This window comes from uncultured Parolsenella sp. (assembly GCF_958346945.1).
Lineage (GTDB): Bacteria > Actinomycetota > Coriobacteriia > Coriobacteriales > Atopobiaceae > Parolsenella.
This window is the reverse complement of the sequence record NZ_CATVTL010000008.1, coordinates 1-57,671: the sequence shown is the minus strand read 5'-3', so window position 1 is coordinate 57,671 and position 57,671 is coordinate 1. Positions and strand designations below refer to the sequence as shown.

At 67.0% G+C, this 57,671-nt stretch carries 51 protein-coding genes and 2 tRNA genes (1 of these 53 running past the window's edge); 40 read left to right on the top strand and 13 right to left on the bottom strand.

Annotated elements, in window-relative coordinates; translation table 11 throughout:
• From Q3866_RS05900 to Q3866_RS05860, 9 genes are all read left to right on the top strand, one after another.
• Positions 1-387 carry the 3' portion of an NYN domain-containing protein gene (locus tag Q3866_RS05900; RefSeq protein WP_293674130.1) on the top strand. The gene continues 432 nt to the left of window position 1, outside the view, so the window shows 387 of its 819 coding nt (coding positions 433-819); its start codon lies off the left edge, out of view; it ends in the stop codon at positions 385-387.
• 12 nt (positions 388-399) lie between these two features.
• Complete coding sequence (locus Q3866_RS05895; RefSeq protein ID WP_293824684.1) at positions 400-1,026, top strand: HEAT repeat domain-containing protein; 627 nt, start codon at positions 400-402, stop codon at positions 1,024-1,026.
• A gap of 105 nt (positions 1,027-1,131) precedes the next feature.
• On the top strand, positions 1,132-2,226 hold the full coding sequence (locus tag Q3866_RS05890) for an isocitrate/isopropylmalate dehydrogenase family protein (protein ID WP_301830342.1): 1,095 nt from the start codon (positions 1,132-1,134) through the stop codon (positions 2,224-2,226).
• 87 nt (positions 2,227-2,313) lie between these two features.
• Positions 2,314-3,198 carry a hypothetical protein gene (locus Q3866_RS05885; protein WP_301830340.1) on the top strand — a complete coding sequence of 295 codons (885 nt, stop codon included), beginning with the start codon at positions 2,314-2,316 and terminating at the stop codon, positions 3,196-3,198.
• Between the two features lie 2 nt (positions 3,199-3,200).
• Complete coding sequence (locus Q3866_RS05880) at positions 3,201-4,409, top strand: 2-thiouracil desulfurase family protein (RefSeq protein ID WP_301830338.1); 1,209 nt, start codon at positions 3,201-3,203, stop codon at positions 4,407-4,409.
• Between the two features lie 277 nt (positions 4,410-4,686).
• The gene (locus Q3866_RS05875; RefSeq protein ID WP_293674108.1) at positions 4,687-4,932 is read left to right on the top strand and encodes a FeoA family protein; all 246 of its coding nucleotides are present in this window, start codon (positions 4,687-4,689) and stop codon (positions 4,930-4,932) included.
• Positions 4,933-5,068: 136 nt separating this feature from the next.
• Positions 5,069-5,296 (top strand): ferrous iron transport protein A, encoded by a 228-nt coding sequence (locus tag Q3866_RS05870; RefSeq protein WP_293674109.1) that lies wholly within the window; start codon positions 5,069-5,071, stop codon positions 5,294-5,296.
• 149 nt (positions 5,297-5,445) lie between these two features.
• On the top strand, positions 5,446-8,046 hold the full coding sequence (locus Q3866_RS05865; protein WP_301830335.1) for a ferrous iron transporter B: 2,601 nt from the start codon (positions 5,446-5,448) through the stop codon (positions 8,044-8,046).
• A gap of 387 nt (positions 8,047-8,433) precedes the next feature.
• A complete protein-coding gene (locus tag Q3866_RS05860) occupies positions 8,434-9,138 on the top strand; it encodes a 5'-methylthioadenosine/adenosylhomocysteine nucleosidase (protein WP_301830333.1) in 705 nt (234 codons plus the stop codon).
• A gap of 64 nt (positions 9,139-9,202) precedes the next feature.
• On the opposite strand, the gene Q3866_RS05855 is transcribed toward Q3866_RS05860, so the two are convergent.
• Positions 9,203-9,994 (bottom strand): hypothetical protein, encoded by a 792-nt coding sequence (locus Q3866_RS05855; RefSeq protein ID WP_301830331.1) that lies wholly within the window; start codon positions 9,992-9,994, stop codon positions 9,203-9,205.
• A 201-nt stretch (positions 9,995-10,195) separates the two neighbouring features.
• Between Q3866_RS05855 and Q3866_RS05850 the strand changes: the two genes are divergently transcribed.
• Positions 10,196-11,323 (top strand): C40 family peptidase, encoded by a 1,128-nt coding sequence (locus tag Q3866_RS05850; protein ID WP_301830329.1) that lies wholly within the window; start codon positions 10,196-10,198, stop codon positions 11,321-11,323.
• A gap of 392 nt (positions 11,324-11,715) precedes the next feature.
• Here the strand turns inward: Q3866_RS05850 and Q3866_RS05845 are convergent, their stop codons facing one another.
• The 6 genes from Q3866_RS05845 to sufC are packed head-to-tail and all read right to left on the bottom strand — an operon-like array spanning position 11,716 to position 17,314.
• Positions 11,716-12,204 (bottom strand): Rrf2 family transcriptional regulator, encoded by a 489-nt coding sequence (locus Q3866_RS05845; RefSeq protein WP_293824703.1) that lies wholly within the window; start codon positions 12,202-12,204, stop codon positions 11,716-11,718.
• Positions 12,205-12,207: 3 nt separating this feature from the next.
• The gene (sufU, locus tag Q3866_RS05840; RefSeq protein WP_301830326.1) at positions 12,208-12,711 is read right to left on the bottom strand and encodes a Fe-S cluster assembly sulfur transfer protein SufU; all 504 of its coding nucleotides are present in this window, start codon (positions 12,709-12,711) and stop codon (positions 12,208-12,210) included.
• Positions 12,704-13,930, bottom strand: a complete 1,227-nt coding sequence (locus tag Q3866_RS05835; RefSeq protein ID WP_301830324.1) for an aminotransferase class V-fold PLP-dependent enzyme — start codon at positions 13,928-13,930, stop codon at positions 12,704-12,706. Before Q3866_RS05835 ends, sufU begins: the two co-directional genes overlap by 8 nt.
• Positions 13,931-13,942: 12 nt before the next feature.
• Positions 13,943-15,112: a SufD family Fe-S cluster assembly protein gene (locus Q3866_RS05830; RefSeq protein WP_301830323.1), complete on the bottom strand. Its 1,170-nt coding sequence runs from the start codon at positions 15,110-15,112 to the stop codon at positions 13,943-13,945.
• A complete protein-coding gene (gene sufB / locus Q3866_RS05825) occupies positions 15,113-16,552 on the bottom strand; it encodes a Fe-S cluster assembly protein SufB (protein ID WP_293673774.1) in 1,440 nt (479 codons plus the stop codon).
• Between the two features lie 3 nt (positions 16,553-16,555).
• Complete coding sequence (sufC, locus tag Q3866_RS05820) at positions 16,556-17,314, bottom strand: Fe-S cluster assembly ATPase SufC (RefSeq protein ID WP_293673773.1); 759 nt, start codon at positions 17,312-17,314, stop codon at positions 16,556-16,558.
• Positions 17,315-17,398: 84 nt separating this feature from the next.
• Here sufC and Q3866_RS05815 point away from each other — a divergent pair, with 84 nt between their 5' ends.
• From Q3866_RS05815 to queA, 14 genes are all read left to right on the top strand, one after another.
• Positions 17,399-18,346, top strand: a complete 948-nt coding sequence (locus tag Q3866_RS05815; RefSeq protein ID WP_301830321.1) for a bile acid:sodium symporter family protein — start codon at positions 17,399-17,401, stop codon at positions 18,344-18,346.
• Positions 18,347-18,746: 400 nt separating this feature from the next.
• The gene (locus tag Q3866_RS05810; protein WP_293673771.1) at positions 18,747-19,496 is read left to right on the top strand and encodes an SDR family NAD(P)-dependent oxidoreductase; all 750 of its coding nucleotides are present in this window, start codon (positions 18,747-18,749) and stop codon (positions 19,494-19,496) included.
• Positions 19,497-19,588: 92 nt separating this feature from the next.
• A complete protein-coding gene (locus Q3866_RS05805; RefSeq protein ID WP_293673770.1) occupies positions 19,589-20,581 on the top strand; it encodes a 2-keto-3-deoxygluconate permease in 993 nt (330 codons plus the stop codon).
• Positions 20,582-20,966: 385 nt separating this feature from the next.
• Positions 20,967-24,767, top strand: a complete 3,801-nt coding sequence (dnaE, locus tag Q3866_RS05800) for a DNA polymerase III subunit alpha (protein WP_293673769.1) — start codon at positions 20,967-20,969, stop codon at positions 24,765-24,767.
• A 198-nt stretch (positions 24,768-24,965) separates the two neighbouring features.
• Complete coding sequence (locus Q3866_RS05795) at positions 24,966-25,358, top strand: desulfoferrodoxin family protein (protein ID WP_301830316.1); 393 nt, start codon at positions 24,966-24,968, stop codon at positions 25,356-25,358.
• A gap of 764 nt (positions 25,359-26,122) precedes the next feature.
• On the top strand, positions 26,123-27,082 hold the full coding sequence (locus tag Q3866_RS05790; protein WP_301830315.1) for a tRNA-dihydrouridine synthase: 960 nt from the start codon (positions 26,123-26,125) through the stop codon (positions 27,080-27,082).
• A 66-nt stretch (positions 27,083-27,148) separates the two neighbouring features.
• On the top strand, positions 27,149-27,301 hold the full coding sequence (locus Q3866_RS05785) for a hypothetical protein (RefSeq protein WP_301830314.1): 153 nt from the start codon (positions 27,149-27,151) through the stop codon (positions 27,299-27,301).
• A 51-nt stretch (positions 27,302-27,352) separates the two neighbouring features.
• Complete coding sequence (locus Q3866_RS05780) at positions 27,353-27,613, top strand: hypothetical protein (protein ID WP_301830313.1); 261 nt, start codon at positions 27,353-27,355, stop codon at positions 27,611-27,613.
• 63 nt (positions 27,614-27,676) lie between these two features.
• Positions 27,677-28,036, top strand: coding sequence for a MerR family transcriptional regulator (locus tag Q3866_RS05775; RefSeq protein ID WP_301830312.1), 360 nt, complete (start codon positions 27,677-27,679; stop codon positions 28,034-28,036).
• Between the two features lie 284 nt (positions 28,037-28,320).
• Complete coding sequence (locus tag Q3866_RS05770) at positions 28,321-29,070, top strand: nitroreductase family protein (RefSeq protein ID WP_301830311.1); 750 nt, start codon at positions 28,321-28,323, stop codon at positions 29,068-29,070.
• Positions 29,071-29,143: 73 nt separating this feature from the next.
• Positions 29,144-30,055: an SPFH domain-containing protein gene (locus Q3866_RS05765; protein WP_301830310.1), complete on the top strand. Its 912-nt coding sequence runs from the start codon at positions 29,144-29,146 to the stop codon at positions 30,053-30,055.
• A complete protein-coding gene (locus Q3866_RS05760) occupies positions 30,052-30,690 on the top strand; it encodes an epoxyqueuosine reductase QueH (RefSeq protein WP_301830309.1) in 639 nt (212 codons plus the stop codon). Before Q3866_RS05765 ends, Q3866_RS05760 begins: the two co-directional genes overlap by 4 nt.
• Before the next feature lie 245 nt (positions 30,691-30,935).
• Positions 30,936-31,736 (top strand): SDR family NAD(P)-dependent oxidoreductase, encoded by an 801-nt coding sequence (locus tag Q3866_RS05755; protein ID WP_367881374.1) that lies wholly within the window; start codon positions 30,936-30,938, stop codon positions 31,734-31,736.
• 460 nt (positions 31,737-32,196) lie between these two features.
• A complete protein-coding gene (queA, locus tag Q3866_RS05750; RefSeq protein WP_301830307.1) occupies positions 32,197-33,423 on the top strand; it encodes a tRNA preQ1(34) S-adenosylmethionine ribosyltransferase-isomerase QueA in 1,227 nt (408 codons plus the stop codon).
• Between the two features lie 121 nt (positions 33,424-33,544).
• On the opposite strand, the gene Q3866_RS05745 is transcribed toward queA, so the two are convergent.
• Complete coding sequence (locus Q3866_RS05745) at positions 33,545-35,065, bottom strand: hypothetical protein (RefSeq protein WP_301830306.1); 1,521 nt, start codon at positions 35,063-35,065, stop codon at positions 33,545-33,547.
• Positions 35,066-35,263: 198 nt separating this feature from the next.
• Here Q3866_RS05745 and tgt point away from each other — a divergent pair, with 198 nt between their 5' ends.
• The 5 genes from tgt (at position 35,264) to Q3866_RS05720 (ending at position 44,575) form a co-directional block, all read left to right on the top strand.
• The gene (gene tgt / locus Q3866_RS05740; protein ID WP_301830305.1) at positions 35,264-36,454 is read left to right on the top strand and encodes a tRNA guanosine(34) transglycosylase Tgt; all 1,191 of its coding nucleotides are present in this window, start codon (positions 35,264-35,266) and stop codon (positions 36,452-36,454) included.
• A gap of 266 nt (positions 36,455-36,720) precedes the next feature.
• Positions 36,721-38,190: a hypothetical protein gene (locus Q3866_RS05735; RefSeq protein ID WP_301830303.1), complete on the top strand. Its 1,470-nt coding sequence runs from the start codon at positions 36,721-36,723 to the stop codon at positions 38,188-38,190.
• A gap of 4 nt (positions 38,191-38,194) precedes the next feature.
• Complete coding sequence (recJ, locus tag Q3866_RS05730; RefSeq protein ID WP_301830302.1) at positions 38,195-41,539, top strand: single-stranded-DNA-specific exonuclease RecJ; 3,345 nt, start codon at positions 38,195-38,197, stop codon at positions 41,537-41,539.
• Positions 41,532-43,886 carry a bifunctional (p)ppGpp synthetase/guanosine-3',5'-bis(diphosphate) 3'-pyrophosphohydrolase gene (locus tag Q3866_RS05725; RefSeq protein ID WP_301830301.1) on the top strand — a complete coding sequence of 785 codons (2,355 nt, stop codon included), beginning with the start codon at positions 41,532-41,534 and terminating at the stop codon, positions 43,884-43,886. The genes recJ and Q3866_RS05725 overlap by 8 nt, the downstream gene beginning before the upstream one ends.
• Positions 43,887-43,888: 2 nt before the next feature.
• Positions 43,889-44,575, top strand: a complete 687-nt coding sequence (locus Q3866_RS05720) for an MBL fold metallo-hydrolase (protein ID WP_301830300.1) — start codon at positions 43,889-43,891, stop codon at positions 44,573-44,575.
• Between the two features lie 252 nt (positions 44,576-44,827).
• Here the strand turns inward: Q3866_RS05720 and Q3866_RS05715 are convergent.
• Positions 44,828-44,911, bottom strand: a tRNA-Leu gene (locus Q3866_RS05715).
• Between the two features lie 210 nt (positions 44,912-45,121).
• Between Q3866_RS05715 and Q3866_RS05710 the strand changes: the two genes are divergently transcribed.
• On the top strand, positions 45,122-45,622 hold the full coding sequence (locus tag Q3866_RS05710) for a CarD family transcriptional regulator (protein WP_301830299.1): 501 nt from the start codon (positions 45,122-45,124) through the stop codon (positions 45,620-45,622).
• Between the two features lie 74 nt (positions 45,623-45,696).
• Here Q3866_RS05710 and Q3866_RS07815 read toward each other — a convergent pair whose 3' ends face one another.
• The 3 genes from Q3866_RS07815 to Q3866_RS05695 form a co-directional block, all read right to left on the bottom strand.
• Positions 45,697-45,981 (bottom strand): type IIL restriction-modification enzyme MmeI, encoded by a 285-nt coding sequence (locus Q3866_RS07815; RefSeq protein ID WP_367881373.1) that lies wholly within the window; start codon positions 45,979-45,981, stop codon positions 45,697-45,699.
• Positions 45,896-46,330, bottom strand: a complete 435-nt coding sequence (locus tag Q3866_RS05700; protein ID WP_301830298.1) for a type IIL restriction-modification enzyme MmeI — start codon at positions 46,328-46,330, stop codon at positions 45,896-45,898. Before Q3866_RS05700 ends, Q3866_RS07815 begins: the two co-directional genes overlap by 86 nt.
• Before the next feature lie 86 nt (positions 46,331-46,416).
• Positions 46,417-47,460, bottom strand: coding sequence for an RsmB/NOP family class I SAM-dependent RNA methyltransferase (locus tag Q3866_RS05695; RefSeq protein ID WP_301830297.1), 1,044 nt, complete (start codon positions 47,458-47,460; stop codon positions 46,417-46,419).
• A 320-nt stretch (positions 47,461-47,780) separates the two neighbouring features.
• Between Q3866_RS05695 and infC the strand changes: the two genes are divergently transcribed.
• From infC to rplT, 3 genes are read left to right on the top strand one after another with little or no spacing between them, the layout of a single operon-like run.
• Positions 47,781-48,350 carry a translation initiation factor IF-3 gene (gene infC / locus Q3866_RS05690; RefSeq protein WP_365903640.1) on the top strand — a complete coding sequence of 190 codons (570 nt, stop codon included), beginning with the start codon at positions 47,781-47,783 and terminating at the stop codon, positions 48,348-48,350.
• Position 48,351: 1 nt separating this feature from the next.
• Positions 48,352-48,546 (top strand): 50S ribosomal protein L35, encoded by a 195-nt coding sequence (rpmI, locus tag Q3866_RS05685; RefSeq protein ID WP_293673937.1) that lies wholly within the window; start codon positions 48,352-48,354, stop codon positions 48,544-48,546.
• 45 nt (positions 48,547-48,591) lie between these two features.
• Positions 48,592-48,957, top strand: a complete 366-nt coding sequence (gene rplT / locus Q3866_RS05680; protein ID WP_073293985.1) for a 50S ribosomal protein L20 — start codon at positions 48,592-48,594, stop codon at positions 48,955-48,957.
• A 365-nt stretch (positions 48,958-49,322) separates the two neighbouring features.
• Here the strand turns inward: rplT and Q3866_RS05675 are convergent, their stop codons facing one another.
• A complete protein-coding gene (locus Q3866_RS05675) occupies positions 49,323-50,549 on the bottom strand; it encodes a glycosyltransferase family 4 protein (RefSeq protein ID WP_301830356.1) in 1,227 nt (408 codons plus the stop codon).
• Positions 50,550-51,291: 742 nt separating this feature from the next.
• Here Q3866_RS05675 and Q3866_RS05670 point away from each other — a divergent pair.
• The 7 genes from Q3866_RS05670 to Q3866_RS05640 all read left to right on the top strand — a co-directional run.
• Positions 51,292-51,367: transfer RNA gene (locus Q3866_RS05670), tRNA-Ala, on the top strand.
• Between the two features lie 103 nt (positions 51,368-51,470).
• On the top strand, positions 51,471-52,511 hold the full coding sequence (locus Q3866_RS05665; RefSeq protein ID WP_301830294.1) for a radical SAM protein: 1,041 nt from the start codon (positions 51,471-51,473) through the stop codon (positions 52,509-52,511).
• 71 nt (positions 52,512-52,582) lie between these two features.
• Positions 52,583-52,891, top strand: coding sequence for a hypothetical protein (locus Q3866_RS05660; protein ID WP_301830292.1), 309 nt, complete (start codon positions 52,583-52,585; stop codon positions 52,889-52,891).
• 44 nt (positions 52,892-52,935) lie between these two features.
• Positions 52,936-54,411: a nicotinate phosphoribosyltransferase gene (locus Q3866_RS05655; protein WP_293824752.1), complete on the top strand. Its 1,476-nt coding sequence runs from the start codon at positions 52,936-52,938 to the stop codon at positions 54,409-54,411.
• Positions 54,412-54,552: 141 nt separating this feature from the next.
• Positions 54,553-56,394, top strand: a complete 1,842-nt coding sequence (gene argS / locus Q3866_RS05650; RefSeq protein WP_301830355.1) for an arginine--tRNA ligase — start codon at positions 54,553-54,555, stop codon at positions 56,392-56,394.
• A gap of 117 nt (positions 56,395-56,511) precedes the next feature.
• A complete protein-coding gene (locus Q3866_RS05645; protein WP_301830289.1) occupies positions 56,512-57,246 on the top strand; it encodes a MarR family transcriptional regulator in 735 nt (244 codons plus the stop codon).
• 218 nt (positions 57,247-57,464) lie between these two features.
• Positions 57,465-57,671, top strand: a 207-nt coding sequence (locus tag Q3866_RS05640; protein ID WP_301830288.1) for a hypothetical protein, incomplete at its 3' end; no start/stop codon positions are given.

The window sequence follows — 57,671 nt, the reverse complement described above, 5'->3', positions numbered from 1 at the left end:
GAGAGCACGAGCAACCTGCTCGTGGACGTGTGTGACGAGTTCATGTTCTACGAGGACATCGTGCGGCCCGTCGAGGAGGCCGAGGGCAAGGACGGCGCCGACGGCCAGCCCGGGGCGCTCCCGGCCTACCGCAAGGTGGTGCCCAAGGGCAAGCAGGGCTGCTACAAGCTGCTCCTGGGAACCGTCGACTCGATGCAGCGCGATCAGGACGGCCCCATCCAGGCCTCGGCCCTCAAGCAGGCGATGGTGCGCAAGCAGCCGCAGTTCTCGGAGAGCACCTACGGCTACAGCCGCTTCTCGAAGCTGCTCGAGGAAGCCTCGAGCCTCAAGCTCATCAAGATCAACAAGACCAAGGGCGGCTACAACGTCCTTGGGTTCAACGAATAAGGGAGTAGTTGCATGGCAGAAGAGAACCAGCCCACGCGCCGCAAGCTCGGCGAGGGTCTCATCAGCGAGACCGACCGCCTCATCGACGAGCTGAGCGGACCGGTGCGCCGCATGCGCCAGGAGGCCGCCTCGACGCTGGCGACCATGGCCTACGAGCAGCCCGAGAAGATCGAGGCCGACGTCGACAACATCGTCGACGCCCTCATCGACGCGCTGTTCCGCCCCGAGGCGCAGACCCGCTGGGAGGCCCTGGGCGCCCTCTGCAAGCTCGCCGAGACCCACCCCGACCTCGTCGAGAAGGCCTACGAGGGCGCGGAGACGTCGCTGTTCGACGAGAACTCGAGCCGCGTGCGCATCGAGGCCTTCCGTATGCTCGCGAGCCTGGGCGCCACCTCGCCCGAGAAGTCCGACAAGGTCTGGCCGCTGCTCGACGAGGCCATCCAGTGCTTCCATGGCGACCCGGGCTACCGTGCCATGCTCGACTCGCTCGTCGACTTTGCCGCCGGTGCCGCCAGCGACGAGGTCAAGGAGGCGCTCGTCTCGCGCCTGACCTTCGATGCCGAGAACGGCCGCGGCTACATCAAGACCTGTTCGCAGTCCGTCATCGCCGCCGCCAAGGGCGAGACGGCCGACAAGTAGGCTAGCTGCACGTTTCGAACGTGTCACGGCGCCCGACCCGAGTTGTGCGGTCGGGCGCCGTATGCGTACAATCGCCTCACCACATCGAGCACAGGAGGTAGCACTATGGCCCACCAGGTAACGCTCATCCCGGGGGACGGCATTGGCCCCGAGATCTCGGATGCCATGCGCGAGGTCGTCGCCGCGACGGGCGTGCGCATAGACTGGCACGTCCAGACGGCCGGTGCCGCGGTGATGGAGCGGGAGGGCACGCCCCTTCCCGAACGCGTCCTCGACTCTGTGCGCGAGACGGGCACCGCCATCAAGGGCCCCGTCACCACGCCGGTGGGCTCGGGCTTCCGCAGCGTCAACGTGGCCCTGCGCCGCGCCTTCGACCTCTACGCCTGCGTGCGCCCCTGCCTCTCGATGCCCGGCGACGGCAGCCGCTACGACGACGTCGACCTCGTGATCGTGCGCGAGAACACCGAGGACCTCTACGCCGGCATCGAGTTCGACGAGGGCACGGATGGCGCCCGCCAGATCATGGCGACGGTCGAGGCGGCGGGCGCGGGCACCATCAAGCCCGACTCCGCCATCTCGCTCAAGCCCATCAGCGTGAGCGGGTCGGAGCGCATCGTGCGCTACGCCTTCGACTACGCGCGCGCCAACGGCCGCCACAAGGTCACCGCGGTGCACAAGGCCAACATCATGAAGTGCACCGACGGCCTGTTCCTGCACACCGCCGAGCGCGTCGCCGCCGACTACCCCGAGATTGAGTTCGACGCAAGAATCGTCGACGCCACGTGCATGGGCCTCGTGCAGCACCCCGAGGACTTCGACGTGCTCGTGCTGCCCAACCTCTACGGTGACATCGTGAGCGACCTGTGCGCGGGCCTGGTGGGCGGCCTGGGCCTGGCGCCCGGCTCCAACATCGGCGCCAACCAGGCGATCTTCGAGGCCACCCATGGCAGCGCCCCCGACATCGCGGGCAAGGACATCGCCAACCCCACGGCCATGATCCTGTCGGCCGCGATGATGCTCGACCACCTGGGCGAGGGCGCGGCCGCCGCCAACATTCGCATCGCCGTGCGCGAGGTGCTCGCGGCGGGCAAGCAGGTCACGGCGGACATCCGCCGCTCGCTCACCGGCTCGTTCGACGGCGCCGTGGGCACGCGTGCCTATGGAGCTGCCGTTGCCGAGGCGGTCGCGCGTCTCTCGTAGGTGGCGGCGGGGTAGACTGGAACCATATAAGGGAACGTGAGGCCGGACGCGCGAGCGCCCGGCCGCTTGATGAGGTGGGAGCTTCACATGGCAGCAAAGCACGGTGCCAACGCAGAGTCGAGCAAGGCGGCGGGTGCGCCCAAGGCGCTCGGGATGCCGGTCGTGGCGGTGGTCGTTGTCATCGCCCTGGTGGTGGGCGTCCTGCTCGGCCACTTCGTCCTGGGCGGCTCGGGCCTGTCTGCGGCCTTCGCGGGCAAGACGAGCGTTGCCGAGGGCGACCTCGACCAGGTGATCGCCACCTACACCTACAAGGGCAAGACCGAGAGCGTCACCGTGCGCGACGCCATCGAGTCGCAGACCTCGCTCGACGCGGTGAAGGACGACGACGGCAACTACACGCTGCCCAACGCCGACTCCGCGCTCGCCGTGGCCCGCAACAAGATTCTCGAGCAGGTGGCTGCTGACGAGGGCATCACGGTCTCCGACGACGAGCTGTCGAGCTACGCCGAGCAGATCCTGGGCGTCTCCGACATCTCGCAGATCGCCTCGCAGTACGGCCTGTCCGAGGACCAGGCCAAGGAGGTCATCCGTCAGAGCGCGATGATGTACAAGCTCAAGGACAAGGTCTGCAGCTCCGACACGCCCACCGCCCCCACCGCGCCCGACGCACCGGCCGACAATGACCAGGACAGCGCCAACGCCACCTATGGCGCCTACATCGTGGGCCTGCTCGGTGACGAGTGGGACAGCGCCAACAACACCTGGGCGCGCACCGACGGCGAGTACTACAATGCCCTCAAGGACGAGTCCTGGACGCCCGACGCCGCCACCTACGCGCAGGCGCAGATGGCCTACTCGGTGGCCTACCAGAAGTACGCCCAGGCCTCCCAGACTGCGAGCAGCGAATGGACCAACTACGTGAACGGCATCCTGACCGGCGCGTCGATCCAAATCGCCACGCTTGGCGCCTAGCCGTGGACCTCATCGTCAGCAGATGCCTGTTGGGCGAGCACTGCCGCTATGACGGCGGCGCTCGCCCTTCTTTGTGCGTGGCCGCCCTCGCCGCCGGCGTGCGCGCGGGCGGCGGGCGCGTGGTGGGCATCTGCCCCGAGATGGACGGTGGCCTCCCGTGCCCGCGTCCGCCCGCGGAGATCGTGGGCGGGCGGGTGGTGAGCCGCGAGGGCGCGGATGCCACGGCCGCCTATGAGCGCGGCGCCGCGGCCGCGTGTGCGCGGGCCGCCGAATTGCGGGCACCGCTTGCCGTCCTGAAGGCGAAGAGCCCCGCCTGCGGCCATGGACTCGTCTACGATGGGAGCTTCACAGGAAGACTCGTGAGGGGCTCCGGGCTTGCCGCCCGGGCCCTCGAGAGGGAGGGGATCGTTGTGGTAGATGAGAGCGTCGTCGAGGGGTGCCGCGCAAGCGTCGAGCATCCGGTTGCCATCGTCCTGGGCAGCGGCCTGGGGGCGTTGGCCGGCCTCGTGAAGCCGGTCCGTCGCATTCCGTACGAGGACATCGAGGGCTTCCCCGCGCACGCCAGGCCCATTCCCGGCCACAGCTTTGAGGCCACCGTGGGCACGATCGACGGCGTGCCCGTCGTGGTCTATCCGGGTCGCGTGCACCTCTACCAGGGCTACAGCTCCGCCGAGGTGGCGTCGCTCGTGCGCCACGCCCACAAGCTCGGCTGCCGTGACATCATCTTCGCCTGCTCCACGGGTGCCATTGCCGGCCGCGGCCGCGTGGGCCTGGGACTCATCACCGACCACCTCAACCTTACGGGCACGAATCCCCTCATCGAGGACGAGGACCTGGCCTGCGTCGACTCGCCGTTCGTGGGCATGACCGACACCTACACGCCCTACCTGCGCGGCCTTGCCGCGGGCGTCGCCGCCGACGAGGGCATCGAGCTGCAGCAGGGTGTCTACGCAGGGCTTCTCGGCCCGAGCTTCGAAACGGCCGCCGAGGTCGCTGCGCTGGGGTGCCTCGGGGTCTCGTTTGCCGGCATGTCGCTCGTGTGCGAGGCCATCATGGCCCATGCGCTGGGCATGAACGTCCTGGGCCTCACGCTTGCCGCCAATATGGCGGGCGAGGCGGGCGTCACGCACGAGAGCGTGCTCTCGGTGGCGTCCGACTACGAGGCAGACTTCGAGCGCCTCGTGCGTGGTGTGCTCGCGCGCCTCAAGTAGGGCTCTTCTCGCATAGTGCTTCGCGCGGCGGGGCGCCTGGCCATGTGGCTGGGTGCCCCGCCTTTTGTGTTGCGACGGCGTCCGTTATTTCAAAAGTTAACAACGCCTAACGGTTCGCCAAGGTTGACTCCGCCAAAAGTTAGTCACATACTACTTGCGAGATAGAGGCAGACAACTTCTCCCGCCGCGCGGACGCGCACGGGCGACATGGGGCGGATGGCCACATTGTGGCCGTCCGCGTAGCTGTGTCAGGCGGGGGAGAACGAAGGAGGAGCACATGGCAGTTGCAGTGTCCAGGGGCGCACAGCTCCCGCTCGCCATGGCCCACGAGGGCGAGGCCGTCCATGTGGTGAGGGTCAGCGGCAACACCGAGATGCGCCGTCACCTCGAGAACCTTGGGTTCGTCGACGGCGCCGAGGTCAACGTCGTGAGCCAGAGCGGCTCGTCGGGCACCATCGTCAAGGTCAAGGGCGCCCAGCTGGGCGTCGACCACGCCACGTGCATGCACGTCTTCGTTTGCTAGCACGGCTTGCGCACTCGCGCCCCTTACGGGCGCTGCGGCGTCGGGACGTCCCGATGCAGCCCGGACACGTCCGGTCGATAAGGTCGTACCAGGCTGGCGCGCGAGCGTCGGCAAGAGAGAGGAAGAGAGGGTAACGGTGACAACGCTCAGGGACATCCCGGTTGGGTCCTCCTGCACGGTGAAGGCACTCACCGGCACGGGCGCCATCAAGCGCCGCATCATGGACATGGGCATCACGAAGGGCGCCAAGATCACGGTGGTCAAGGTGGCCCCGCTCGGCGACCCGCTGGAGCTCAACGTTCGCGGCTACGAGCTGTCGATCCGCAAGGACGAGGCCGAGAAGGTCGAGGTCGAGCCCGCGTAGGCTCGCCGTCTGGCCGCTGCGGCGGCACCACGCCTCGGCATGTCCGAGGGGCGCGGTCTCATGGGGACCTCCGCGCCAAACTGAAAAGGTCCGGCACAAGGGACCAGGGGGCCGACCCCGCCCCCAGCAACAACCCAAGAAAGGGAGTCATGGAAGACCGCATGTACATCGCGCTCGCAGGTAACCCTAACTGCGGCAAGACCACGCTGTTCAACGCCCTCACCGGCTCTAACGGCTACGTCGGCAACTGGCCTGGCGTCACGGTCGAGAAGAAGGAGGCCGTCTGGAGGCGCGACAAGTCCGTCACCTTCACCGACCTTCCCGGCATCTACTCGCTGTCGCCGTACTCGCCCGAGGAGATCGTCTCGCGCGACTACCTCATCCAGAACCGCCCGTCGGCCGTCATCGACCTCGTCGACTCGACTAACCTCGAGCGCAACCTCTACCTCACGACCCAGCTGCTCGAGTGTGGCCTGCCGGTTGTCCTGGGCCTCAACATGCTCGACCTGCTCGAGAAGAGCGGCGACAAGATTGACGTCGACGCGCTCTCCCGCGAGCTGGGCTGCAAGGTCATCCAGGTCTCGGCTCTGCGCGAGAAGAACACCGATGACCTCGTGAAGCTTGCCGTCGAGGCCGGCAAGGCCGGCAAGGCCCCCGCTCCCGCCCACGTCTTCACCGACGAGGTCGAGGCCGCTATCGCCAAGATCGAGGTCGGCCTTGCCGGCAAGTGCGACGCCACCCTCTCGCGCTGGTACGCGATCAAGGTCTTCGAGCGCGACGCCGCCGCCATCGAGCCGCTCGGCCTCTCCAACGCCGAGCTCGAGGCCTTCGAGGTCGACATCAAGGCCGTCGAGGCCGCCCGTGACGACGACGCCGAGTCGATCATCACATCGGACCGCTACGAGTGGATTGCCCGCGTCATGGACGCCTGCGTCGTGAAGGCCCCCAAGAAGCTCTCGACCTCCGAGAAGATCGACAAGATCGTCACGAACCGCATCCTGGGCCTGCCCATCTTCGTCGTCGTGATGTTCCTCGTCTACTACATCGCCATCTCCACGGTGGGCACCGCCGGCACCGACTGGGTGAACGAAAACCTGTTCTCCGACGGCTTCTTCGTGAACGGCGCCTCGGCCGAGCAGTACGACGCCGACACCGAGGCCTGGTCCGACAACCACTACGGCGACCAGATCGACGGCTTCATCGCCGCCGCCACCGACGAGGGCGTCGTCACCGACGATGAGGCCACCGAGGTCGCCGATGCCGTGTCCGCCTACCAGGAGGACACCGAGGACGCCGACGCCCAGGCCACCATCTCGGCCTTCGAGGCCAAGGCCTCCGGCGTGACCGCCTCCGACGTCGTGATCACCGACGAGGATGGCAACGACACCGACGAGGTCATCGACTCCGTCACCGCCGCCGACTTTGCGGCCGCCGTCGAGGGCTCCACCGAGGAGCCCGACCCGGCCGACTACGACGGCTTCGTGCCCTCCATCCCCGACGCCGCGACCGACGCGCTCACCAACGCCGGCGCCTCCGACATGGTCATCTCGCTCATCGTTGACGGCGTCATCGGCGGCGTGGGTGCCGTGCTCGGCTTCATCCCGCAGATGTTCGTCCTGTTCGTCCTGCTGTGCTTCCTCGAGGACTGCGGCTACATGAGCCGCGTGGCCTTCGTCATGGACCGCGTGTTCCGTCGCTTTGGCCTCTCCGGCAAGTCCTTTATCCCGATGCTCATCTCCTCGGGTTGCGGCGTGCCGGGCGTCCTTGCCACCAAGACCATCGAGAACGAGAAGGACCGTCGCATGACGGCCATGCTCACCACGATGATTCCGTGCGGCGCCAAGCAGCCCATCATCGCCCTCGTCATGGGCGTGCTCATTGGCGGCTCCGACGCCTGGTGGGTTGCCCCGATGTTCTACTTCCTCGGCATTGCCGCGATCATCATCTCGGGCATCATGCTCAAGAAGACCAAGATGTTCGCCGGCGAGCCCACCCCGTTCGTCATGGAGCTGCCCGACTACCACTTCCCGTCCATCAAGTCCTGGTGGCTGCACGTGTGGGAGCGTGTGAGCTCCTACATCAAGAAGGCCGCGACGATCATCTTCGCCGCCACCGTCCTCGTGTGGTTCCTCTCCAACTTCGGCTTCTATGACGGTGCCTTCCAGTACCTCGCCAACGTCGAGGAGCTCGGCGACGCCTACATGGACTACTCGCTGCTCGCCGCCGTCGGCGGTGCCCTCGGCGTGATCTTCGCCCCGCTTGGTGCTGACACCTGGCAGGCCACCGCGGCCTCCATCTCGGCCCTCATCGCCAAGGAGAACCTCGTCTCCACGTTTGGCACCCTGTTCGGCCTGGGCGACGCCACCGAGAACTCCCTCACCATGTGGAGCGGCTTCGCCGGCATGTTCACCGACGCTTCCGGCGTGCTGCACGCCGGTGCCATGTGCGCCTTCGTGGCCTTCAACATGCTGGACGCGCCGTGCTTCGCCGCCATTGGCACCATCCGTCGCCAGATGGACGACGCCAAGTGGTTCTGGTTCGCCATTGGCTATCAGTGCGTGTTTGGCTGGGTCGTGGGCATGATGATCAACCAGTTCTGGGAGCTCATCGTCCTTGGCAACTTTGGCTTCTGGACCGTCGTTGCCTTTGCCGCGCTTGCCGGCATCCTGTTCATGCTCTTCCGTCCGGCGCCCAAGTTCGAGGGCAAGGACGAGCACATCCTCGACTCGCTTGCCGAGGCCGAGAAGTAACGGATTCGCTGCGGATCTGCTTGCTTGGGAGGGGTCGCCACCTGGCGGCCCCTCCTTTTTTGTGTGCGGGGACGGCTCGCGTGCGTGGCGGGCGCGTGAGGTGGGCGTGAGGCGAACGTCTCCGTCATGTCGCCACCGGTTCGGCACGTCTCCGTCATATCGCCATCGGTATTGCACGTCTCTACCGTCCTGGACGTGTAAAACCGATGGCTTGGCGGAGGAGGGGGCACATCGCCATCGGTTATGCACGTCTCTAGAGCTTTAGGCATGCATAACCGATGGTTCGATTGAGGAGGCCGTGTAACGTGCAATAGCGATGGGCGTATGGAGCGGCTCGCGGGCGTGGCGGGGTATAGTTGCTGCGTACACGAGCGAGAGAGGTGCTTCATGAGTCAGGTCAAGGTTGGCATCATCGGCGCGATGGATTCCGAGGTGGCGCTGCTCAAGGCCAAGATGGAGGGCGCCCGCGTGCGCAGCGTCGCGGGCATGGAGCTTTGCGAGGGCATGCTTGCGGGCGTGCCCGCCGTGGTCGTGAAGTGCGGCGTGGGCAAGGTCAACGCCGCCGTCTGCGCACAGACGCTCACCTGCATCGAAGGCTGTACCCACGTGATCAACACGGGCGTGGCGGGCTCGCTCGACATGCGCATCGAGATCGGCGACATCGTAGTCTCCACCGAGGCCGTCGAGCATGACATGGACGTGACGCCCCTGGGCTATGCGCCGGGCGAGCACCCCGACGAGCACATCGTGGCCTTCGAGGCGGACCCCGCGCTGCGCCGCGCGGCGGTGGCGGCGGCCCGTGAGGTGGGCGGCGTGCAGGTCTTCGAGGGACGCGTCTGCTCGGGCGACCAGTTCATTGGCTCGGCCGCGGCCAAGCAGCGCATCATCGACACGTTTGGCGGCCTGTGCTGCGAGATGGAGGGTGCCGCAATCGCGCACGTGTGCCACCTCGCGGACGTGCCGTTCGTGGTGGTGCGCGCCATCTCCGACAAGGCCGACGATTCGGGCGACGTCTCCTACGCCGAGTTCGAGAAGGCCGCGGCGGCGCGCTGCGCGAGCATCGTGCTCGCGGCGCTGCCTGCGATCGCGTAGCTGTTTGAGCGGATCGTAGCGGCTCTCGCCTTGCATGTTGGGCAATGCGTGCTGCCCGCTTGCTCTATTGGTTGGCGGCCGTGCCGTCTTGCGTGCCGGATGCGTCCTGCGATGGCGTGTCCGGCACGTTTTCGTTTGCGCCGCTCGTAGTGGGAGAGGTGGCGTCTGGCGTCGTGGCCTCCTGCTCGCCGCCCTTGCTGGCGACGTCGCCGGCCGCGGGGCTCGCTGCGGTGGCGGCATGCTCGGCTGTGGTGGGAGACTGGGCCGTCTCGTGCGTCTTGGCCGCATGGGTGGCGGCCTCGGTGGTGGCAGCGGGCTGCTCGACGGCGCCGATGCGCTGGCCCAGGCCCTCGCCGTGCGTTGCCGCCATGATGACGAGGGCGGTCGCCGCCACGGCCACGAGCGATGAGACGACGGCGGCGACCATGACGCGGCGGTGGACCGCCTGCTGGTGGCGCAGGTGCGCGGCCTCGCGAATCGACGCGGGCGCCACACGGGGCGCGGGCGCGTCCTGGCCGCTTGCGCCATAGGTGGGGGAGAGGGGCTCGTCCTCGCTGGCCCTGCGGTCGAGCCCGTAGGGGTTGCCCTGATCGGCGGCCTCGTCGGTCGAGGCGAGCTCGCGCAACTTGTCGCTGCCGCGACGCAGCATGCCGCGGTAGAGCTGCGAGGCCACCGTCGAGACGACCGAGGCCACGGCCACGCCAATGAGCGAGCCCGCGATGCCGATCTTGCTCGAGAGGGCCACGCTCGTCACCGCGGCCAGGGCGCCGGCAACCACCTGCGAGAGCGACAGCTCGTCCAGAAGACCCTTGCGCGGGCCCCTCTCGTCCCGCGCGTTTCCCTGCTGCTGTGCCATGCTTGCGCTCCTACCGTTGTGGATGTGCACCACATTGTAGGGTGGCCGCCAGGAAGCGGCCGAAATACGCCCGCGCGCCACCTGCCAGATTCACCGCTCGTCCACATCGGCTTGGTTGGTTTGGGCGGGCGCGGTATCATACAAGGACAGCTCAAGGCGGTCTTCCGCCCATATCTGTACCCAAAACGAAGGGACAGCCCCTTGACCATTCGCACCCATCTCGTCCGTGCCGCCGCCGCCATCACCCTTGGCGCCACGGTTCTCACGGGCCTTCCCACGCTTGCCGTGGCCGATACGTCCGAGCAGCTCCAGGCCAAACTCGACGAGGCCAACGCACACCTGAGTGACCTCTACTCCCAGGCCGAGCAGGTCAGCGAGCAGGTCAACAACACGCAGGTTGACCTCGACAACACCAACGCCGAGATTGACCAGAAGAAGAGCGAGCTCGCCGAGGCCCAGGACGTACTCGCCAGCCGCGTGTCGTCCAACTACAAGACCGGCGGCGTCTCGCTTGTCTCGATTCTGTTTGACTCCACGAGTTTCGAGGACCTCGTTAACCGCGTCACGTACGCCTCCAAGGTGAGCGACTCCGACGCCCAGGTCATCCAGAACGTCAAGGACATCCAGGCCGAGCTCGACCAGAAGCAGACCGAGCAGCAGCAGCTCCTGAGCGACCAACAGGCCCAGCAGGCCGAGCTCAACGACAAGGTCAACGAGGCTCAGAGCTACGTGAGCTCCCTTGACCAGCAGGTTCAGGACGCCCTGGCCGCCGAGCAGGCCGCCCGCGAGGCCGAGCAAGAGGCCGCTCGCAAGGCAGCTGAGGAGAAGGCCGCCCAGGACAACTACGTGCCCGAGGGCAACGCCAACGCCGGCACCAACAACAGCGCGAACTCGAACAGCAACTCGAATTCGAACAACAACGGTAGCAACAACAACTCGGGTAACAGCGGCAGCTCGTCCAACGGTGGATCCACCTCGGGCGGCAGCTCCATCGGCTCGGGTGCCCGCAACGCCATCATCAGCCGTGCCTACAGCCTCGTTGGCTGCGGCTATGTCTATGGCGCCTCCGGCCCCGACAACTACGACTGCTCTGGCCTTGTCCAGGCCTGCTACGCCGCTGCCGGCATCTACGTGCCGCACAGCTCCGCGCAGCTCGCTGGCTACTGTAACAAGCCGGCCTCCCAGGCCGAGCCGGGCGACATCGTGTGGAGGCCGGGCCACGTGGGCATCTACATCGGCGGTGGCACCACGATTGAGGCCTTCAGTCCGTCCCAGGGCTGCGGTTATGGCTCACTCTCGAGCTTCTCGCGCGCCGGCTCTGCCGTCTAGCGCCTGCCACATAGAGAGTTGCGGCTGCGGCCGCCTTGCATCAGCGGGGCGGCCGCTTTTTGTGTTGGTACGGCGCTACGTGTTCGAGGCGCTGCGTGCAGTCGCCGCCTACAGATTCCTAGGAAAATGCCGTTATACATATCCTTTCAATACGCCTAACGACATTTTCCTAGGAATCTGCGGGAGGCTAGGAATGCATGGAGGGACGACTCATATGGATCCGATGCCAGCATCGCCATAGTGCCCCGTCGATGCCGAGCTCCGTTGGCGTCGGCCTAACAAAACGCCCCAGAAGGCGCTGAGACGTCTTCTGGGGCGCATACGTTGCTTGTCGCTGGCGGGGCCGCTCCCTAGCTAGGCAAGCAGGCCTTGTGGGTGCTTTTCGCGCGTCGTTACTTGCACAGGCCCTCGCCAAGGCTCTCGAGCCCCTTGAGGGCCTTCTCGCCATCCTCGGGGCCATGCATGTTGCTCACGATGTCCGAAAGGTGCTTGCTGTCGAGGTAGCCGCTGATGAGCGCGCCCAGCTCCTGCCAGACGGGCAGCGTGGGGCACACCTTGGTGCGGGGGCACAGCGTGCCGCTCGAGCAGTCGAGGCACGACACAGGGGCCAGTGAGCTGCCCTCCGCGGCGCGGATGATCTCGCCCAGGGTGTACTCGGACGGCTCGCGGCGCAGCCGGTAGCCGCCGCCCTTGCCGCGCTGGCTCACGACGAAACGCGCCTTGTGCAGCGACGCCATGACCTGCTCGAGGTACTTGCGCGAGATGCCCTGTCGTTTGGAGATGTCGCCAAGCGACACCCAGGCGTCCTCTCCCTGGCTCATGGCGAGGTCGGCCATGACGCGCAGGGCGTAGCGACCCTTTGTCGAGATGCCGGAGGCCATCGTCTACTCCTCGCCCTTGGTGGGCACTGGGTTGCCGTTCTCGTCGGTGCCGTCCTCGGTGGTCGTGGCCTCGCGCGACTCGTCGGGGTGAGCGAGCATCTCGTCGAGCGTGCGCCAGGCGAGCTCGGCGCACTTCACGCGGGCGGGCATGTGCGAGATGCTCTGCAGGTCAGCGGCCTCGTCGAGCTCCTCGAGCACGTCGGTGTCCTTCTGCTCGCCGCGGATCATCTGGCCAAAGAGGTGACAGAGCTTGCGGGCGTTCTCGGGGGTCTCGCCCACCATGAGGTCGCTCATCATGTCGGCCGAGCCCTGCGATACGGCGCAGCCGTGGCCGGTCCAGGAGACCTCGGCGATGGTGCCGTCGTCTCCCAGGCGTACGTCGAGCACGAGGTCGTCGCCGCAGCTGGGGTTGATGCCCTCGTGCGAGAGCGTGGGCTCGCTCATCTTGTACTTGTAGTCAGGGCTGCTCACGTGGTCCATGAGCGCGCGGCTGTAGACGTTAGCCATGGAAGACCTCCCAGACGAACTTGAGGCCAGCGACGAGCTGGTCAATGTCGCCCTTGTCGTTGTAGAATGCCACGCTCGCACGGCAGCAGCTCTCGATGCCCATCCAGGTAAGAAGCGGCTGCGCGCAGTGGTGGCCGGCGCGGATGGCGACGTCCTTGGTGTCGAGCAGGCTCGAGACGTCGTGCGGGTGGATGCCCTCGACGTTGAACGAGACGGCACCCACGTGGGCGTGCGGGTCGGCCGGGCCCACGATCTGGATGAAGGGGAGGGTCTGGAGCTGCTCGCATAGGTAGGCTGCCAGCTTGCGCTCGCGCTCCTCGAGGGCGTTGCGGTCGTGCGCCTCGAGGTAGTCGAGGGCCGCGCCCGTGGCGTAGATGCCCGCGGCGTCCTGCGTGCCCGCCTCGAACTTCTCGGGGATGGGCGCCCAGACGGCGTCGGTCTCGCTCACTGAGTCGATCATCTCGCCGCCGGTGAGGAAGGGCGGTAGGGCCTCAAGCAGGCTGCGCTTGCCCCACAGCCCGCCAATTCCCATGGGACCGCCCAGCTTGTGGGCCGAGAAGGCCAGGGCGTCGACACCAAGCTCGGTGACGTTGACGCGGACGTGCGGCAGCGACTGCGCGGCGTCGGCGATGACGGTGGCGCCGTGGGCATGCGCTGCGTCGGCGATGGCGCGCACGGGGTTCTCGACGCCCAGCACGTTGGAGACGTGCGTCACCGAGACGATGCGGGTGCGCTCGCCGATCTTTGCGGCGATCTCCTCGGGCGTGATGACGCCCTGATCGTTGGGGCGCAGGTAGACGAGCCTGGCCCCGGCCGCGCGGCAGACCTGCTGCCAGGGGATGAGGTTGGAGTGGTGCTCCATGATCGAGATGCACACCTCGTCGCCCTCGTGCAGGACGCTCGGCCCCAGGGTCTTGGCGATGAGGTTCAGCGACTCGCTCGCGTTGCGCGTGAAGATGACCTCGTCGGGGTCGGTGGCGCCAATGTAGCGGGCAACCTTGGCGCGCGCGTCGGCGATGGCCTGCGTGGCGTCGACCGAGAGCTGGTAGAGGCCGCGCAGGGGGTTTGCGTTCATCGTCTCGTAGAACGAGCGCTGGGCGTCGAGCACCGCGGCGGGTCTCTGCGCGGTGGCCGCGCTGTCGAGGAACGCGAGCTCGGGATGGCTCGCGAGCAGCGGGAAGTCTGCCTTGTAGGGGTTGGTGGCGATGTCTTGGGACATGGGTGTCCTCCTTTACTGCTCGAGCGCGCGGGCGCCGTCCGCGACGGAGGCCTCGATCTCTGCGGCGGCATCATTGCCCAGGGTCTCGCGGGCCCAGGCTACGACGGCCGAGGGCGCGGCGCCGGGAAGCGTCGCGGCGGCGTCCTCCACGATGGCGCGGCGGAACAGCCCCTCGACCTCATCCTCGGTGAGGCCACGGTCTGCGAGGTAGGCGAGCTGGTCGGGCGAGATGGAGCCGATGGCGGCGCCGTGGTTGCCCTCGACGTCGTCCTCGTCGCACAGGATCGTGGGCAGCGTCTTGTTCATGACGTCGTCGCCGCAGACGAGCACGGTCTCCTGCTCGGTGCCCTTGGCACCCTTGCAGCCGTGGACGAGGTCGATCGTGGCGCGCAGGGCCTTGTGGGCGTCGTCTGACAGCACGCCCGTCATGGCGAGGTTGGCACGCGCGTGGCGGCCGCGCACGGGGACCTCGTAGCCAAGGTCGAGCTTCTCGCCCTTGCCCGCGAGATAGCGAAGCGACAGGTCGAGGCGGCTGCGGTCTCCGGTGAGGTCGACGTTGGTGCCCAAGGCCGTGGTGGCGGCGCCGATGACGTACTGGCGCACCTCGACCTCGGCGCGGTCGTCGGCGACGATGCCCATGCTGTCGAGGTACTGTTCGCCCGCTGTGGCGGCGACGAGCAGCGTCACGGTCACGTGGCTGCCCGCCTCGGCGTGGATGCGCAGGGCGTGCCCGGCCGTGACGGGGGCGTCGTCGGCCTCGCGCGGCTGGTCGGCCTCGCGTGCCTGCGCCTCGTTGGCGGCGGCGCCCTCGCGTGCGTCGCTCTCGACGGGGTCGGCCGCAAGGCCGTCTGCCACGACGACATTCACGCGGGCCGAGGCGCCCGGGCGCACGAAGACGCTCGTCTGGGCAACGTGGCCCGCGGCGGCGTCGATCTTGACCTCGACGAGCTTGTAGCTGGCATCGGCGGGGACCACGACGACGCGGCGCTGCGTGGCGGCCGCGTCGAGCCACTGGGTGGCCTCGACGCCCGCTCCGCAGGCGATGCGGCGCGCGGCGGCCGGGACCTCGGCGGCGGGATCTGCCGCGGGCGGGGTGGGGACGAGAAGCGTCGTGTCGTTGGTCCTGAGCCAGTTCCAGGTCTGGGCGGACCCGCGGCCGACGCCGGTAAGCGTGAGTGACATCTAGCCGATCGCCCCTTCCATCTCGAGCTTGATGAGGTTGTTCATCTCGACGGCGTACTCAAGCGGCAGCTCCTTGGACACCGGGTCGGCAAATCCGTTGACGACCATGGTGCGGGCCTCCTGCTCGGAGCAGCCGCGGCTCATGAGGTACATGATCGTGTCGTCGGAGATGCGGCCGATCGTGGCCTCGTGGCCCACGCTCGCGGTGGCGTTGCGCACGTCCATCGCGGGGATGGTGTCGGAGCGGCTGATGTCGTCGAGCATGAGGGAGCTGCAGCTCACGCTGGCGCGGGCGCGGTCGGCCTTCTTGGTGACGACCACCGAGCTACGGAACGTCGAGATGCCGCCGCCCTTGGAGAGCGACTTGGTGTCGACGCTGGCGCGCGTGTCGGGGGCGGCGAGGGTCACCTTGCAGCCCGTGTCGAGGTTCTGTGTGGCACCGGCGAAGGTGATGCCGGTGAACTCGCAGCTGGCGCGCGGCCCCACGAGCAGGCTCGAGGGGTAGAGGTAGGAGACGTGGGAGCCAAACGAGCCGGAGACCCACTCGACCTTGCCGTCCTCCTCGACGCGTACGCGCTTGGTGTTGAGGTTGTACATGTTCTTCGACCAGTTCTCGATGGTCGAGTAGCGAAGCCTCGCGCCCTTGCCCACGAACAGCTCGACGGCGCCGGCGTGGAGGTTGGCCACGTTGTACTTGGGTGCCGAGCAGCCCTCGATGAAGTGCAGGTCGGCGCCCGGCTCCACGATGATGAGCGTGTGCTCGAACTGGCCCGCGCCCGCGGCGTTGAGGCGGAAGTAGCTCTGCAGTGGGAAGTCGAGCTTGACGCCGGCGGGCACGTAGACGAACGAGCCGCCGCTCCACACCGCGTAGTGCAGCGCGGCGAACTTGTGGTCGGTCATGGGGATGAGCGTGCCAAAGTGCTCGCGGATCATGTCCTCATAGCCGCTCTTCATGGCGTCCTCGACGGTCGTGTACACGACACCCGACTTCGCGACCTCGTCCTTCATGTTGTGGTAGACGATCTCGGAGTCGTACTGGGCGCCCACGCCGGCCAGGCTCGTGCGCTCGGCCTCGGGGATGCCGAGGCGCTCGAAGGTGTCCTTGATGTCGTCGGGGACCTCGTCCCAGCTCTCGGCCTGCTTCGAGCCGCTCGCCACGTAGGTCGAGATGGTGCTCATGTCGAGGCCGCCGATGGCCGGGCCCCAGTTCTTGGGCATCTCCATGCGTTCGTAGGTCTCCAGGGCCTTGAGGCGCATCTGGAGCATCCAGTCGGGCTCGTCCTTCTTGCGGCTGATCTGCTCGACGATGTCGCCGGACAGGCCGTCGGCGAAGCGCTCGTAGCCCTTCTCGGGCTTCACGAAGTCATACATGCTGCGGTCGACGTCGGCGACCTCGGAGCGGGGTCGCTGCTCGTCGGCGGCGTTGGTGTTTGCTGCCATGGCTTACGCCTCCGCCTGCTCGGCGCGCTCGTAGCGCTCGAAGCCGTTGGCGTCGATTTGGTCGATGAGCTCGGGGCCGCCCTCGGCCACGAGGTGGCCCTTCACCATGACGTGGGTGTGGTCGACCTCGACGCGCTCGAGGATGCGCGTGTTATGCGTGATGATGAGCAGCGCCCCGTTGCACTGCTCGCGGTAGGCGGTGATGCCGCGCGAGACGACGGAGAGGGCGTCGACGTCGAGGCCCGAGTCGGTCTCGTCGAGGATGGCGAGCTTGGGCTGCAGGAGCAGCAGCTGGAGCATCTCGACCTTCTTCTTCTCGCCGCCCGAGAATCCCACGTTGAGCTCGCGGGTGAGATAGGAGGAGTCCATGTCGAGCTGCTCGCACAGCTCGCCCACGCGGCGGCGGAACTGCTTGGCCGTCATCTTGAGCTCGGGGCGCTTCTGGCAGATGGTGCGCAGGAAGCTGTAGAGCGGCACGCCTGGGATCTCGACCGGGGCCTGGTACGACAGGAAGATGCCCGCGAGCGAGCGCTTGTCGGCGCTGGCGTGGGTGAGGTCGGCGCCGTCGAACTCGATGGTGCCGGCGGTGGTGTGGTAGACCGGGTCGCCCATGATGACGTGGCCCAGCGTCGACTTGCCGGCGCCGTTGGGGCCCATGAGCACGTGGCACTCGCCGCCGTCGAGCGACAGGTCGATGCCATGCAGGATGGGCTTCTCGTCGGCGCTCGCGCTCACGCCGTGAATGTTAAGGAGGTGTTCCATTTCTTGTCCTTACCTTGCCTGAGGTAATAGCCTTGTCGATAATACCCCACCGACAGTGGGATTTTCACGAGGAAGGCGAGTGGCGTGGACAGGTGGACGAGGTTTGGCAAGGCGATCGGCTCCCACATGCCCATCATCGCCCCGATTTGCGTGGCTGCGGGCGTTATGTTCCCGCAGGTGTTTGGGGTTACCGAGCACATCGTGCCCGTGCTGTTCGTGATCATGACGTTCCAGGGCTCGCTCAACAACACGTTCGCCTCGGTGCTCGAGCAGTTCCGCCACCCCAAGAACATGCTGTGCATCCTGGGCTTCTCCATCGTCGTGATGCCGGTGTGCGCCTGGGCGCTGTCGAGCCTTCTGTTTGGCGGCAACGCCAACCTCGTGACGGGCGCCACGCTCGAGTACTGCGTGCCGGTGGCTGTGGTGAGCTTCATGTGGTGCGGCATGTACGAGGGCGACCTGTCGCTCGCGCTTGCCTGCATCCTCGTGTCGACCGTGGCGAGCCCGGTGACGATCCCGCTCACGCTCAAGGTCCTGCTGGGCGCCACCGTGCAGGTCGACGTCCTGGGCATGATGTCGAACATGGTGTTCATGATTGCCCTGCCGGCCGTGGCGGGCATGCTTGTGAACGACGCGACCCACGGGTGGGGCCACGAGAAGCTCTCGCCCGCGATTTCGCCGGCAGTAAAGGTGCTGCTCATGCTCATCATCGCGTCGAACTCCTCGCAGATGAGCGACTACATGCGCCACCTCACGCCCGAGCTCGTTGCGATGGCCCTCTTCATCCTGGTGTTTGCGAGTTGCGGCTTTGCGGTGGGCCTCGTCATCGCGTACGCCCGCGGCCTGGCCCACGGCCAGCTCGTGACGTCGTCGTTCTGCTCGGGGTTGAGAAACATCTCCGCCGGTGCGGTGCTCGCCGCCCAGTTCTTCCCGGGCGAGGTGGTCTTCCCGGTGATGATGGGCACGCTGTTCCAGCAGGTGCTCGCCGGCGTGTTCGGCTCGATCATCGAGCGCGTCGTCGGCCGCGAGTAGGGACAATCTTTGGCCGACGTGTGCCCAGCGCGATTAAACGAGCCTCCGGGGCCTGCGGTTTGCGTCGCGGCCTCAAACTGCCCTCGAATGGGTGCGCGAGATGTACCCAAATCGCTGTGCAACCGACGCGGCAAAGGCTGCTCGATGAAGCGCATTTGGCCCTACACTACATAAGATACGCACAAAATGACCTCAAAATCGTGCACATTTAGTACCGTTTGCGGTCAAATCACTTCCGTCTACTGTTTACCGAAAAAAATATTACCGTTTGAAAAACTCACAAAAAGCTGCGGCCCTTACTATTAAACGCTCCTAATCTACCGCCTTGGAATGGCGCGTCAGAAGGTGGAGAGGGGGCTCCCCGCCGCGATCGACGCGCGGTATTCGAAAGGGGAGAGAAATGGCCTTTGACTTTACGGGAAGGGTCGCGATCGTAACCGGTGGCACGCAGGGCATCGGCCTCGAGATCGCCAAGGGCATCGTCGAGGGTGGCGGCCACGTCGTCCTCATCGCCCGCAGCAAGGACAAGGGTGAGGCGGCCGTCGCCAAGCTCGGCGAGGGCAACCACTTCTACCAGCTCGACGTGAGCGACGCCGCCGCGGCGCGCGCCACGGTCGACAAGATCTTCGAGGAGGTCCCGGGCGTCGACATCCTCGTCAACTGCGCCGGCGTCATCTCCACCAAGAAGTTTGAGGACATCGACGACGCCGAGTGGCGCCGCACGATTGACATCAACCTCAACGGCACGTTCACGATGCTCTCCGCGGTCTACCCGCGCTTCAAGGAGCTCGACTACAGCTCCATCGTGAACGTCTCCTCCGTTGCCGGCAAGATCGGCGGCGGCCTGCTGGGCACCGCGGCCTATGCCAGCTCCAAGGCCGGCGTGAACGGCCTCACCAAGGCGGTTGCCAAGGAGGGCGGCAAGTACAACATCCACTGCAACGCCGTCTGCCCGTCGCTCACCCTCACCGACATGACCTCGATCCTGTCTGACGAGAACTCCAAGCGCATCATCGCCGGCATTCCCCTGGGCCGCGCCGCCCAGCCGTCCGAGCCCGCCCAGATGGTGCTGTTCTACGCCTCCAAGCTCGCGAGCTTCGTGAACGGCGAGATCAGCGACTGCGACGGCGGCATCGTCCTCGACGGGTAGTTTGCCAGGCCGCACGGGCGCGCCGCAGGCCGCATGCCGGGCCGGTGGCGCGCCCTTTTTTCTGCAAGTGAGCCAATGAGAGGTTGCTAGCAATGAGCGATTCGACCACTGCGATGGAGGAGAAGAAGCCCTTCTTCAAGATGTCCTCCATCCCCGGCGCCACGATCCTGGTGCCGCTTCTTCTGGGGTGCCTCCTCAACACCCTGTTCCCCGACCTGTTCAAGACCCTTGGCAGCTTCACGCTGGGCATGACGCAGAACGGCGCGAGCCCGCTCGTGGGCGCCTTCCTGCTCATCGTGGGCACCACGATCTCGTTCAAGAGCGCCCCTGCCGCCGCCGCACGCGGTGCGATTATCATCATCGTGAAGCAGGTCGTCGTTATCGCCGTGGCGCTGCTCGTGCTGTTCACCGGCGACAACTTCCTCGGCCTGTCCGCGATGGTGATCCTGGCTGCCTGCACGGGCGCCAACAACGCCATGTATGCGGGCCTCATGGGCACGATGGGCACCGAGGTCGAGCGTGGCGCCGTGGCCATCACGACGCTCGTCGTGGGCCCGCCCGTCACGATGATCGTGCTGGGCGCCGCCGGCCAGGCCCCGATCGGCTGGACGCTCGTGGGCGCCATCCTGCCCATCGTCGTGGGCATCATCCTGGGCAACGTCTTTCCGAGCTTCAAGCGCATGATGGCGCCCGCCCTCACCGGCATCATCGTGCTGACGTTCTTCTCGATGGGCACCACGATGACGTTTGGCCAGCTCGTCGCCGGCGGCCTGCCGGGCATCCTGCTGGGCGTCATCTGCTCGGTGGTCTTCGCGATTCCTGCCGTCTTCGTCGATCGCCTGACGGGCGGCACGGGCGTCGCGGGCGCCGCCATCTCGAGCTGCGCCGGCGCCAACGTCGCCACGCCCGCTGCCATGGCAAACGTCAACGAGGCGCTCTACGGCGGTGACGTCCTCGCCGTGGCTACCGCCCAGGTTGCCGCCTGCGCCATCGTGACGGCCATCCTCACGCCGCTCGTCACGAGCTTCGTGTACAAGCACTTCAACAAGGCCGCCAAGGCCGACGAGGCTGCCGCTACCGCGTAGTTGCATCGACGCACGAGCTTGCCGGGGCCCGTCACCTTCTCAGGTGGCGGGCCCTTTTGTGTGCGGTTGCGCGCGATGGGTGGCGCATCCGTTGGCCCGTGCACCCACATTTGCGTCTCTAGAATTCGAGCACCCGCTTTTACGCGCTAGATGGCCTCCTAGCACGTAGAGGTGGGTGCCCAACGGTTGCGGACGCGTACAAACGGGTCCCGGGTGGGGCTGACGGAGCGGAGGACGAGGCGAGCGCGAAGAGGCGCCGCGCCCGCGCCCTGCCGCCAATCGAACAGGGCGTGGGGGTGCGCGGGAATCGCTCGGGCGCGCACCATAGTGTCCGGCGTGCGCGCTATCCTCATTTGGCACACATCGGATGGGGGAGTCTCGCCACATGGCCTTCGTACACCTGCACAACCACACGGACTACTCGATGCTCGACGGGGCAACACGCATCTCGGACATGGTGAAGCGAGCCGTCGACCTCAAGATGCCCGCCGTGGCCATCACGGACCACGGCTACATGTATGGCGTGCCAGACCTCGACCTCGAGACGGCCAAGTACAACCACCAGCAGCCTGACTGGCAGCAGTGGTTCCACGACAAGGACAACTACGCCAAGGGCCGCGAGATCGTGGAGCCCAATGCCGAGGAGGAACCCGAGGCCCACGCCCAGTGGAGGCTCGACGTCGAGGCCCACGAGGCCGGCCGCGACCTCGACGAGGTCAAGCCGCGCCCGCTTGTGAAGCCCATCTTTGGCTGCGAGGCCTACTTCACGCCCGACGACTCCCTCTCGCGCGACCACAAGCCCGAGCTCTACCACATGATCCTGCTCGCCAAGAACCAGGTGGGCTACGTCAACCTCATGCAGATGATGAGCGACGCCGCCGTCCGCGGTTTCTACTACAAGCCGCGCACCACCCTCGAGATGCTCAAGAAGCACTCCGAGGGCGTCATCGGCACGGCCGCCTGCGTCTCTGGCATCATCCCGCGCTCGATCCTGCGCGGGCAGCCCGATGAGGCGCTCAAGTGGGCGCGTACCTTCAAGGAGATCTTTGCCCCCGGCGACTTCTACATCGAGATTCAGGACCACGGCCTCACGTTCGAGAATGGCATGACCGACCGCCAGCTCGACGAGCAGCTGGTGGAGCTTGCCCATTCGCTCGACCTCAAGGTCATCGCCACCAACGACTTCCACTACCTCACGCGCGACGACGCCCCCACGCAGGACCTCATGATGTGCATCGGCATGAACTCCAAGGTCGATGACGAGAACCGCATGCGCATGGAGGGCAGCGAGTTCTACATGAAGACCGAGGAGGAGATGCGCGAGCTGTTTTCCTGGTGCCCCGAGGCCTGCGACAACACCCTCGAGCTGGCCGAGAAGTGCAACGTCGAGCTCGACTGGGACCAGATCATCCTGCCGCGCTTCCCGCTGCTCGACGAGGGCGAGACCCACGAGAGCCAGTTCCGCCGCGAGTGCGAGGAGGGCCTGGCCAAGCGCTACGGCGAGGACTGGAAGAACGTCACGATCAACGGCATCAACGTCCAGGAGCGCTTCGAGTACGAGTACAAGATCATCTGCGACAAGGGCTTCGCCGCCTACTTCCTCATCGTGCAGGAGTACGTGCGCTGGGCCAAGCAGAACGGCATCGGCGTGGGCCCCGGCCGTGGGTCTGCCGCCGGCGCCCTCGTTGCCTACGCGATGGACATCACGACCTTCGACCCGCTCACGAACAACCTCATGTTCGAGCGATTTCTCTCGCCCCAGCGCTCCGAGATGCCCGATATCGACATGGACTTCGACGATGAGCGGCGCCTCGAGGTCGTCGAGCACGTGCGCCAGCTCTACGGCCCCGAGAAGGTCACCCACGTCATCACCTACTCGACCATCAAGGCCAAGCAGGCCGTCAACGACGCCGCGCGCGTGCTCGACTACCCCGTCTACATGGGCCAGCGCCTCTCCAAGATGATCAGCGCCGCGCCCAACGCCACGCTCAAGGCCACGATGGAGAAGGTTCCGGGGCGCGAGGATCAGTACTCCCAGGACTTCGTCGACGCCTACAACCAGGACTCAGACGCTCGCCGCATCATCGACGCGGCGCTGTCGCTCGAGGGCCTCATCCGCGGCGAGGGCGTCCACGCCTGCGCCGTCCTCATCTGCCGTGACCCCGTCAACGAGCACTGCCCCACCAAGCTCGATACCAAGGGCGGCGTCGAGATCACCCAGTACGAGGGCCACACGGTGGCGGACATGGGCCTGCTCAAGATGGACTTCCTGGGCCTGCGCACCCTCACGGTCATCTCCAAGGCAAAGGCCAACATCAAGGCCAACTTTGGCATCGACGTCGACATGGACTCGATCCCCTTCGACGACCCCGCCATCTACAAGCTGCTGGGCTCGGGCAACACCGCCGGTGTCTTCCAGGTCGAGTCCGGCGGCATGACCGCCACGATCAAGGGCATGCAGCCCACCGAGTACAAGCACATCGTGGCTCTTATCGCCCTGTACCGCCCGGGCCCGCTGGGCGCCGGCATGGTCACGGACTACATCGACCGCATGAACGGCAAGAAGGAAGTCGTCTTCTACGACGACCGCCTCTCGGACATCCTGGGCGAGACCTACGGCACCATCGTGTACCAAGAGCAGGTCATGCAGATCTCGGTCAAGATGAGCGGATTCTCGGCCGGCGAGTCTGACTCGCGCATCCGAAAGCCCGTGGCCAAGAAGAAGATCAAGCTGCTCACGAGCACCATCTTCCACTGGGACGATGGCGCCGACGAGACGACCTACGACCACTGGATCAACGGCGCCGTGCGCAACGGCTACACCCGCGAGATCGCCCAGCGCATCTGGGACGACGTCCTCAAGTTCGCCTCGTACGCGTTCAACAAGTCGCACTCGGCGGGCTACGCGATCCTGGTCATGCAGACAGCCTGGCTCAAGGCCCACTACCCCAACGAGTTCATGGCGGCCGTCCTCACCAGCTACACGGGCAAGACCGAGAAGATCGTCCACTACGTCTCGGCCTGCCGCCACGAGGGCATCCAGATCCTGCCGCCAGACATCAACGAGTCGGGCAAGGAGTTCACGGCCGTCCACGAGGGCGTCCGCTTTGGCCTGGCCGGCATCCGCGGCGTGGGCGAGGGCGTGGCCGACGCCATCATCGCCGAGCGCGAGCGGGGAGGGGCCTTCAAGAACCTCCACGACCTGGTCGACCGCGTCGACACCGGCACCTGCAACCGCCGCGTCATCGAGGCCCTCATCAAGGGCGGAGCCTTCGACTCGACGGGCTACCCGCGCCGCCAGCTCATGGAGTTCGTCGACAAGAACAACCCTGCCAACATCATCGATGCGGCCACGAAGCGCCAGAAGGACCGCGCGGCGGGCCAGAGCTCAATGTTCGACCTGTTCGCCGACGTCGAGGGCTCGGGCTTCGAGTCCGACGTGCCCGACCCCAGCCCCGTCGAGTGGGACCGCACCCTCAAGCTCGCCCAGGAGCGCGAGGTGCTGGGCCTCTACATCTCCGACCACCCGCTGCGCCCCTACGAGTACGCCCTGGCCAAGGCCCGCGACTTCACCCTGTCGCAGGTGCTGGGCGGCTACGAGAAGACGAGCGTCACCGGCGAGGTGCGTCACGTCGAGGTGAGCGGCGAGAAGCCCATCTGGATTGCGGGCATGGTGTCTGGCCTGCAGAAGCGCACGACCAAGAACGGCGACCCCATGGCCATCGTGCAGCTCGAGGACATGGAGAACGAGATCGACGTCGTGGTCTTCCCCAAGGCCTACAAGAAGAGCGCTGCGGTGCTTGCCGGCCAGACCGACGAGCAGACCGGCGAGCAGGTGGGCGACGTCTTCGTGCGCATCCTGGGCCGCATCGACCGCTCGGACCGCGGCGACCAGTTCCTCGCCACCGCCATTGAACCGCTCGAGCTGTCCGAGAAGACCAACAAGCCCAAGATCCTCGAGGTCATGCTCGAGCCGGCCGCCCTGTCGCGCTTGGTGCTCGAGCAGCTCCAGAAAGTCTTCGAGCTGCATCCGGGCATGGACCGCGTCGAGGTGTTCGTTGAGAGCTGCAGTGGCGACCGCCTTCGCATGGAGGTGCCCACGCGCGTCGACGCCAAGAACGTGATGCTCATGGCCCGCGTCCAGGACGTCGTCGCCGGCAAGGGCTTTGCCCACGTCGTGTCATAGCGGCTGCTCGCCGCTTCCGGCGTGCGGGCGTTGCGGGTGCCTGCCCGTTACACTCGTCTCCCATAGCTGAGGAATTGCATCGCGCGGACCCTTGCGTTGATTCGCGGGGGTCCGCGCGTTATGCGTGCTGCTTTCGTGGGCAGACTCTCCGTGAGGGCCCGCGGTGGGCGCGGGCGCCACGCGAGAGAGGAGCGGTCCATGGGTGAGCTCAAGTTCTATAAGTGCAAGAAGTGCGGCGAGGTGTTCTGGAAGGTCGTGGGCGCCGAGTGCGACTGCACGCCCTCCTGCTGCGGCGAGCCGTGCGTGGCGCTTGTCGCCAACACGGTTGACGCCGCGCGCGAGAAGCATGTGCCGGCGCTTTCCGTCGAGGGTGACAAGCTCGTGGCGCGCGTGGGCGAGGTGGCCCACCCGATGCTGCCCGAGCATCATATCGCCTTCATCGCGCTCGACCGCGGCAACGGCAAGGTCGAGGTCAAGTTCCTGCAGCCGGGGGCGGCCCCCGAGGCAACGTTCTGCGTGCCGCCGCGCGATGCCGTGGTCTACGAGTACTGCAACCTCCATGGCTTGTGGAAGGCAGGCTTCACGGCCTAGCCGGGGACAAGGGGACGTGTCTTTTGTCCCCGTGGTCTTGGGCGCTGAACCTTGCGAGGTATTTGCTGGGGATCTACGGGCCAGAGAGACTGTTCCTCTGGCACGCTGTTGGGCGGTCGCGGGCGAACTCGCGGCCGCCCTGCTTTTGCCTCGCGCCCGGACGCCTGAAGGCCCGCCAAAGCTCGCGGGTAGAATCCTCTTGGCGCAGGCGCCGGTGAGCACGACGGTGTTGGCCACGGCCGCAGCGTCTCGTCGCTCACGTCGCCGCCCAGCTCGGAGAGGTGCGTGGGCAGGTCCATCTCGCGCTCAAAGGTCTCGAGGGCGTCGATGCCGGCAAGGGAGACATGCTGGCCTGCCTCCTTGACGGAACCGTCGCCGTAGACAAGCAGCATGCGCCTGTCCGCGCACAGCGCAGCGAGCTCGGGCACGGAGTCGTTGCGTATCGGCAGCCTGGTGTCGTTGCGAAGCGAAAAGTCCTTCATGTTCCTCTCGCTCTCGTTGGGCAATGGGCCTGGTCCTAGCGGTGCCGCCCATCCTAACAACCGGTTGTTACTACCGCACAAGTTGGGAATGCGCGGAATTTGCGCGGGGGCGTTGGCCTGGGCGCCCGCCGGAGCCTATCCTTGGACGTGCCGCTTGCCGGCCGCCGCGTTGGCTGCCGGCCACCTGGGCGAGGCGCCTGTCGCCACCCGACCGCTTGGCATGGCCTGTCTGTTGCTCGGTTAGAATTCCCGACCAGCCGGTGGAGTGGGGGAGAAAACCAGATGATCTTGTCGCTTGCCCCCATGGAGGGGGTCACGGGCTACGTGTTCAGGCGCGTCCACGCCGCCTGCTTTGGCCCTCTGAGCCGCTATTACACGCCCTTTGTGGCGCCGCCGCACGTGGGCAAGGGCTTCGTGGGACGTGCCAAGAAGGAGCTCGACCCGCAGGCCAACGAGGGGCTCGATGTGACTCCGCAGCTGCTCACCCGCGATGCCGACCGCTTCGTGTGGGCCGCTGGGCTGCTCGCGCAGATGGGCTATCGCGAGGTCAACCTCAATCTGGGCTGCCCCTCGGGCACCGTGGTCTCCAAGGGCAAGGGCTCGGGATTTCTGCGCGAGCCGGGCGAGCTCGAGGCGTTTCTCCAAGACGTGTGCGAACGCTCGCCGCTGCCGGTCTCGGTCAAGACGAGGATTGGCATCGAGTGCGACGAGGAGTACGAGCAGATCCTTGCCGTCTTCTGCCGCTGTCCGCTCGCCGAGCTCATCGTCCACCCGCGCCTGCAGCGAGACGCCTACCGCGGTGCCCCGCGCTGGGAGCCCTACGGACGCACGCTCGAGGCGGCGCCGTTTGACGTTTCCTACAACGGCGACATCTTCTCGGTCGAGGACTACGAGCGCCTGACCAGCGCCTTCCCTCAGACGCGCCACGTGATGCTGGGCCGCGGCGTGCTTGCGAACCCCGCCCTGCCGCGTATGGTGCGCGGCGGCATGCCCGCGAGCGCCGTCGAGCTGCGCCACTTCCACGACGCCCTGTTTGGCGCCTACCTGGACGAGATGGGCGGCAACGCCGTCATGCGCATGAAGGAGTGGTGGCTCTACTCGAGCTGCGCCTTTGCCAATGAGCGAGCCGTGCGCAAGCGCGTGAGATCGGTGAAGAAGGTCGCCGACTACGAGGCCGCGGTCGAGCGCATCTTTGGTAGCGAGCCCCTGGCACCCGTCGCCCGCTATCGCGGTGAGGCGTAGGCAGGGCCTCACTGGCACGTCCAGGAGGGCAACGTCATCTTCCCCAAGACAACCAATTCCGTCCACATGGCCGACAACCTCGACGTCTTTGACTTCGAGCTCGCCGCAGACGAGATGGCACGCGTAAACGCCCTGCCACGGCACGCCTACTACCACGTGGCCGACGAGGCTTCTTCGTGGATCTTCAACGAGGTCGACGCCGACGCGGTCCAGAAGTAGGAGCTTGCGAACGGGAACAACCTACGAACTGAGGACGGCACCCCCAACGCGATGAGCGCCGCCTGGGGTGTGCAGTCGAGCTACGACACGATTAGCCTGTTCGTCTCGCAGCACAAGACCACCGAGAACCTGCTCAAGACGGGCGCGTTCACGGTCTCGTTCGCCACGCTCGACACGATGGCGATCTCTGACTACCTTGGCATCGAGAGCGGTGCCAAGGTTCCCAACAAGATTGTCCGGTTAGCGCACATAAGTTTGCGGCCCGCCTTGGCCAACAGCACTTTTGCCGCCGAGACGGACCCGCTTTTATGACTTATGTACGCTAAATAGCTGACGGATGTCCGCCCGCAACCCCCCGTTCCCGCGGCCCCCGTCATGAGGCCGCCCACCGGCCCCGTCGCCGCCGGCAAGCTCCACACCATGAAGGAGGTGTGCGAGGAGTGCGGCACGACCTACGAGACGCTCAAGTTCTACTGCAACCGCGGCCTGGTGCCCAACGTCAAGCGTGACGCCAACAATCGCCGCGTGTTCGACGACCGCGACGTCGCTTGGCTCAAGAGTCTCTCGTGCCTCAAGCGCTGCAACATGTCCATCTCCGAGATACAGCACTACCTGGACCTGTGCGTGCGCGGCAAGGCGACGATCCCCGAGCGCAAGGCGTTCCTCGCGGCCAAGCATGCCGAGCTCGGTCGCCAGATGGAGCAAATTCAGGCGGCGATTGACTATATCGATTGAAACAGGAATTCTACGACGACGTTCTCTCGGGCAAGACGGAGTACTTCTCCTACGTTGCACCGGAGGACTAGCGGGTCCACAAGCCCGTGCGGCGTGCGGAGAGGGAAGGGAGGAAGGGTAAAACCTCTCCGCACGCCGAGCTTGCGCATATAATCCAGTGCGTTCGTTGCATCTGTGTTTCGCGAGCTAGACGTTAACAAAGTCGAAATGTAGCTTACGAGTGTCTTACACATTCGGGCCCCTGCGGACACCCCGCCGTCCCGCACATGCCGAGAGGATCTTCCATGAACGAGGTCATGTCACAGCTCTTTGCTCGCAAGTCCACGCGGGCCTTCACCGACGAACTCGTGAGCGAGGCCGACGAGCGCGCCATCCTAGAGGCCGCCTGCCAGGCGCCCACCGCCGGCAACCAGCAGCTCTACAGTATCATCGTGGCGCGCGACCCCACCCTCAAGCAGACGCTTGCCCACACCTGCGACGACCAGCCCTTCATCGCCAAGGCGCCGCTCGTCCTCGTCTTCTGCATCGACGTTCGCCGCTGGTGGCGCGCCTTCGAGCTTGCGGGCGCCGCTCCCCGCCGCCCCGGCAAGGGAGACGCGCTGCTTGCCCTCGAGGACGTCATGTGTGCGGCGCAAAACGCCGTGGTTGCGGCTCATTCCCTGGGGATCGGCTCGTGCTACATCGGCGACATCCTCGAGCGGCATGAGGAACAGAGCAGGCTGCTGGGGTGCCCCCGCTACGTGGTGCCTGCGGCGATGCTCGTGATGGGACACCCCACGGCCCACCAGCTCGAGCGCAAGAAGCCGCGCCGCTTTGACCTCGAGAGCGTGGTCTTCGAGAACAGCTACCAGGACCTGCCCGACGAAGAGCTGCTCGGCGTGCTCTCCCAGAAGGAGGGCCACACCTCAGACCCCGACGACGGCCTCGAGGCCTGGCTTGGCGCCTTCTGCCGCCGCAAGTGGAACTCGGGCTTCTCGCGCGAGATGAGCGACTCGGCGGCCCGCATGCTCGAGGACTTCGACTACGCGGATTAGTGTCACGCAGCTGCGCTATAGTCTCCCTCAATTGGCCGGAACAAGTCGCCGGCCGCAAGACCAAGGAGTCATCATGGCCCTCATCGTTCTCGTCATCATCCTCGCCGTGGTCGCGGTGCGCTGCGGCTACGTCGTGCGTCAGCAGCATGTTGCCATCATCGAGCGCCTGGGTCGCTTCTGCGGCATCAAGGGCCCGGGCTTTCACGTCATGATCCCCTTCATCGACACCGCCCACGACGTCGACCTCATGACCGAGGACCAGCACATGACGTTTGACGCCAAGACGCATGACAACGTCACGATCGAGCTCGACGTCTCGATCCAGTACCACGTTGACGCCACGCACGCCAACATGGGCGCGGAGTCGGGCATCTGGAAGAGCTTCTATACCCTCACCGATCCCGTGAGCCAGATGAAGGACTACCTGGCAGACGCCCTGCGCAGCCAGATTCCCAACCGTACGCTCGACGAGGTCTTCTCCGAGAAGGATGCCATCGCCACTGCCATCGATGAGGTCGTGGCCACCAAGATGCTCGACTACGGCTACGTACTCGTGACGACCCTTATCACCTCGATTCGCCTGCCGGCCGAGGTCCAGGAGTCGATGAACCGCATCGTAGCGTCCAAGAACAACCTCGAGAGCGCCCGCAATGACGCCGAGGCGGCCCGCGCCAAGACCGTCATCGCCGCCCAGGCCAAGGCCGAGGCCATGGCTGCCGAAGGCAAGGGCATCGCTGACCAGCGCATTGCCATAGCCCGTGGCATCAAGGAGTCGATCGACACCATCAAGGGCTCAGAGCTCTCGAGCGAGGAGGCAAACCGCCTCTTCGAGTTCACCCAGTGGGTCTCGATGATGGAGTCCTTTGCCGAGAAGGGCTCTTCGAGCGTGGTCTTGCCCGGCGACTTCTCGAGCGCGAGCAGCCTCTACGAGCAGCAGCTCGCCGCTCGCGTTACGCCCAACCCTGAGGGAGGGAAGCGCGCGTGACGCCTCTTGCCCTGCACGCCTGCTGCGGTCCCTGCTCGCTCGAGCCCCTGAAGCACCTGCGCGAGGAGGGCTTTGAGCCCACCATCCTGTGGGACAATCCCAACATCCAGCCCGTCGCCGAGCACGACCTGCGCCTGGCGACCCTGCTTGCCTGGGCAGATGCCCAGGGCATCGCTGTGGTGCGCTGCGAGCGCGGCGCGGGGAGCGGGCTGGTGGGCACCAAGACGGCCGCCGAGCAGCGCGAGGCCTGGGAGCGCGCCTGCGCCCCGCTGGGGTTTAACCGCGAGGCCCGCTGCCGAGCCTGTTACGCCATCCGTCTCTCCCAGGCCTGCGTCGCGGCCCGCGATCTGGGCTTTACCCACATCTCGACCACCCTTGCCGTCTCGCCCTACCAGCTATTCGACGACTGCTCGCAGATTCTCAAGCGCCAGGCTGCCGCCCATGGCCTTGTGCCTGTCATCCGTGACTGGCGCCCCTTCTATGCCGACGCCACGCGCGAGAGCCGCGAGCTGGGGATGTATCGCCAGAACTACTGCGGCTGCCGCTTCTCCGCTGCCGAGGCGGCGATCGAGCGCCACGAGCGCCGCGACGAGCGAAAGCGTGCGAAGGCCGAGGCGAGGAAGGCGTCTCGCTAGCTGCGCCAATCGTGTGCCGCAAGCGTCTGACCTGCTGCGTTATAGGTGTGCGAGAAGAGCGGCGCCACGGAGGCGTGCCGCTCGCGGCCGCATGGCTACCGCTCGCCGCCGCACCTGCCGCCCGCGTGGCTCTGTCGCCCCGCTCGTCCGGAAGGCCGTCGGTATCAAGAATCGATTGGGATACGGTTTGAGGCCCCTGGCGAACCACGCAGAAGCGCTTGGAGCCGACGATCTGGGAGGCAGACATGGGCCTGTTCACTGGCAAGACCGTCATCGTCACCGGCGGCGGCAAGGCAACCCTCAAGGATGGCAGCGCCGGCTCCATCGGCTATGGCATCGACATCGCGTTTGCCAAGGAGGGCGCAAACCTCGTCATCACCGGCCGCAACGTCGCCAAGCTCGAGGCCGCCAAGGAGTCGCTCGAGGCAGACTACGGCATCAAGGTCCTGCCCGTCGCCGCCGACGTCTCCGCCGGCCAGGACAACGAGGCCGTTGTCCAGAACGTCATCGACCAGGCCATCGCTGAGTTCGGCCGCATCGACGCCCTTGTGAACAACGCCCAGGCCTCGGCCTCCGGCGTCACGATCGCCGACCACACGATGGACCAGTTCAACCTCGCCATCTACTCCGGCCTCTACGCCACGTTCCTCTACATGCAGAAGGCCTACCCGCACCTCAAGGAGACCAAGGGCTCCGTCGTGAACTTCGCCTCCGGCGCCGGCCTCTTCGGCAACTACGGCCAGTGCTCCTACGCCGCCGCCAAGGAGGGCATCCGCGGCCTCACCCGCGTTGCCGCCAACGAGTGGGGCAAGGACGGCGTCAACGTCAACATCGTCTGCCCGCTTGCCTGGACGGCCCAGCTCGAGAACTTCGAGGTCGCCTATCCCGAGGCCTTCAAGGCCAACGTCCACATGCCGCCCGCCGGCCACTACGGCGACGTCGAGAAGGAGATTGGCCGCGTCGTCGTCCAGCTCTGCGGCCCCGACTTCAAGTACATGAACGGAGAGACGGTTACCCTCGAAGGCGGCATGGGCCAGCGCCCCTAAGGGCCTGAGGCACAGCATCTTGCCACTCAGCGGGGCGGGCATGACCTTTAGGTCTATGCCCGTCCCGCTTCATGTCAATCTGCAGCACCTCAAGCCCTTGGCCAACCTGAGGGGGATGGGCATGACCCTGAGGTCTATGCCCGGCTCGCTTTATGCCAATCTTGCGCACGAGGAGCACGCTACCCAACCTGGGGGTCTATGCCGATTGCCCCGGAGTGCGTGCTTATCGCGTGTGATTATCGAGCTCAGAGGCCATAACTACGGACGTTTGGCACGCGCTTTCGATAATTACGGACGTTTGGCATGCGCGCTGGGCCGTCGTGGGGGAAGCGGTCCGGCGACCGTCGCCTGTCGCCAGCTTGTGGCGCATTCGGCCAACGCGACCTGCGCCGATTGTGGCGGGCCACCACGCGGGAGCGCTACACTAGCTAGGTTGCATCATCTGCTAAGGAGCTGTGCCATGCGTACCGATGACTTTGACTATCCGCTGCCAGACGAGCTGATCGCCCAGGCGCCCGCCGAGCCCAGGGACTCCTGCCGCCTGCTCGTGTTGCACCGCGACGGTGGCGCGGGCGTCACGGGCAGCGCCACGCCAATCGCCGACGGCGGCTCCGTCGAGCACCGCCACTTCTACGACGTCCTCGACTACCTCGAGCCGGGCGACCTGCTCGTTGCCAACAAGACCCGCGTCATGCCCGCCCGCCTCGTGGGTCGCAAGGCCCAGACCGGCGGCGTCTCCGAGACCCTGCTGCTCAAGCGCCGCGAGGACCTCGACTCCATGGGCCACGTCTGGGAGTGCCTCGTGAACCCTGGTAAGCGCCTGAAGCCCGGTGCCCTCATTGAGTACCGCGCGGGCGGCCTGCACGCTCCCGAGAGCGCACCCGTGGTGCTCACCGGCCAGATCGTCGACTTCGTCGAGGACTCCAAGGGCGGTCGCCTCGTGCGCTTCGAGCCCCAGGGCACAGACGAGGCCACCGGCGAGCCGCGCACGCTCGACGCCGCCATCCACGCCGCGGGCCACGTGCCCCTGCCGCCCTACATCACCAGCTACGAGGGCGACCCCGAGAAGTACCAGACCGTCTACGCCATGCACGAGGAGCACTCGGCCGCGGCGCCCACGGCGGGCCTGCACTTTACCCCCGAGCTCATCGAACGCCTCAAGGAGCACGGCATTGGCTGGGCCACCGTCGAGCTCGAGGTGGGCATCGACACCTTCCGCCTCGTCGAGGAGGACGACCCCACCCAGCACGTTATGCACACCGAGCGCTACCACGTGACCCAGGACGTGGTCGACGCCGTGCACGCCACGAAGGCCGCGGGCCACAGGGTCGTTGCCGTGGGCACCACGGCGGTGCGCTCGCTCGAGAGCGCCTTTGACGCCGAGGCCCCTGCCGCCGCGCCCGCCATGGTGGCGCGCCGCTTTGAGGGCCGCCCCGACTCGGCCGACAAGCTCGGCCGCGGTGACATCGTGGTGCGCGAGAACGCTACCACGCAGCTCTACCTCATGCCCGGCAGCACCTACCACGTGGTCGACGCGCTCATCACCAACTTCCACGTGCCGCGCTCCACCCTCATGATGCTCGTCTCGGCCCTGGCGACGCGCGAGCAGATCATGGACGCCTACGCCGCGGCCATCGACGAGCGCTACCGCTTCCTGAGCTTTGGCGACGCGATGCTCATCGAGTAGGGGACACCAACAAATTCGAGGTGGGGCACCCTGCCTTACGAGAAGCGGCCCGAGCGCGTTGAGCGTTCGGGCCGCTTGCCTTGGAGCGGGGCGGATGTGACAAAGGGATTTGACCCCTCTGCTACCCGACGACGGCGAACAGGACGACGAGCAGGACGATGACGACGGCCGCGCCCGCGAGGGCGTAGACGACCATGCGCGTGTGCTGCGTGCGCTCGCGCACCGCGTCCTCCTCGGCGGCGAGGCGCTCGGTGAGCGCGCGCTGCTCGTCAAGGCGGGCGCGGGCGTCACTCTCGCGCTCGGCGAGCTGCTCGGTGAGCTCGGGGTGGGCGTGGATCTCGCGCGCCTCCTCGAGCGCAGACGCGGCGGCCTGGCTGCGACCGCTGGCGTCCTCGAGCTCGACGTTTGCCTCCTCGAGCTCGCCGTTCAGCGCGAGAATCGCCTCGCTGACCTCGTCCTCCTCGTCGCTGGCGCGCTTGCTCAGGCGCTCGTGCTCGTCGCGGCGCGCCTGGTCGATGGAGCCGGCCGCCTCGAGATCTGCCTCGGCCTCCTCGAGCGACTTGCGCTGCGTGTAGAGGTGCGTCTGGGCAATCTGGAGCGCCTGCTGGGTCTCCTGGTCCGTGCGGGTGACCTCCCCGCGGGCACGCTCGAGCGCGGCGAGCGCGGCGGCTACCTCGCCGCTCTTGGACGTGACGCCGCGTGCGCCGGCCGATGGATTGCGCCTGGCCTCGGCGAGCTGGTCCTGGAGCTTGGCGAGCTTGTTCTGCGCGCTCACGGCCGCGCGCTGGGCGGCCTGCAGCTTGGAGTCGCGGCTGGCCTGCGCCTCGTTTGCCTGCGCCTGCGCCACCTTGAGGGCACGCCTGGCCTCGGCCGCGCTGGCCTGGGCCCGCGACAGCGACGTGCGCGAGTCATCCGCGAGCTTCTTGTAGGGTTCGAGCGCCTTCTCGTTGCGCTTCCTCAGCGCCGCGAGCTCGTCCTCCTTGGCGCTGCGCTTCGCCTCGAGGTCGTGGCAGCGGGCCTCGGCCTGCTCGATCTGCTTGGCGGCCTCGGCGAGCTCGCGCTGCTGCAGCGCGAGGATGGCGTCGAAGTTGGCCTCGACCTCGCGGCGGTGGCCAAGCTCCTGGGTGAGCTCGCCCGCCTGCCGCTCGAGTGCCTCGAGCTCGAAGCGCGCCGCCTGGTGGGCGCGTCTGGCCTCGGCGAGCTCGCGCACGGCGGCCACGCCTCCCGCGACCTGCTCGCCGCCCGCCTGTGCGTAGGCGCGGGCGCGGTCGATGAGCGTGGGCACGCCGGGGTCATTCTCGCCGTGGTCGGCGTCCCCGGCCTGCTCGCTGGCGTCGCTCTCGTCGTGCTCGGCCTGAGCGGCGGCGCCGGCCTCGGCGGGCTCGCTGACGTCAGCGCTGGCCTCGGCGTTTTCCATAGCGTCCCCATCTGCCCTCGAAGCCGCGGCGCCGCATGCCCCGGCGTCTGCCTCGACATTCTCGGCCTCGTCGCCATTGGGGGCGTCTGCTGCCTCCGCGAACTCCGAGGTCGCGTCCGCTGTCACCTCGGTTGCCTCGACGTCTCCCTGATTGCGGGCCTCGTCGTCGCTGCCCTGCTCGCTCTCGATGGCCTGCTTGTGCCGCGTCTCTTCCTCGTCTGCCATCGCTTGCTCCCTTGCTCGCTACGTTTGCATCCATTGTTGCGTATCGTGCGGACACTAAGGCCGACCGCGCCGAGAATCCCTCGATGTGAGACAATTCGGGAACTCGGCCGCCTGGCGGCCACGGCCGTCCGGGCACCCCGGCCGGCCACCCTGCAGGGCCGCCCCGCGCGGCCACCATGAACAAGAGGGGCACCACGCATGACGCACACGCACGAGCCGCGCGAGGCCAACTGGCCCGAGGGGCGCGACCTTCCCGATAACCTGTTCCGGTTCGACATCATCGCCGAGGACCCCAAGACGCACGCGCGCTGCGGCGTCTTCCACACGGCCCACGGCGACGTCCCCACGCCCATCTTCATGCCCGTGGGCACCAAGGCCACGGTCAAGGGCCTCATGCCCCAGCAGGTCGAGGACCTGGGGGCCAAGATCATCCTCAACAACACCTACCACCTCGCCATGCGCCCGGGCGCAGACCTCGTGGCCGAGATGGGCGGCGTGCACGAGTTCATGCGCTGGGACAAGCCCATCCTCACCGACTCGGGCGGCTTCCAAGTCTTCTCGCACAACGAGTTCATGAAGCTCACCAACGAGGGCGTGAGCTTCCGCGCGGTCGAGTACGATGGCGCGCGCATCCACTGGACGCCCGAGGACAACATGGCCATTGCCGAGAAGCTCGGCAGCGACATCTGCATGCAGCTCGACCAGTGCCCGGGCTACCCCGCCACGCGCGCCTACGTCGAGCGCGCCGTTGAGCTGTCGAGCATGTGGGGCGAGCGCTGCTGGAAGGCCCACACCCGCCCCGACCAGGCGCTCTTTGGCATCGTCCAAGGCGGCATGCACATGGACCTGCGCCTGCGCAGCCTCGCGCACCTCGAGGAGTGCGGCGACTTCCCGGGCTACGGCATTGGCGGCTACTCGGTGGGCGAGGACCACGAGACGATGTTCGAGACCCTTGAGCCGCTCGTCTCCGACCACATGCCCAAGAACAAGCCCCGCTACCTCATGGGCGTGGGCAATCCCACGACTCTCGTGCGCGCCGTGGCCGCTGGCGTCGACATGTTCGACTGCGTGCTGCCCACCCGCACGGCCCGCGTGGGCACGGCCTTCTCGAGCGAGGGGCGTCTCAACCTCAAGAACGCCCGCTTCAAGCACGACCACGGCGTGCTCGACGAGGGCTGCGACTGCCCGGCCTGCGCGGGCGGCTTCTCGCGCGCCTACATCCATCACCTCGTGCGCCAGCACGAGATGCTCGGCGGCATCCTGCTGTCGCAGCACAACATCCGCTACCTGCTGCGCCTGATGGAGCGCGTGCGCGCCTCGATCGCCGAGGGCACCTACGCCGAGTTCTACCGCGACTGGATGAACTCGCCCGCGTCGAACGACTTCTAGGTCTCCCACCTGCGCCTTTCTTGACTCCCATACACATCCGTGCCGAGATGCGCCGCCGCTGGCGCACCTCGGCAGGGCAAGCATCCTGCGCGCCCGCGTGAGCCCCGTGCCCACGCGGGCGCGCCCCCGTTTGGGGCCCGGGCCGCGCTGGGCCGGCCTGCCTGGCACGGCTTGCAGCGTACGTCCAGCTCATTAGGTACAATTGATGGGTTAAACGACGAGTGCGCGCGTCGCCCAGCGCGGCGGCCCCGCGCAAAGGGGGACCCATGCTCCACAAGAAGGACAAGAAGGCCGACGAGCCTACGCTCGCCGCCGAGAACGCACCTGCCAATGACGCCGCCGAGAAGGGCGGCGATCCTGCCGAGAAGGACGACCGCAAGGCCCGCGAGGCCAAGCCGCTGTCGCGCACGACCATCGAGGGCCGCCGCCACGTTGGCGTGGGCGTCCTCGTGCTCCTGCTCGCGGTCGCCTCGATCGTGGCGATGATCCTGCCCGCCTGGGGCATCCCCCTGGGCTGCGATCTGGGCGGCGCCAACGCCGTGACGCTCACGGCCTCCGACCTCGGCGACGCCTCGATCGACGACGTCCTTGCCAAACTCAAGATCCGCGCGGGCGCCCTCGATCAGCACGACGTGCAGCTCTCCAAGAGCGGCGACGACGCGATTGAGCTGCGCGTGCCCAAGGGCTATGACGCCAACGCCGTGGCCGATGCCCTCACGCGCACGGGCCACCTCGAGCTCGCGCGCCTCGACACCGTCTCCGACGCCGACACCCTCCAGAAGATCCAGAACAACGCCAAGAACGTGACGCTCGAGCCGGGCACCTACGACGCCTTCGCCACCTCGGACAATGTGCGTGACGCCTCCGTCACCGCCCAGTCCTACTATGGCATGACCTACTACGCCGTGACCCTCACTCTCGATTCCGACGGCACGAGCGCCCTTGCGAGCGTCACCGACGAGCTGTCGGGTTCCTCGGGCCGGATCGCCGTGATCGTCGACGGCGCGATCGTGGCCACGCCCTCGGTCTCCAGCAAGATCGAGAACGGCAAGATGAACGTCGCCGGCGGCTTCACCGAGGACCAGGCCTACGCCTACGCCGCGGCCTTCAAGTCCGGTGAGCTTCCCTGCACCCTCTCCCAGACCGAGCCCGAGCAGGTCTCGGGACCCGTGGGCGGCGATGCCGTCGAGTCCGTCACCCTGATCTGGGGCGCCGTCCTGGTGATTGCCGTGATTGCCTGGGCTTGCGCGCTGCGCCCCTGCAGGCGCGCTGCCCGCGTGGTCTGCGAGCTGCCCGTGGTCGCAACGATCGTCTCGCTTGGCATCCTCACGATCGCCGCCCGCTTTGACCTCGTGGTCCTGGGCCGCGCCGAGATCGCCGGCATCGCCGCCATGGAGGTCGCCGACATCATCGTCGCCTTCCTTCTCGGCCGCGCCTACGTGCAGGGCCGCGCCCAGGGCCTCTCGGTGCGCAAGTCCTGCCAGCAGGCCGAGCAGCTCGTGCTGCGCCGCTCGCTGGTGGTCGCGACCGCCGTCATCGTCGTCTTCATCGGCCTGGCCGTCCTCAGGGACGGCTTTGCCCGCGAGCTCGCCTGTGCCGTGTGCTGCGGCGCCGCGGGCATGCTCGTGACCTACGGCCTCTACGGCTCGGCGTCACTCGCCATCGCCACGGCCGCCGACGCCGAGCAGACCGCCGACGAGCAGGCCAGCGCCGCCGCAGCCAAGGACGGGGAGTAGCCCCATGTCCGGCCTGCGAGAGAGCGGCCGCTGGCACGTTCTGCCCCAAGACATAGCCGCCGAGCACGAGGTCCGTGCCGCCACGGGTGTGACGCCCCTCGCCGCGCGCATCATGGTGGCCCGAGGCATCCGCGACGCCGCCGCGGCCAAGCTCTTCCTCACCCCCTCGCTCGAGCGCGACTGGCTCGACCCGCGCGAGCTGCCCGGCCTCGTTGCCGCGGCCGACCGCGTGGAGCGCGCCGTGAGGGCGGGCGAGGTCATCGCCGTCTTTGGTGACTTCGACGTCGACGGCATGAGCTCGACGTGCCTGCTCACCCTGGGCCTTCGCGACCTGGGTGCCGAGGTGCACCCCTACATCCCGCGCCGCTTTGGCGAGGGCTATGGCCTGTCCGCCGAGGCGCTCGGGCGCGTCGTCGAGGGCTGCCACCCCGACCTCATCATCACGGTCGACAACGGCATCGCCGCCGCGGCCGAGGTCGAGATGGTGCGCGAGCAGGGCATCGACGTCGTCGTGACCGACCACCACGAGCCGGCTGACCTCGTGCCCACGGGCGTGCCGGTGTGCGACCCCAAGCTCGACCACGACTGCCCCAGCTGCGACCTTGCCGGCGCTGGCGTGGCCCTCAAGCTCGTGCAGGAGCTGGGTCGCCGCGCCGGGCGCCCCAACCTGTGGCGCGAATACACCGACGTCGCCACCCTGGGCACCATCTCGGACATGATGAACCTCACGCGCGAGAACCGCGCGCTGGTGGCAGACGGCATCGAGCGCATGCGCCACACGACGCGCCCGGGCCTCGTGGCGCTTGCCGCCGCGGCCAACTGCGACCTGTCGGCCATCGAGGCCGACGGCCTGCCGTTCTCGCTCGTGCCGCGCCTCAACGCCGCCGGCCGCATGGGCGACGTCGATGTGGCCTTCAACCTGCTCATCTCGAACGATGCCGAGCAGGCCGCGCGCCTCGCCGCTGAGCTCGAGACCATCAACCAGAACCGCCGCGACATCGAGCGCGACCTCGCCGACCAGGCCATGGCCATGGTCGAGGAGACCTACGACGGCGGTCGCGCCATCGTCGTGGGCGGCGAGGGCTGGCACGAGGGCGTCAAGGGCATCGTTGCGAGCCGCGTGGTCAACCGCTACCACGTGCCCGCGATCCTCTTCTCCATCTCCGACGGCGTGGCCCATGGCTCGGGCCGCTCCGTGGGCTCGGTCAACCTCTTCGAGGCGGTCGAGAAGTGCGCCGATTTGCTCGTGCGCTTTGGTGGGCACGCGGGCGCCGTGGGCGTCACGATCGATGCCGTCAACATCGACGCTTTCCGCGCCCGCCTCGAGGGCGTGCTGGCCGAGCTCCCCGCCGAGCAGTTCGTCGACACCGGCGAGGTCGCGGCCATCGTGGGCCTCGACGAGCTCGACGTGCCCACGATCGAGTCGCTGGGGGCGCTCAAGCCCTTTGGCCAGGGCAACAAGGTGCCGCTGCTGGCCGCGTGCGGCGTGGTCATGCGTGCCCGCAGCCGCGTGGGCCGTTCGGGCGAGCACCTGCGCTTCCTCGCCACCGACGGCGTGAGCAGCGTGCCCGCGATCATGTTCCGCACCCCCGACGTCGAGCGCGCCTGCGACTACGAGGGCGCCGTCGACCTCGTCTTCGAGGCCGTCGCCGAGACCTGGCAGGGCCGCACGAAGCCCAAGCTCATGGTGCGTGACATCATCTACCGCGAGGCCACGCCGGGTGTCGAGGCCCCCGCCATCGCGGGCGAGCTTTTTGCCCGCGTGCCCCAGATTCTTGCGGGCGGCCTGCCCGAGGCCCCGCTCGTCGCGAGCCCCTCGAGTGCCGACGCGCTCGCCAAGCTGCCGCAAGACCAGCTCACAGACCACGTCGTGCGCGCCTTCATCGGCGACAATGCCCTGCTGCCGGCCCAGCGCCAGGCGCTGGACGCCCTGGGGCGTGGCCGCAGTGTGCTGGCCGTGATGGCCACGGGGCGCGGCAAGTCGCTCATCTTCCACGTGCACGCCGTGCGCGAGGCGGTGCTCAACGGGCATGCGAGCGTCTTCGTCTACCCGCTGCGCGCCCTCGTGGCAGACCAGAGCTTCCACATCTCCGAGTCCTTCTCCGCCCTGGGGCTCACCGCCCGCGTGCTCACGGGCGAGTCGACGCCCGAGGTGCGCGAGGAGGTCTTCTCCGGCCTTGCCGCGGGCACGGTCGACGTCGTGCTCACCACGCCCGAGTTCCTCGCCATCCACTCCAAGGCCTTCGCCCACGGCGGACGCGTGGGCTTCGTGGTCATTGACGAGGCCCACCACGCGGCCGCGACGGCCGGTGGCGCCCGCAGCGCCTACCGCGAGCTGCCCCGCGTGCTCGACGAGCTCGCGAACCCCGTCGTGCTCGCCGTCACCGCCACGGCGGCAGACCCCGTCGCCGACAGGATCTGCGAGCTTGCGCGCATCGACGACGTCATCGTCGACGACGCCTGCCGCGAGAACCTCGTCCTCGACGACGAGCGCGAGATGCACGACCGCGAGGCGGCCCTCATCGCCATCGCCAGCACGGGCGAGAAGTGCGTCGCCTACGTCAACTCGCGCGAGCAGTCCGTGGTGCTGGCCCGCGCCATTCGCAAGGCCAACCCCGAGATCGGGCAGCGCATCGCCTTCTACAACGCCGGCCTCACGCGCAGCGAGCGCGCCAGCGTCGAGCGGGCCTTCCGCGACGGCGCCCTCACCTGCATCATCTCGACGAGCGCGTTCGGCGAGGGCGTGAACCTGCCCGACATCCGCCACGTGGTGCTCTACCACATGCCATTTGGCGCCATCGAGTTCAACCAGATGAGCGGCCGCGCCGGCCGAGACGGCAAGTCCGCCACCATCCACCTGCTCTTTGGCTCGCGTGACGCCCGCGTCAACGAGCGCATCCTCTCCTCCTACGCTCCGGGCCGAGACGAGCTTGTGTGCCTGTGGCGTGCCCTGCGCGCCACCTCGGCGCGTGCCGCCAACGCGGGCGAGGACACCATCGGCCTCACCAACGCCGAGCTGCTCGACGTCTGTCTGCAGGTGACGCCCTCCACCACCCTGGAGGAGCGCTCGGTGTCCGCGGGCATCGCGATCTTCGCGGAGCTGGGCTTCCTTGCCGTCGAGGGCTTCGGCACCACGCGGCGCATCCGCATGGCCGCCTCGCCCGACCACATGGACCTCGACAGCTCCATCAGATACCTTGAGGGAAAGCGCTCCGGTGAGGAGTTTGGGCGCTTCTTCAACTGGGCGCTCTCGGCCACGGCTGACGAGCTGCTCGCACACATCAATCGCCCCATCGTTCCCAGCACCGGGACGCGGGCGAGAAGCGAGGGGGGAGTGACGCATGGCTGAGACGAAGCATGTTCAGGCGCCGCCCGAAGGCGCCCCCGAGATCGGTGCCGACGACTATCCGCTGCTGAGGAAGACCTGCACGCGCTACCTATCGCCCGAGGGCATGGCCAAGGTCGACGAGGCCTACCGCTTCGCGGCGCAGTTCCACCGCGACCAGAAGCGCCGCAGCGGCGAGCCCTACATCAACCACCCCGTCGAGGTGGCCCTCATCCTCGCGCACGACCTGCACATGGACGAGGACGTCATCTGCGCGGCGCTGCTTCACGACACGGTCGAGGACACGCCCGCCACGCTCTCCGACCTCTCGGAGCTCTTTGGCGAGACGGTCGCCGAGCTCGTCGACGGCGTCACCAAGCTCACCTCGATCGAGGTCGATTCGATGGACGCCAAGCAGGCGCTGAACCTGCGCAAGATGTTCCTCGCCATGAGCCGTGACATCCGCGTCGTCATCATCAAGCTCGCCGACCGCCTGCACAACATGCGCACGCTCGCGGCGCTGCCGCCCGACCGCCGCACGTTCAAGGCCCACGAGACGATGGACGTCTACGCCCCGCTCGCAGACCGCCTCGGCATCTCCTCGATCAAGTGGGAGCTCGAGGACCTCGCCTTCTTCTACCTCGAGCCCGAGGAGTACCAGCGCATCGCGCGCATGGTCCAGGACTCGCGTGACCAGCGCGAGCGCGACACCGAGGAGGCCATCAAGACCCTGACCGACGAGCTGCGTCGCGTGGGCCTGGGAGACTTCCAGATCACGGGCCGCCCCAAGCACCTGTGGAGCATCTACCTCAAGATGAAGCGCAAGGGCAAGGAGTTCTCCGACATCTACGACCTCATCGCCTTGCGCGCCATCCTGCAGAGCGTGGGAGACTGCTACTCGGCCCTGGGCGCCGTCCACTCGCTGTGGCACCCGCTGCCGGGCCGCTTCAAGGACTACATCGCCACGCCCAAGCCCAACGGCTATCAGTCGCTGCACACGACGGTCGTGGGCCCCGAGGCACGCCCCATCGAGATTCAGCTGCGCACCGTCGAGATGCACGAGCAGGCCGAGTACGGTATTGCCGCCCACTGGCTCTACAAGCGCTCGGGCAACTCGCGCGGTGACATGACGGGCGACGACAAGAGCGTCGACAAGCAGATCTCTTGGATCCGCCGCAGCCTCGACTGGACGGTCGAGGGCGACATGGAGAATCCGCACGAGTTCCTCGAGGACCTGCGTGTCGACCTGTTTGGCGACGAGATCTTCGTCTTCACCCCCAAGGGCGAGGTCATGAACCTGCGCGCGGGCTCGACGCCGCTCGACTTCGCCTACGCCGTCCACACCGAGGTGGGCAATCACTGCGTGGGCGCCAAGGTCAACGGCTCGGTGGTCTCGCTCACCAAGCCGCTCGCCACGGGCGACCGCATCGAGATTCTCACCAACAAGAACTCCAAGCCCAGCCGCGACTGGATGAACATCGTCGTGACGCCCTCGGCGCGCTCGAAGATCCGCAAGTACTTTGCGGCCTCCACCAAGTCCGACGACGCCGAGGCGGGGCGCGGCGAGCTCGCCCGCGAGCTGCGCAAGCGTGGCTACGGCATCTCGACGCCCCGCTCGACCAAGGCACTCGCGCGCGTGAGCGAGTCGCTGTCGTTCAAGGAGACCGACGACATGCTCGCCGCGATCGCGAACGGCAAGCTCACCGCCAAGTCGATCGCCAACAAGGTGCAGGCCATCCTCGAGGAGGGGTCGCCTGCCGAGATGCTCGCGGCCCAGCAGCGCGCCAACGCCGAGGCAAACGCCGCCCGCGAGGAGTTCTTCGAGACGGCCGCCACGCCTATGAGCGCACCGCGCCCCTCGCGGGCACGGGCCGCCGACAAGCGCCGCCGCGCCAGCTGCGGCGTCATTGCCAAGGGCGACTCCGACCTTCTCGTCCACCTCGCGCACTGCTGCAACCCGGTGGCCGGCGACGACATCGTGGGTTTCATCACCCGCGGGCGCGGTGTGTCGGTGCACCGCTCCAGCTGCCCCAACGTCAAGGGCCTCATGGCGCACCCCGAGCGCATGATCGAGGTCGAGTGGGACGCCTCGGGCGCCACGCAGTTCCAGGTCGAGATCATGGTCGAGGCTACGGACCGCATGGGCCTGCTCAAGGACGTCACGATCGCCGTGGGCGACGCGGGCGGCAACATCCTGTCGGCCGCCACCAACACGAGCCCCCGGGGCGTCGCCAAGCTGCGCTTCCTCATCGCGATCAGCGACGCGACCCTGCTCGACACGCTGCTCGCCACCGTGGGTCGCGTGCCGAGCGTCTACGACGCGCGCCGCATCATGCCCGGCGAGGGCGCAAACTCGATTCACGGGAGGTAGCGATGAGCCGCTTCTGGGACAAGGGCACCGTGTCGTTCGACGACGTGCCGGCCATGGCTGACGGCACGCTCGAGCTGAGGCGCTTCGAGGTGTCTCCCTTCTCGACCAACTGCTACGCCGCGGTCTGCGCGGGCAAGGCCCTGGTCATCGACCCGGGCGCGGCGGGCGCGCGCATCGCGTCTGCGCTCGACGGCGTCAAGGTTTCCCTCGTGGCGGCGACGCATGGCCACGCAGACCACGTGGGTGGCGTGGCGGCCCTCGTGGCGGCCACGGGCGCCCCATTCGCCATTAGCGCCGAGGACGCCGAGCTTGCCCAGGTGGCGCGCAGCGCGCACGCGTTTGGCATCGAGTATGACGACGACGCGCCCGCGCCCAGCCAGCTGCTCGCCGCGGGCGACGTCATCGGGGTGGGCGAGGCCCGCTTTGAGGTCGTGCCCACGCCCGGCCACACGCCGGGCGGCGTCTGCCTCGTTGGGCGCGACGCCGCGGCGGGGCTCGCCTTCGTGGGCGACACCCTGTTTGCCGGAAGCGCCGGCCGCACCGACCTTCCCGGCGGCTCGACGCCCACCCTCATGAGGTCGCTGCGCCTGCTGGCCACGACTATTCCCGCATCCACGCACCTGCTCTGCGGCCACGGCGACGACACGACGATGTCCTGGGAGCTCGCCACCAACCCCTACCTGCGGTAGCGGGGCACCTCGGCGAGCACCCGCCATTACGCGTCTCTCGCCATTCGGCACCCGCTTTTACGCGCTAGGAGGCTTCCGAGCGCGTAAAAGCGGGTGCCGAATGCTGTGACGCGTAGATTTAGGTGCTCGGCGAGACGGTTGCTTGGCGGCTGAGAGCGAGGCTGTGCGACACGTAATCTGTGGCTTACAGGCCTAGGGGCACAAAAAAGACCCGGACGGCAGGTTGGCTGCGTCCGGGCCTTCTCCTATGCGTGGTGCCCGAGGCGAGGGTCGAACTCGCACGGGTTTCCCCAGAGGTTTTTGAGACCTCCGTGTCTGCCATTCCACCACTCGGGCGATTGAGGTGGCCGCGCGCGGTCCCACAATGAATCGAAGTATAGCGAAAGTGGCGCCCCCAGAATGGGCGCAAACGTGTAAGTATGCCCCAAAATGCGGAGACCTTACGAATTTACCTGCGGTTATTCAAAAATTTGGTGCTAATCTTATACCAGTGTGAAAAGTGAGTAGTGCCCGCTCCCAAGCGACGTGGCCATAGCGGAGGTAGCGATGTTTTCCATTGGTGAGCGTGTCATGCATCCTGGTCAGGGCCTGTGCACCGTCGTGGGCTTTGAGGACTCTCCCTCTCCGATGCTCATCCTCGAGACCGGCAGCGGCCGTGGTGCCGCGCGTCTCATGTACCCCGCCGCCCAGGCCGAGAAGAACCTGCACCCGCCCGTGAGCCGCGACGAGGCGCTCGCCGCCATTGACGGCTATGGCGACCTTACGTGCGATCCCTTCTCCGACCGCAACTCGGGCCTCGAGGAGAAGCACTTCAAGCAGCGCCTCAAGCTCGGCATCCCCGAGAGCCTGCGCGTCACCAAGACGATGCTCGAGCGCATCGCCGCCGCGGAGGCCTGCTCCAAGAAGCCCAGCTCCTACCTTGCCCGCGTCCTGCGCGACGCCCGCGAGCGCTCCCTCGAGGAGCTCGCCTGCGCCCTCGACACGACGCCCGAGGAGGTCGAGGGCATGTTCGAGGAGCGTGGCCACGCCCTCGAGGAGCAGGCGTAAATTTTTATTAGCCAAGATGAAGCGCCGCACCCGTTTTGAAAACGAGTGCGGCGCTATTTTGTTGCCGCTTGTTATTATTGGCCCTCTTCTCCGGTCTTTTCTGCATAGAGCTTAAACAAGTGAGCGACGATTTTCTCTTCGTCTCCGTTGAAGTCCACGCCATAGGCAGCCTCAACCGCTGCATCGAGTTCCGCGTGAGCCATCCTAAGTCCTTTTGGCATAAAGCTCGGATCATATAGATCGGCAAGCGTGGCGTTCGCATTGTTTTCCCGCTCAGAAAGAATTCTTGCGGAGGCGGAACTGATATCTCGTATGGCCTGTGCGGTCGTAGACCCAGAACTCGGCGAAGTTGCAGGCAATGATGTAGCGTGGCTGCTGCGAGAGCGGCATTCCCTGCGCATAGGCCAGTCCCTGCTGGGCGGGCGTTACCTTGCGGCCCTGCCTCGTCTCTACCTTGGAGAGATCGATTCCAAGCGACTTCTGCTCGACGAGGGTCTTGGCCGAGGGAATGAGGACGTCGATGTAGCCCTCGTGCGTGCTCGCCGCCGTGGAGACGGGCTTCTCGAACTCCAGGCGAGAGACGGCGTCATCAAGCCCCAGGACATGCTGAAAGAGATCGATCCAGAAGAGCTGCGTGTCTTGGTTCTCGTTGCCCCTGTTGGCCCATTTGCGGGAAAAGGCTACTGCATCAGATTTAATGCCTGGCATATCTGCATCTCTCGCATGTCGCGTACACCAGGTTGATTGTACGGGTATTGCGGGACAGTAAGTCTGCGAGAGTGCTGATGCCGTACCTAGCCGCGCTTGACGATCCTCGAGACGAAGAAGCCCTCGTAGAGCCTGCTGGGGCACACCGTGAGAGTGCCGGCAAGGCGCGTGGGCAGCACGGTGGGCGTAAGGTCGCCCGCGTCTGTCAGGCCACCCACCTCGACGCTCGCGAGCTCGCAGTCGCCGTGACGCGAGAGCGCCCACTCCACGACGTCCTCGTTCTCGCGCGCGAGGATCGAACAGGTGGAGTAGACGAGCGCGCCGCCGGGCTTCAGCACCTCGAGGCCCTTGTCGAGAAGTGCGCGTTGCGAGCGCTCCACGCGGTCCGCGAGCTCGGGCGTGAGGTAGCGCGCGGCGTGGTCGTCGTGCGTACGCACCGTGCCAGAGCCCGTGCAGGGCGCGTCGAGCAGCACCTGGTCAAAGGCAAACCACGAGTCGAGCCTGCGCGCGTCGCAGCGCATGACCTGCACGTTGGTGGCGCCCAGCTTTTCGAGGTTGTGCTCGAGCTTCTCGGCACGCGGGGCGGAGAGCTCGCAGGCCGTGATGCGCGCCGCCCGCACGCCCGGCGCGGCGGGGGCCAGGGCCGCCATCTGGCTCGTCTTGCCGCCGGGGGCCGCGCACATGTCGAGCACGTCGGCGCCCGGGGCGGGGGAGAGCGCAAGCGGCGGCAGCATCGAGGAGAGGCTCTGGAGGTAGAGCTCGCCCGCCTGGTAGGCGTCGAGGGGCCAGACGTCTCGCTCGACGGTGCCCTCCCCCAGCACGAAGGCGTCTGCGTACCACGGCACACGAGCGTAGCCGATGCCCGTCTCGTCGAGTGCCGCCGCGACCCTCTCGGCATCCGAGCGAAGCGTGTTAGCACGCAGGGTCACGGGGCGCGCCTCGCCCCAACCCGTTATGATGGTGTCCGCAAGCTCGGCGCGCTCGCGGCGCACGGCCTCGACGAGGTGGAGGGGCAGGCCCGTGGCCTCGTCGAGCTCCTGCGGCTTGGCGGGCGCCTGCTCGCCCCGCGCACGATTGGCGCGGCCCTGGCCGTTCGTGTGTCTCTTGTGCATGCGTTGTCTGGGACTCATATTTCTCCTTGCGCGTATGTTTGCTGAGTGCAATACTATCAATTCGTGTGGCCGCAAGGCTGCATCGTGAAGCGGGTCAGAGGTTGTGACCCCACCTGAACGGCGCCCCAGGGCAGCTGTCTGGTAGGAATAGGGATATAGGTCGCCAATGCGGCGGCGTTTACCTGAATCTTGCCGGAGCTGTGCTAAGCGCAGCTCCGGTTTTTCGTTGCGGGCCGACGAGGCCCGCGGCGGTTTGCGGCACGGGACAGCCGGTCTCGCGCCACACGTGCGGCGAGGCGCCCGGGAGGGTGCGCCGCAAGGAAGGGAAGGTGTGTAAGATAGCCAAGTCCGAAGGTCCCCGTATCAACGGGGAGATCACCGCTCGCTCCTGCCGTCTGATTGGCGTCGACGGTTCCCAGCTCGGCCTGTTTGGTGTCCGCGATGCCCTGCGCATCGCCTCCGAGCAGGGTCTCGACCTCGTCGAGATCGCCCCGAACGCCGAGCCGCCCGTCTGCAAGGTCATGGACTACGGCAAGTACAAGTACGAGCAGGCGATCAAGGCCAAGCAGGCTCGCAAGAACCAGGCCAAGGTCGAGATCAAGGAGATGAAGTTCCGTCCCAAGATCGACACCGGCGACTACGAGACCAAGAAGGGTCACGTCATGCGCTTCCTCAAGAAGGGCGCGCGCGTCAAGGTGACCATCATGTTCCGTGGTCGTGAGATGGCCCACCCCGAGCAGGGTCTCAATGTGCTCGAGCGCCTGGCCGCCGACCTCAAGCCCTACGCTACGGTTGAGAGCCAGCCGAAGATGGAGGGTCGCAACATGCACATGCTCGTCGCGCCTATCAAGGGCGCCTTCGACGAGAAGGCCCCCGAGGCGAGCGATAAGGATAAGAAGGAGAACTAGCATGCCTAAGATGAAGACGCACAAGGGTACGGCCAAGCGTTTCCGCCGCACCGGCACCGGCAAGATCATGCGCGCCAAGGCTTTCAAGAGCCACATCCTCACCAAGAAGTCCCAGAAGCGCATCCGTGGCTTCCGCAAGGAGACCGAGCTCGCCCCGGCCGACGTCAAGGTCGTTTCGTCCCGCATGGGCAAGTAGCGCGCCCGCGCCTGTCCGCATTTTTTCACTAGGAGTTGATCTAACATGGCACGAGTCAAGCGCGCCGTTGCTGGCCGTAAGAAGCGTCAGACCCTCAAGGAGCTCTCGAAGGGCTACTACGGCACTTCCTCCCGCACCTTCCGTGGTATGAAGGAGCAGGTCCAGCACTCCCTGCAGTACCAGTACCGCGACCGCCGCAACAAGAAGCGCGACGTCCGTCGTCTCTGGATTCAGCGCATCAACGCTGCCGCCCGCATGAACGACATGAGCTACTCCACGTTCATGCACGGCCTGAAGCTCGCCGGCGTCGAGCTCGACCGTAAGGTCCTCTCGCAGATCGCCTACGAGGACGAGGCCGCGTTCGCCGCTCTGGCCGAGGTCGCCAAGAAGGCCATCGCCGACGCCGAGTAAGCGTCACCCTTAGCTCTAACGAGGCCCGTGCGCGCAAGCGTGCGGGCCTTTTTGTGTCGGCATGGCAGCTGACGCGTATGTGGGCGTGATTCGCGTGCCGGTGGAGCTTGTCGGGGCAGCCGTGCGCCTAGTTTGGCAGGGCAATCGCGTGCGTGATGCGACTAAAACGCGCCCTTAGGTTGCCGTGTCTGTTGCGTTGCGCACGCGGCATTGGGCGCGCGTTGGGCTATTGAGCCACGTGCCTGACGCGACTAAAGCGCGCCCCTGGTACTTCGATATTCTCGCAATAGGCCTGCTCCGCGCTGGCTGGGCGAGAACGGCACGCCGGACAAATGAAGCGATTCTCGCCGAGAGGGGCCCCGCAGCTACTTCTCGTCGTCGTGGTGGAGAAGGCGCTCCACGAAGTCCTCGCGGCGCTCCTCGGCGTGCTCCTCGATGCGGGCCTGCTCCACGGCAAAGGCCGGGTCGTCGGGCGACACGAGCTCGTCCTCGCCGCTCTTGGGGTTGTAGTGGTGCAGCAGCACCGGGTCGAACAGGTGCAGGTGCGCCGCGAAGGCAAAAGAGGCGCCAATGAGCAGACAGAAGACGACGATGCGCGGTGCCACCTCGATCTGCGTCATGATGATGGCGCCCATGCTGAGCATCGCCGTCCACAGGTACATGAGCACGACGGCCTGGCGCTGGTTGTAGCCGTCCTGGATGAGCCTGTGGTGGATATGGCCCTTGTCGGCCTGGCCCACGCTCACGTGGGCGCGCTTCCTGCGGATGATGGCCGAGAACGTGTCGACGATGGGCACGAACGAGATGACGAGCGGCACGATGAGGGTCGTGAGGCCCGCCACGCGCGTGACGTTGAGCAGCGAGACGGTGCCCAGGGCAAAGCCCAGCAGGAGCGACCCCGAGTCTCCGAGGAAGATCGACGCCGGGTTGAAGTTGTAGCGAAGGAAGCCCAGCGTGGCGCCGGCGAGCGAGATGGCGATGGCAGCGGAGTCGAGCCTGTTGGAGAGCGCAGCCATGTAGAACAGCGTGCAGCTCGAGATGAACGTGATGCCCGAGGCCAGGCCGTCCAGGCCGTCGATGAGGTTGATGATGTTCACGTAGGCCACGAGATAGGCCACCGTGATGGGGTAGGCGAGCCAGCCAAGCACGATCTCGCCGTGGCCGAACGGGTTCATGATGACGCCTACGGTGAGGCCCGAGCACACCGCGATGACGGCGGCGAGCACCTGGCCGGCGAGCTTGGCGAGGGGCTTGAGCTGCAGGACGTCGTCGATGGCGCCGGTGATGAAGATCACGAGGAACGACACGCCCAGCAGAGGGTAGTCGACGGTCGAGAAGCGCCAGGGGGTAAGGACCAGCGGCCATCCGAGGTACCTGGTGCCGAGGTACTGCACCAGGACCGCCGCTGCCAGCGCCAGGAAGATCGCGATGCCGCCCATGCGGGGGATGGCGACCTTGTTGATGCGGCGCTTAGAGGGCTTGTCAACGGCGCCAAGGCGAGTGGCGATCTTTCGGGCGAGGGGCGTGGCGACGAGCGTCACGACAAGTGCCGTAAGGAACAGCAGGGCACAGGGAATCCACCATCTCGTCACCAAAACGTTGCAGCCTTTCGCCCGATGGCGCGCGGGCGTCTCGGGGTCATCCAATAGATACAAGTAAATTCATGATACCAGCTTGAAGTGCAGCTCACGCGGCTGGTTTTGTGGGGAGCGCGCATGTCAAGACTGGAACCGACGAATGGCTTGGGTATAGTGGAGGTGTCAGCTCCCCGCAGGGCAAACTGGGTGAACCGACAAGCGTTTCCTGGGAGCCCATATACCGAGCTCAGTACAGGCATCCTCCGTTTGGGGGAAGCTGGAACAGCCGGCGAGGGCACCCACCTTTTGAGAGGTGGGTTCATTATCGCACCTGCGGGGGGCGACGTTATCGTCTGCCCAAGCGCCCATCCGGGCGCTTTTTTGTTGCCGAGCGAGCGGTCGCGCGGCGTGATGCTAGGCCGAGCAATTTCATCTCGCTCGTCTGCCCTCTGCTTCGCTCACTCATGTCTCACTCTTCAGCCCCGTTGCGCCGCTCGCCCACAGCCCACCCTTCAGACCCGTTGCGCCGCTCGCCCACAGCCCACGTCTCACTCTTCCGCCCCCGCTTCGCTTATCCACAAAATCCTAGGAAAATGGCGACAAGTGCTATTAACGGATAGCGATAAAGGCGTTTTCCTAGGATTTTGTGTTGGGGGGGGGAGACCACGGGCGCGCTCCTCTCGTTCCCCTTGCCCCAAAAGTTCTCGATTGACACGGGCGCGGGGCACGGTACAATTACCTACGCGCAAACGCGCCTGGGGACGTAGCTCAGCTGGGAGAGCGCTGCCGTCGCATGGCAGAGGCCGAGGGTTCGATTCCCTTCGTCTCCACCAGGAATTGCCGAGCGGGCCACACTGTGGTCCGCTCTTTTTGTATCGAGACGTCGCGTCCGCGCCGCATGCGGGTCCGCGACGTTGGCCGGCGGGGGAGGCAACCATGGAAGACGTGAAGCAAGGCGGGCCTGCCTCGCCCAACTCCGCGAGGGAAGCGGCTGGGGAGACCGTGTTGGCATGCGGACCCATCACAGCCCCGGCCCCCAAGGAGTACGAGCGCTGCGAGCTGTGCCCGCGCGCCTGCGGGGCCGCCCGTGCCGCCGGCGCGCGCGGTGCCTGCGGCGCCACCGCGACCCTGCGCGTGGCCCGCGCGGCGCTGCACTTCTGGGAGGAGCCGCCCATCTCGGGCGAGGCGGGGTCGGGAGCCATCTTCTTCTCGTCGTGTACCCTGCGCTGCGTCTTTTGCCAGAATGCCGAGATAAGCAGCGGCAACTTTGGCCACGACGTCACGGTGGCGCGCCTCGCCCAGATGATGCTCGAGCTGCAGGGCCAGGGCGCCCTCAACATCAACCTCGTGACGCCCGGCCACTTTGCCCCGCAGGTCGTCGACGCCGCCCTGCGCGCGCGTGCGGCGGGCCTCGCCATCCCCATCGTGTGCAACACGGGCGGATACGAGACACCCCAGACCGTGCGCCTGCTCTCGCGGGTGGTTGACATCTGGCTCACCGACTTCAAGTACGCGAGCGGCCCGCTCGCCGCCCGGCTCTCGCGCGCCCGAGACTACCCCGAGGTCGCGGCGGCCGCCCTTGTCGAGATGCTCGCCTCGGTGCGCGCTCATGGAGGCCCCACCAACGCGGAGGATGGCCACATGCTGCGCGGCACCATCGTGCGCCACCTCGTCCTGCCCGGTCACGTCGACGACTCGATGGCCGTGCTCGACCGCGTGTGGGAGCTCGCCGGCAACGAGGTCGACCTCTCGGTCATGAACCAGTACACGCCCAACGCCGCCTGCCGCGAGCGCGGGGGAGACCTCGCCCGCGCCGTGACCGACGAGGAGTACGAGGCCGTGCTCGACCATGCCGACGACCTGGGCTTCGAGCGCATGTGGTGGCAGCAGGGCGGCACGGTCTCCGAGAGCTTCGTCCCCGCCTTCGATGCCACCGGCGTCGACGGCCCCGAGCTCGCCGCGCCCGCGGGTGACTAGCGACCGCGCATAACGGCTAGACTAGGGGACGGTTCTTCAAGCCCCGCGTGGGCCCAACGTGAGGAGTAGAGATGGCAGACGCACCGCTTACCGACGAGGAGCGCGCGGAGCTCGAGCGCCTTCGCGCCGAGAAGGCCGCCCGCGAGCAGGCCGCCCGCAACGCCGCCCAGAAGGCCGAGCTCGAGAGCCTGCGCGCCGAGCAGGCCGAAGCCGAGCAGATGGCCCGCGACGCCGAGAGGCGCGAGCGTGCCCGCGAGTACATGGAGCCCGACGAGGACCTCAAGATGCCGCTGGGCCAGAAGCTCGTGCTGCTCGTCCTGGCCATCATCGTCGCCGTGTTCGTGATGAGCTTCGTGGGCGGTGGCCTCATCTCCGGCTAGCGCGCCGCCGGCAGCTTCGAACCAATCCACAAGGAGGGTGCGCAATGTCGCTCACTGATGTCACCAAGCCCACCGACGTCTCGCTCAACACGGACCTCTACGAGCTCACGATGGCCCAGGGGTTCTGGGAGAACGACCTCATGGACGCCGAGGCCTGCTTCACGGTCTTCTTCCGTGACGCCCCGTTCGACGGCGGCTATGCCGTCGCCTGCGGCACCGGCCAGATCGCCGACCTCGTCGAGAACTTCCGTTACACCGACGAGGACATCGCCTACCTGGGGTCGCTCTCGGCCCCCGGCGGCGGCGCAATGTTCAAGCCGGCCTTCCTCGAGTGGCTGCGCACCTTCGCCATGGACGTCGACGTGTGGGCGGTGCCCGAGGGCCAGGTCGTCTTCCCCCGCGAGCCCATCGTGCGCGTCCAGGGACCCATGGCCGCCTGCCAGCTCATCGAGACGGCCCTGCTCAACCTTGTGAACTTCCAGACGCTCGTGGCCACAAAGACGGCCCGCGTGGTCCAGGCGGCCGAGGGCCACGCCGTCTCCGACTTTGGCCTGCGTCGCGCCCAGGGCCCCGACGGCGGCCTTGCCGTGGCGCGCGCGTCCTACGTGGGCGGCGCGAGCTCGACCTCGAACTGCCTGGCCGGCAAGATCTACGGCATCCCGGTGTTTGGCACCCACGCCCACTCCTGGGTCATGGCCTTTCCCGCAGAGATCGACGCCTTCCGTGCCTTCGCCCGCTCGATGCCCAAGAACTGCGTGCTGCTCGTCGACACCTACGACGTGCACCAGGGCATCGCCAACGCCGTGACGGTCGCCAAGGAGATGGAGGCTGCCGGCGAGCGCCTCGCCGCGGTGCGCATCGACTCGGGCGACCTCGCCAAGCTCTCCAAGTACGCCCGCCGCGCCTTCGACGAGGCCGGCCTTCCCTACGTCAAGGTGAGCGCCAGCAACGACCTCGACGAGTACACCATCCAGTCGCTCTTTGCCCAAGGTGCGCCCATTGACTCGTTTGGCGTGGGCACCAAGCTCGCCACGTGCGACCCGCAGCCGTCCCTCGGCGGCGTCTACAAGCTCTCGGCCGTGCGCAAGGCTGGCGAGAGCGCGTGGCGCCCCACGATGAAGCTCTCCGAGGTCGCCTACAAGCGCACCATTCCGGGCGTGCAGCAGGTGGCGCGCTTCTATGACGAGGCGGGCTGCCCGGTGGGCGACGTCATCTACGACGAGACCCTCGACGCGCCCACGCTCGCGGACGCCTCCTGCGTCACCGACTCCGAGACGAGCTACGACTTCACGGGGCTTACGCATCACGACCTGCTCGTCAAGATGGTCGAGCATGGCAGGCGCGCCGGCGACCCCGACGAACTCGAGGCCGCCAAGCGACGCTGCAAGGACGCGCTCATGCACCTCGACCCGGCCGTGCGCCGCTTCCTCAACCCCCAGGTCTACCCGGTGGGCGTCGAGCGCAACCTGGCCGAGCTGCGCGCTCGCCTCGTGCGTGAGGAGCGCGCTGCCCAGCGCTAGCGTGTGCCTCGCGTGGCGCGCCCCGGCCCAGGCCGTGCGCGCGTGCGCTTTTTGCTAAACTCAATCAGTCCGCGTCAAGCGGCGTACCTGCAATTTTCGCGGCCCCCACGCGGGGGTCGCTTCGTGTCGGAGGGATGCATCGTGGTCGAGACGATCGAGAAGTTGGTTCGGGCGGCAGTCGAGGAGGCCCAGCGCGCGGGCGAGCTGCCCGAGTTCGAGGTCGCTGACCTTGGACTCGAGCGCCCGGCCGACTCCTCTCACGGCGACTGGACGAGCACCGTGGCGCTGCGCAGCGCCAAGCTCGCCCACAAGGCGCCCCGCGACATCGCCGCTGCCATCGCCAAGCACCTGCCCGAGGCCCCCGAGGTCGACCACGTCGAGGTCGCAGGTCCCGGCTTCGTGAACATCTACCTCTCCACCGCCGCCGGCAACGAGGTCTTCCGCACCGCGCGCGAGCAGGGCGCCGACTTTGGCCGCTGCAACCTGGGGCAGGGCCAGAAGGTCCAGGTCGAGTTCGTCTCGGCCAACCCGGTGGGCCCGCTGCACATTGGCCACGGCCGCTGGGCGGCCCTCGGCGACTCGCTCGCGCGCGTCCTCGAGCACGCCGGCTACGACGTCGAGCGCGAGTACTACGTCAACGACCACGGCAACCAGATGAACACGTTTGGCAACTCCGTGTCCGAGCGCTACCTGCAGCTGGCCGACATCATGGGCAGCCGCGGCCTCGACGCCCACGCCGCCCACGAGGCCCTCATCGCCGACTGGCGCGCCTTCGTCGAGGACGAAGCCGACGAGCACCCCGACTCCCACCCCTACATGGACGCCTTCAAGGCCAAGCTCGGCGCCGACTCTTACGGCGGGGACTACATCATCGACCTCGCCGCCCACTTCATGGAGGCCGACGGCACCCGCTGGGTCGAGGCCGACGCGTCCGAGCGCATGCTCTCCTTCCGCGAGCGCGGCTACAAGCTCATGCTCGACGATATCTCCCAGACCTGCTCCGACATGCGCACGAGCTTCGACGTCTGGTTCTCCGAGCGCTCCCTCTACGAGAAGGACGCGAGTGGCACGAGCGCCGTCGACCGCGCCTTTACCCGCCTGCGCGAGCAGGGCTACCTCTACGAGAAGGACGGCGCCCTGTGGTTCCGCTCGACCGACTTCGGTGACGACAAGGACCGCGTGCTCGTGAAGGCCGACGGCGCCTACACCTACTTCGCCTCCGACGTTGCCTACCACTGGAACAAGTACGAGCGCGTCGACCACGTCATCGACGTGTGGGGCGCCGACCACCACGGCTACATCGCCCGCGTGCGCGCCGCCACCGACGCCCTGGGCTACGAGGGCAAGTTCGAGGTCCTGCTCGGCCAGCTCGTGAACCTGCTGCGCGGTGGCCACCCGGTCAAGATGAGCAAGCGCAAGGGCACTATGGTCCCGCTGCGCGAGCTGCTCGACGAGGTTGGCGCCGACGCCACGCGCTTCACGCTCGTCTCCAAGAGCTCCAACCAGATGATCGACTTCGACATCGAGGCCGCCAAGCGCCAGGACAACTCCAACCCGGTTTACTACGTGCAGTACGCCCACGCCCGCATCTGCTCGATCCTGCGTCGCGCCGCCGGCGTCACGGCCGAGGAGGCCGCGCAGCTGGGCATGGATGAGGTTGCCTCCCGCGCCGTTCCCCTCGACTGCGACCTGTCGGTGCTCGCCGACCCCACCGAGGCCGCCCTTGCCCGCAAGCTGGGCGAGTTCGGCGAGCTCGTCGAAGGCTGCGCCCGTGACCGCGCGCCGTTCCGCCTGACGCACTACGCCCAGGAGCTCGCGGCCGCCTTCCACGGTTTCTACACCGCCTGCCAGGTGCTCTCGAGCGAGGGCCGTCCGGTCGACCCGGCGCTGTCCCAGGCCCGTCTCGCCGCCTGCGACGCCACCCGTCGTGTGCTTGCGCTCACCCTCTCGCTCATCGGCGTCTCGGCGCCCGAGCGCATGTAGCGTTCATACACAACCGATCCTGATGGGCCCCGTCGCGTGCAGCTGCGGGGCCCATCTATGCGAAAAAGAATTCTTCTAATCCCTTAATTTATTGCGATACTTCCCCCAATTAGGGGTATGCTAAAGACTGGTTACGAGGATTACTCGGGGGTCTTTTTCGTGAAGGTGTGTGAGTATCTGTCTGTCCGTAGGGCCTATGGACTTGTGCGTCAGACCACGCCTGCTACCAGCCGCGTTACCTTTGACGAGCTGGGAATACTGTGCCACCTGGCAAACGTGAACGGCCCTCTGCGCACGTCGCAGATAGCCGAGTACCAGGGCGTTTTGCGCCCCACGATGACGCACAGGACGGGCCACTTGGCCGAGCTCGCGCTCATCGAGCGCAAGCCCGGTGAGCGCGACAGGCGAAACGTCTACTGCCACCTGTCCTCGACGGGCGTCGTGGCCATCCGCCGCATGGTGGCCGACGTCTGTCGCAACATCAAGACCGACATGCCGCTGGGCCGCTGCACCGACGAGCGCATGATGCGCATCATCGACGGCGCCGCGCAGATTTCGTTCTCCTCGGCAGACCTCGTCCTTATGCAACTTGCCTTCTGCAGCGACGATGGCGACGGCCTGGGCTCGGTGGGCGGGCTCGTCGACGGCCTGGGCTTGCTGCAGCCCACCGTCTCGATGGCTGTCTCGTCGCTCAAGCGCGCCGGCTACATCGAGCGCGGCGACACCCCGGGCCAGGCGGCCCTCTCGATTGCGATTACCGAGTCTGGCCGAGCCCGTGCCGAGAAGCTCGTGGCGCAGGTTGCGGAGTTTAGGCCCGCTCGTGCTCGCGCGCGCAAATCTTCCGTGCTATAGTCTGCCGTGTCGGGCTTCTTGCCCACGCCGCCCCTGGCGGCCATTCCCACGTTCCCCAGCTTGTCTTGCATTCCACACCTCGCGCTGTCGCGCGTCGCGGGCTGCGAGCCTATGGGTTTTGCGCCCATGCTCGTCGCGTGCCGCGCGTCCACCTGCGTTGCGGGTAGGGCAGGGTCCGGGGAGGCGCCCCACGCGCCAGACACGAAGGATTCCCACACGTGACAGAAGATAAGAACGAGGCTGCCCAGCCGGCCAAACGCCGCCGCAGCCGCACGCGCAAGGTCGTCGACCAGCCCGAGGCCGTCTCGCAGCCCCAGGCCCCTTCCGCGCCCGCGGCAGACGCGCCCGCTCCCAAGCGCCGCAAGGCGCGCCAGCGCAAGGACGAGCAGCCCGCGCCCGAGCAGCACCAGGCGCAGCAGGCCCAG

Coding starts and splice junctions, on each gene's coding strand:
- Q3866_RS05895 (WP_293824684.1), top strand. CDS start 400: ATGGCAGAAGAGAACCAGCCCACGCGCCGCAAGCTCGGCGAGGGTCTC.
- Q3866_RS05890 (WP_301830342.1), top strand. CDS start 1,132: ATGGCCCACCAGGTAACGCTCATCCCGGGGGACGGCATTGGCCCCGAG.
- Q3866_RS05885 (WP_301830340.1), top strand. CDS start 2,314: ATGGCAGCAAAGCACGGTGCCAACGCAGAGTCGAGCAAGGCGGCGGGT.
- Q3866_RS05875 (WP_293674108.1), top strand. CDS start 4,687: ATGGCAGTTGCAGTGTCCAGGGGCGCACAGCTCCCGCTCGCCATGGCC.
- Q3866_RS05865 (WP_301830335.1), top strand. CDS start 5,446: ATGGAAGACCGCATGTACATCGCGCTCGCAGGTAACCCTAACTGCGGC.
- Q3866_RS05860 (WP_301830333.1), top strand. CDS start 8,434: ATGAGTCAGGTCAAGGTTGGCATCATCGGCGCGATGGATTCCGAGGTG.
- Q3866_RS05855 (WP_301830331.1), bottom strand. CDS start 9,994: ATGGCACAGCAGCAGGGAAACGCGCGGGACGAGAGGGGCCCGCGCAAG.
- Q3866_RS05845 (WP_293824703.1), bottom strand. CDS start 12,204: ATGGCCTCCGGCATCTCGACAAAGGGTCGCTACGCCCTGCGCGTCATG.
- sufU (WP_301830326.1), bottom strand. CDS start 12,711: ATGGCTAACGTCTACAGCCGCGCGCTCATGGACCACGTGAGCAGCCCT.
- Q3866_RS05835 (WP_301830324.1), bottom strand. CDS start 13,930: ATGTCCCAAGACATCGCCACCAACCCCTACAAGGCAGACTTCCCGCTG.
- Q3866_RS05830 (WP_301830323.1), bottom strand. CDS start 15,112: ATGTCACTCACGCTTACCGGCGTCGGCCGCGGGTCCGCCCAGACCTGG.
- sufB (WP_293673774.1), bottom strand. CDS start 16,552: ATGGCAGCAAACACCAACGCCGCCGACGAGCAGCGACCCCGCTCCGAG.
- sufC (WP_293673773.1), bottom strand. CDS start 17,314: ATGGAACACCTCCTTAACATTCACGGCGTGAGCGCGAGCGCCGACGAG.
- Q3866_RS05810 (WP_293673771.1), top strand. CDS start 18,747: ATGGCCTTTGACTTTACGGGAAGGGTCGCGATCGTAACCGGTGGCACG.
- Q3866_RS05805 (WP_293673770.1), top strand. CDS start 19,589: ATGAGCGATTCGACCACTGCGATGGAGGAGAAGAAGCCCTTCTTCAAG.
- dnaE (WP_293673769.1), top strand. CDS start 20,967: ATGGCCTTCGTACACCTGCACAACCACACGGACTACTCGATGCTCGAC.
- Q3866_RS05795 (WP_301830316.1), top strand. CDS start 24,966: ATGGGTGAGCTCAAGTTCTATAAGTGCAAGAAGTGCGGCGAGGTGTTC.
- Q3866_RS05790 (WP_301830315.1), top strand. CDS start 26,123: ATGATCTTGTCGCTTGCCCCCATGGAGGGGGTCACGGGCTACGTGTTC.
- Q3866_RS05785 (WP_301830314.1), top strand. CDS start 27,149: ATGGCCGACAACCTCGACGTCTTTGACTTCGAGCTCGCCGCAGACGAG.
- Q3866_RS05780 (WP_301830313.1), top strand. CDS start 27,353: ATGAGCGCCGCCTGGGGTGTGCAGTCGAGCTACGACACGATTAGCCTG.
- Q3866_RS05775 (WP_301830312.1), top strand. CDS start 27,677: ATGAGGCCGCCCACCGGCCCCGTCGCCGCCGGCAAGCTCCACACCATG.
- Q3866_RS05770 (WP_301830311.1), top strand. CDS start 28,321: ATGAACGAGGTCATGTCACAGCTCTTTGCTCGCAAGTCCACGCGGGCC.
- Q3866_RS05765 (WP_301830310.1), top strand. CDS start 29,144: ATGGCCCTCATCGTTCTCGTCATCATCCTCGCCGTGGTCGCGGTGCGC.
- Q3866_RS05755 (WP_367881374.1), top strand. CDS start 30,936: ATGGGCCTGTTCACTGGCAAGACCGTCATCGTCACCGGCGGCGGCAAG.
- queA (WP_301830307.1), top strand. CDS start 32,197: ATGCGTACCGATGACTTTGACTATCCGCTGCCAGACGAGCTGATCGCC.
- Q3866_RS05745 (WP_301830306.1), bottom strand. CDS start 35,065: ATGGCAGACGAGGAAGAGACGCGGCACAAGCAGGCCATCGAGAGCGAG.
- tgt (WP_301830305.1), top strand. CDS start 35,264: ATGACGCACACGCACGAGCCGCGCGAGGCCAACTGGCCCGAGGGGCGC.
- Q3866_RS05735 (WP_301830303.1), top strand. CDS start 36,721: ATGCTCCACAAGAAGGACAAGAAGGCCGACGAGCCTACGCTCGCCGCC.
- recJ (WP_301830302.1), top strand. CDS start 38,195: ATGTCCGGCCTGCGAGAGAGCGGCCGCTGGCACGTTCTGCCCCAAGAC.
- Q3866_RS05725 (WP_301830301.1), top strand. CDS start 41,532: ATGGCTGAGACGAAGCATGTTCAGGCGCCGCCCGAAGGCGCCCCCGAG.
- Q3866_RS05720 (WP_301830300.1), top strand. CDS start 43,889: ATGAGCCGCTTCTGGGACAAGGGCACCGTGTCGTTCGACGACGTGCCG.
- Q3866_RS05710 (WP_301830299.1), top strand. CDS start 45,122: ATGTTTTCCATTGGTGAGCGTGTCATGCATCCTGGTCAGGGCCTGTGC.
- Q3866_RS05700 (WP_301830298.1), bottom strand. CDS start 46,330: ATGCCAGGCATTAAATCTGATGCAGTAGCCTTTTCCCGCAAATGGGCC.
- Q3866_RS05695 (WP_301830297.1), bottom strand. CDS start 47,460: ATGAGTCCCAGACAACGCATGCACAAGAGACACACGAACGGCCAGGGC.
- rpmI (WP_293673937.1), top strand. CDS start 48,352: ATGCCTAAGATGAAGACGCACAAGGGTACGGCCAAGCGTTTCCGCCGC.
- rplT (WP_073293985.1), top strand. CDS start 48,592: ATGGCACGAGTCAAGCGCGCCGTTGCTGGCCGTAAGAAGCGTCAGACC.
- Q3866_RS05665 (WP_301830294.1), top strand. CDS start 51,471: ATGGAAGACGTGAAGCAAGGCGGGCCTGCCTCGCCCAACTCCGCGAGG.
- Q3866_RS05660 (WP_301830292.1), top strand. CDS start 52,583: ATGGCAGACGCACCGCTTACCGACGAGGAGCGCGCGGAGCTCGAGCGC.
- Q3866_RS05655 (WP_293824752.1), top strand. CDS start 52,936: ATGTCGCTCACTGATGTCACCAAGCCCACCGACGTCTCGCTCAACACG.
- Q3866_RS05645 (WP_301830289.1), top strand. CDS start 56,512: ATGCTAAAGACTGGTTACGAGGATTACTCGGGGGTCTTTTTCGTGAAG.